At 46.0% G+C, this 57,671-nt stretch carries 56 protein-coding genes, 1 tRNA gene and 1 pseudogene (1 of these 58 running past the window's edge); 28 read left to right on the top strand and 30 right to left on the bottom strand.

Going from position 1 to position 57,671, the window contains the following annotated elements; all coding sequences use genetic code 11:
* Positions 1–1,073, bottom strand: partial view of a 23S rRNA pseudouridine(2605) synthase RluB gene (rluB, locus tag ICN15_RS09180; RefSeq protein WP_216202445.1) — the 5' portion only. 691 nt of this gene lie to the left of the window's left edge; 1,073 of the gene's 1,764 nt are visible here — the first part of the coding sequence; its start codon is at positions 1,071–1,073; its stop codon lies off the left edge, out of view.
* Between the two features lie 6 nt (positions 1,074–1,079).
* Positions 1,080–1,826 (bottom strand): SMC-Scp complex subunit ScpB, encoded by a 747-nt coding sequence (scpB, locus tag ICN15_RS09175; protein WP_216202444.1) that lies wholly within the window; start codon positions 1,824–1,826, stop codon positions 1,080–1,082.
* A gap of 210 nt (positions 1,827–2,036) precedes the next feature.
* Between scpB and ICN15_RS09170 the strand changes: the two genes are divergently transcribed.
* Positions 2,037–2,951: a patatin-like phospholipase family protein gene (locus ICN15_RS09170; RefSeq protein WP_216202443.1), complete on the top strand. Its 915-nt coding sequence runs from the start codon at positions 2,037–2,039 to the stop codon at positions 2,949–2,951.
* Between the two features lie 19 nt (positions 2,952–2,970).
* Here ICN15_RS09170 and ICN15_RS09165 read toward each other — a convergent pair whose 3' ends face one another.
* From ICN15_RS09165 to ICN15_RS09145, 5 genes are all read right to left on the bottom strand, one after another.
* Positions 2,971–3,654, bottom strand: coding sequence for a C40 family peptidase (locus tag ICN15_RS09165; RefSeq protein ID WP_255532949.1), 684 nt, complete (start codon positions 3,652–3,654; stop codon positions 2,971–2,973).
* Between the two features lie 146 nt (positions 3,655–3,800).
* The gene (locus ICN15_RS09160; protein WP_216202442.1) at positions 3,801–5,465 is read right to left on the bottom strand and encodes an ABC transporter ATP-binding protein; all 1,665 of its coding nucleotides are present in this window, start codon (positions 5,463–5,465) and stop codon (positions 3,801–3,803) included.
* Positions 5,462–6,487: an ABC transporter permease gene (locus ICN15_RS09155; protein WP_216202441.1), complete on the bottom strand. Its 1,026-nt coding sequence runs from the start codon at positions 6,485–6,487 to the stop codon at positions 5,462–5,464. Before ICN15_RS09155 ends, ICN15_RS09160 begins: the two co-directional genes overlap by 4 nt.
* Complete coding sequence (locus tag ICN15_RS09150) at positions 6,484–7,548, bottom strand: microcin C ABC transporter permease YejB (protein WP_216202647.1); 1,065 nt, start codon at positions 7,546–7,548, stop codon at positions 6,484–6,486. The genes ICN15_RS09155 and ICN15_RS09150 overlap by 4 nt, the downstream gene beginning before the upstream one ends.
* A gap of 11 nt (positions 7,549–7,559) precedes the next feature.
* Positions 7,560–9,428, bottom strand: coding sequence for an extracellular solute-binding protein (locus ICN15_RS09145; protein ID WP_216202440.1), 1,869 nt, complete (start codon positions 9,426–9,428; stop codon positions 7,560–7,562).
* Positions 9,429–9,478: 50 nt separating this feature from the next.
* Here ICN15_RS09145 and fabI point away from each other — a divergent pair, with 50 nt between their 5' ends.
* From fabI to ICN15_RS09115, 6 genes are all read left to right on the top strand, one after another.
* Positions 9,479–10,264 carry an enoyl-ACP reductase FabI gene (gene fabI / locus ICN15_RS09140; protein ID WP_216202439.1) on the top strand — a complete coding sequence of 262 codons (786 nt, stop codon included), beginning with the start codon at positions 9,479–9,481 and terminating at the stop codon, positions 10,262–10,264.
* The gene (gene chrA, locus ICN15_RS09135) at positions 10,261–11,595 is read left to right on the top strand and encodes a chromate efflux transporter (protein ID WP_216202438.1); all 1,335 of its coding nucleotides are present in this window, start codon (positions 10,261–10,263) and stop codon (positions 11,593–11,595) included. The genes fabI and chrA overlap by 4 nt, the downstream gene beginning before the upstream one ends.
* A gap of 40 nt (positions 11,596–11,635) precedes the next feature.
* Complete coding sequence (locus ICN15_RS09130) at positions 11,636–12,511, top strand: MaoC family dehydratase N-terminal domain-containing protein (RefSeq protein WP_216202437.1); 876 nt, start codon at positions 11,636–11,638, stop codon at positions 12,509–12,511.
* Between the two features lie 20 nt (positions 12,512–12,531).
* Complete coding sequence (locus ICN15_RS09125) at positions 12,532–13,902, top strand: MmgE/PrpD family protein (RefSeq protein WP_216202436.1); 1,371 nt, start codon at positions 12,532–12,534, stop codon at positions 13,900–13,902.
* A 32-nt stretch (positions 13,903–13,934) separates the two neighbouring features.
* Positions 13,935–14,774 carry a CoA ester lyase gene (locus ICN15_RS09120; RefSeq protein WP_216202435.1) on the top strand — a complete coding sequence of 280 codons (840 nt, stop codon included), beginning with the start codon at positions 13,935–13,937 and terminating at the stop codon, positions 14,772–14,774.
* A gap of 63 nt (positions 14,775–14,837) precedes the next feature.
* Entirely contained in the window at positions 14,838–15,830 is a 993-nt protein-coding gene (locus tag ICN15_RS09115; protein ID WP_216202434.1) for a tripartite tricarboxylate transporter substrate binding protein, read from the top strand.
* Positions 15,831–15,920: 90 nt separating this feature from the next.
* Here the strand turns inward: ICN15_RS09115 and ICN15_RS09110 are convergent, their stop codons facing one another.
* The 3 genes from ICN15_RS09110 to ICN15_RS09100 all read right to left on the bottom strand — a co-directional run bounded on the left by ICN15_RS09110 (position 15,921) and on the right by ICN15_RS09100 (position 19,503).
* Positions 15,921–16,541 carry a hypothetical protein gene (locus ICN15_RS09110; protein ID WP_216202433.1) on the bottom strand — a complete coding sequence of 207 codons (621 nt, stop codon included), beginning with the start codon at positions 16,539–16,541 and terminating at the stop codon, positions 15,921–15,923.
* A complete protein-coding gene (locus tag ICN15_RS09105; protein ID WP_370625438.1) occupies positions 16,538–17,695 on the bottom strand; it encodes an exo-alpha-sialidase in 1,158 nt (385 codons plus the stop codon). Before ICN15_RS09105 ends, ICN15_RS09110 begins: the two co-directional genes overlap by 4 nt.
* Positions 17,696–17,781: 86 nt before the next feature.
* Positions 17,782–19,503: a glycosyltransferase family 39 protein gene (locus ICN15_RS09100; protein ID WP_216202431.1), complete on the bottom strand. Its 1,722-nt coding sequence runs from the start codon at positions 19,501–19,503 to the stop codon at positions 17,782–17,784.
* A gap of 184 nt (positions 19,504–19,687) precedes the next feature.
* Between ICN15_RS09100 and ICN15_RS09095 the strand changes: the two genes are divergently transcribed.
* Both ICN15_RS09095 and ICN15_RS09090 read left to right on the top strand, forming a co-directional pair.
* A complete protein-coding gene (locus ICN15_RS09095; RefSeq protein WP_216202430.1) occupies positions 19,688–20,017 on the top strand; it encodes a c-type cytochrome in 330 nt (109 codons plus the stop codon).
* Between the two features lie 9 nt (positions 20,018–20,026).
* Positions 20,027–21,301: an NAD(P)/FAD-dependent oxidoreductase gene (locus ICN15_RS09090; protein WP_216202429.1), complete on the top strand. Its 1,275-nt coding sequence runs from the start codon at positions 20,027–20,029 to the stop codon at positions 21,299–21,301.
* A gap of 57 nt (positions 21,302–21,358) precedes the next feature.
* Here ICN15_RS09090 and ICN15_RS09085 read toward each other — a convergent pair whose 3' ends face one another.
* The gene (locus ICN15_RS09085; RefSeq protein WP_216202428.1) at positions 21,359–22,768 is read right to left on the bottom strand and encodes a TAXI family TRAP transporter solute-binding subunit; all 1,410 of its coding nucleotides are present in this window, start codon (positions 22,766–22,768) and stop codon (positions 21,359–21,361) included.
* A 71-nt stretch (positions 22,769–22,839) separates the two neighbouring features.
* Between ICN15_RS09085 and ICN15_RS09080 the strand changes: the two genes are divergently transcribed.
* Positions 22,840–23,544, top strand: a complete 705-nt coding sequence (locus tag ICN15_RS09080; RefSeq protein WP_216202427.1) for a pirin family protein — start codon at positions 22,840–22,842, stop codon at positions 23,542–23,544.
* A gap of 25 nt (positions 23,545–23,569) precedes the next feature.
* Here ICN15_RS09080 and ICN15_RS09075 read toward each other — a convergent pair whose 3' ends face one another.
* From ICN15_RS09075 to ICN15_RS09060, 4 genes are read right to left on the bottom strand one after another with little or no spacing between them, the layout of a single operon-like run.
* Positions 23,570–24,541, bottom strand: a complete 972-nt coding sequence (locus ICN15_RS09075; protein WP_216202426.1) for a tripartite tricarboxylate transporter substrate binding protein — start codon at positions 24,539–24,541, stop codon at positions 23,570–23,572.
* A 19-nt stretch (positions 24,542–24,560) separates the two neighbouring features.
* Positions 24,561–25,610, bottom strand: a complete 1,050-nt coding sequence (locus tag ICN15_RS09070; protein WP_216202425.1) for an Ldh family oxidoreductase — start codon at positions 25,608–25,610, stop codon at positions 24,561–24,563.
* 15 nt (positions 25,611–25,625) lie between these two features.
* Positions 25,626–26,330 (bottom strand): GntR family transcriptional regulator, encoded by a 705-nt coding sequence (locus ICN15_RS09065; RefSeq protein ID WP_216202424.1) that lies wholly within the window; start codon positions 26,328–26,330, stop codon positions 25,626–25,628.
* A gap of 31 nt (positions 26,331–26,361) precedes the next feature.
* Positions 26,362–27,294 carry an SMP-30/gluconolactonase/LRE family protein gene (locus tag ICN15_RS09060; protein WP_255532948.1) on the bottom strand — a complete coding sequence of 311 codons (933 nt, stop codon included), beginning with the start codon at positions 27,292–27,294 and terminating at the stop codon, positions 26,362–26,364.
* A 144-nt stretch (positions 27,295–27,438) separates the two neighbouring features.
* On the opposite strand from ICN15_RS09060, the gene ICN15_RS09055 reads away from it, so the two are divergent.
* Positions 27,439–28,374, top strand: a complete 936-nt coding sequence (locus tag ICN15_RS09055) for a 3-hydroxyacyl-CoA dehydrogenase family protein (RefSeq protein WP_216202423.1) — start codon at positions 27,439–27,441, stop codon at positions 28,372–28,374.
* Here ICN15_RS09055 and ICN15_RS09050 read toward each other — a convergent pair.
* The gene (locus ICN15_RS09050) at positions 28,361–29,506 is read right to left on the bottom strand and encodes a mandelate racemase/muconate lactonizing enzyme family protein (RefSeq protein WP_216202422.1); all 1,146 of its coding nucleotides are present in this window, start codon (positions 29,504–29,506) and stop codon (positions 28,361–28,363) included. The two genes, ICN15_RS09055 and ICN15_RS09050, sit on opposite strands and share 14 nt — an antisense overlap.
* Before the next feature lie 61 nt (positions 29,507–29,567).
* Between ICN15_RS09050 and ICN15_RS09045 the strand changes: the two genes are divergently transcribed.
* The 5 genes from ICN15_RS09045 to ICN15_RS09025 all read left to right on the top strand — a co-directional run bounded on the left by ICN15_RS09045 (position 29,568) and on the right by ICN15_RS09025 (position 34,267).
* Positions 29,568–30,530 carry a tripartite tricarboxylate transporter substrate binding protein gene (locus tag ICN15_RS09045; protein ID WP_216202421.1) on the top strand — a complete coding sequence of 321 codons (963 nt, stop codon included), beginning with the start codon at positions 29,568–29,570 and terminating at the stop codon, positions 30,528–30,530.
* A 28-nt stretch (positions 30,531–30,558) separates the two neighbouring features.
* Positions 30,559–32,106 carry a UxaA family hydrolase gene (locus ICN15_RS09040; protein WP_216202420.1) on the top strand — a complete coding sequence of 516 codons (1,548 nt, stop codon included), beginning with the start codon at positions 30,559–30,561 and terminating at the stop codon, positions 32,104–32,106.
* A 133-nt stretch (positions 32,107–32,239) separates the two neighbouring features.
* Entirely contained in the window at positions 32,240–33,220 is a 981-nt protein-coding gene (locus ICN15_RS09035) for a DnaJ C-terminal domain-containing protein (protein ID WP_216202419.1), read from the top strand.
* Positions 33,221–33,225: 5 nt separating this feature from the next.
* A complete protein-coding gene (locus tag ICN15_RS09030) occupies positions 33,226–33,543 on the top strand; it encodes a chaperone modulator CbpM (protein ID WP_255532947.1) in 318 nt (105 codons plus the stop codon).
* Between the two features lie 52 nt (positions 33,544–33,595).
* Positions 33,596–34,267: an alpha/beta hydrolase gene (locus ICN15_RS09025; protein ID WP_216202417.1), complete on the top strand. Its 672-nt coding sequence runs from the start codon at positions 33,596–33,598 to the stop codon at positions 34,265–34,267.
* A 15-nt stretch (positions 34,268–34,282) separates the two neighbouring features.
* Here ICN15_RS09025 and ICN15_RS09020 read toward each other — a convergent pair whose 3' ends face one another.
* Entirely contained in the window at positions 34,283–36,202 is a 1,920-nt protein-coding gene (locus ICN15_RS09020; protein WP_216202416.1) for an ATP-binding cassette domain-containing protein, read from the bottom strand.
* Positions 36,203–36,303: 101 nt separating this feature from the next.
* On the opposite strand from ICN15_RS09020, the gene ICN15_RS09015 reads away from it, so the two are divergent.
* Positions 36,304–36,900, top strand: coding sequence for an ATP-binding protein (locus ICN15_RS09015; RefSeq protein WP_216202415.1), 597 nt, complete (start codon positions 36,304–36,306; stop codon positions 36,898–36,900).
* Here the strand turns inward: ICN15_RS09015 and ICN15_RS09010 are convergent.
* Positions 36,890–38,500: an NAD(P)/FAD-dependent oxidoreductase gene (locus ICN15_RS09010; RefSeq protein ID WP_216202414.1), complete on the bottom strand. Its 1,611-nt coding sequence runs from the start codon at positions 38,498–38,500 to the stop codon at positions 36,890–36,892. The two genes, ICN15_RS09015 and ICN15_RS09010, sit on opposite strands and share 11 nt — an antisense overlap.
* Before the next feature lie 89 nt (positions 38,501–38,589).
* Here ICN15_RS09010 and ICN15_RS09005 point away from each other — a divergent pair, with 89 nt between their 5' ends.
* The 5 genes from ICN15_RS09005 to ICN15_RS08985 all read left to right on the top strand — a co-directional run bounded on the left by ICN15_RS09005 (position 38,590) and on the right by ICN15_RS08985 (position 40,497).
* Positions 38,590–39,135 (top strand): YaeQ family protein, encoded by a 546-nt coding sequence (locus ICN15_RS09005; protein ID WP_216202413.1) that lies wholly within the window; start codon positions 38,590–38,592, stop codon positions 39,133–39,135.
* Complete coding sequence (locus ICN15_RS09000; RefSeq protein WP_216202412.1) at positions 39,135–39,557, top strand: putative toxin-antitoxin system toxin component, PIN family; 423 nt, start codon at positions 39,135–39,137, stop codon at positions 39,555–39,557. The genes ICN15_RS09005 and ICN15_RS09000 overlap by 1 nt, the downstream gene beginning before the upstream one ends.
* Before the next feature lie 86 nt (positions 39,558–39,643).
* Positions 39,644–39,865, top strand: coding sequence for a hypothetical protein (locus tag ICN15_RS08995; protein ID WP_216202411.1), 222 nt, complete (start codon positions 39,644–39,646; stop codon positions 39,863–39,865).
* Between the two features lie 23 nt (positions 39,866–39,888).
* The gene (locus ICN15_RS08990) at positions 39,889–40,092 is read left to right on the top strand and encodes a SlyX family protein (RefSeq protein ID WP_216202410.1); all 204 of its coding nucleotides are present in this window, start codon (positions 39,889–39,891) and stop codon (positions 40,090–40,092) included.
* Positions 40,093–40,146: 54 nt separating this feature from the next.
* Positions 40,147–40,497, top strand: coding sequence for a phage holin family protein (locus ICN15_RS08985; protein WP_216202645.1), 351 nt, complete (start codon positions 40,147–40,149; stop codon positions 40,495–40,497).
* Between the two features lie 4 nt (positions 40,498–40,501).
* Here the strand turns inward: ICN15_RS08985 and ICN15_RS08980 are convergent, their stop codons facing one another.
* The gene (locus ICN15_RS08980; RefSeq protein WP_216202409.1) at positions 40,502–42,328 is read right to left on the bottom strand and encodes an AsmA family protein; all 1,827 of its coding nucleotides are present in this window, start codon (positions 42,326–42,328) and stop codon (positions 40,502–40,504) included.
* 50 nt (positions 42,329–42,378) lie between these two features.
* Positions 42,379–42,594 carry a YdcH family protein gene (locus ICN15_RS08975; protein WP_216202408.1) on the bottom strand — a complete coding sequence of 72 codons (216 nt, stop codon included), beginning with the start codon at positions 42,592–42,594 and terminating at the stop codon, positions 42,379–42,381.
* Between the two features lie 228 nt (positions 42,595–42,822).
* On the opposite strand from ICN15_RS08975, the gene ICN15_RS08970 reads away from it, so the two are divergent.
* Positions 42,823–43,701 carry a hypothetical protein gene (locus ICN15_RS08970; protein WP_216202407.1) on the top strand — a complete coding sequence of 293 codons (879 nt, stop codon included), beginning with the start codon at positions 42,823–42,825 and terminating at the stop codon, positions 43,699–43,701.
* 11 nt (positions 43,702–43,712) lie between these two features.
* Here ICN15_RS08970 and ICN15_RS08965 read toward each other — a convergent pair whose 3' ends face one another.
* From ICN15_RS08965 to ICN15_RS08955, 3 genes are all read right to left on the bottom strand, one after another.
* Complete coding sequence (locus ICN15_RS08965; RefSeq protein ID WP_216202406.1) at positions 43,713–43,982, bottom strand: hypothetical protein; 270 nt, start codon at positions 43,980–43,982, stop codon at positions 43,713–43,715.
* Positions 43,983–44,042: 60 nt separating this feature from the next.
* Positions 44,043–45,098, bottom strand: coding sequence for an extracellular solute-binding protein (locus tag ICN15_RS08960; RefSeq protein ID WP_216202405.1), 1,056 nt, complete (start codon positions 45,096–45,098; stop codon positions 44,043–44,045).
* 62 nt (positions 45,099–45,160) lie between these two features.
* The gene (locus ICN15_RS08955; RefSeq protein ID WP_216202404.1) at positions 45,161–46,717 is read right to left on the bottom strand and encodes an iron ABC transporter permease; all 1,557 of its coding nucleotides are present in this window, start codon (positions 46,715–46,717) and stop codon (positions 45,161–45,163) included.
* Between the two features lie 68 nt (positions 46,718–46,785).
* On the opposite strand from ICN15_RS08955, the gene ICN15_RS08950 reads away from it, so the two are divergent.
* From ICN15_RS08950 to ICN15_RS08935, 4 genes are all read left to right on the top strand, one after another.
* The gene (locus ICN15_RS08950) at positions 46,786–47,856 is read left to right on the top strand and encodes an ABC transporter ATP-binding protein (RefSeq protein WP_216202403.1); all 1,071 of its coding nucleotides are present in this window, start codon (positions 46,786–46,788) and stop codon (positions 47,854–47,856) included.
* 260 nt (positions 47,857–48,116) lie between these two features.
* Entirely contained in the window at positions 48,117–50,270 is a 2,154-nt protein-coding gene (gene katG, locus ICN15_RS08945; protein WP_216202402.1) for a catalase/peroxidase HPI, read from the top strand.
* Positions 50,271–50,410: 140 nt separating this feature from the next.
* Positions 50,411–51,094 (top strand): GTP cyclohydrolase I, encoded by a 684-nt coding sequence (gene folE / locus ICN15_RS08940; RefSeq protein ID WP_216202401.1) that lies wholly within the window; start codon positions 50,411–50,413, stop codon positions 51,092–51,094.
* Positions 51,095–51,116: 22 nt separating this feature from the next.
* A complete protein-coding gene (locus ICN15_RS08935; protein WP_216202400.1) occupies positions 51,117–51,521 on the top strand; it encodes a dihydroneopterin aldolase in 405 nt (134 codons plus the stop codon).
* Here the strand turns inward: ICN15_RS08935 and ICN15_RS08930 are convergent.
* Complete coding sequence (locus ICN15_RS08930; protein WP_216202399.1) at positions 51,518–52,168, bottom strand: glycosyltransferase family 2 protein; 651 nt, start codon at positions 52,166–52,168, stop codon at positions 51,518–51,520. The genes ICN15_RS08935 and ICN15_RS08930 overlap by 4 nt on opposite strands.
* A gap of 81 nt (positions 52,169–52,249) precedes the next feature.
* On the opposite strand from ICN15_RS08930, the gene ICN15_RS08925 reads away from it, so the two are divergent.
* Complete coding sequence (locus ICN15_RS08925; RefSeq protein WP_216202398.1) at positions 52,250–52,795, top strand: YggT family protein; 546 nt, start codon at positions 52,250–52,252, stop codon at positions 52,793–52,795.
* On the opposite strand, the gene recQ is transcribed toward ICN15_RS08925, so the two are convergent.
* The 6 genes and pseudogenes from recQ to ICN15_RS08895 all read right to left on the bottom strand — a co-directional run.
* Positions 52,788–54,647, bottom strand: a complete 1,860-nt coding sequence (gene recQ / locus ICN15_RS08920) for a DNA helicase RecQ (RefSeq protein WP_216202397.1) — start codon at positions 54,645–54,647, stop codon at positions 52,788–52,790. The genes ICN15_RS08925 and recQ overlap by 8 nt on opposite strands.
* A gap of 120 nt (positions 54,648–54,767) precedes the next feature.
* Positions 54,768–54,857 (bottom strand) — tRNA-Ser (locus ICN15_RS08915).
* Positions 54,858–55,017: 160 nt separating this feature from the next.
* A complete protein-coding gene (locus ICN15_RS08910; protein WP_216202396.1) occupies positions 55,018–55,290 on the bottom strand; it encodes a hypothetical protein in 273 nt (90 codons plus the stop codon).
* 51 nt (positions 55,291–55,341) lie between these two features.
* Positions 55,342–56,316 carry a GGDEF domain-containing protein gene (locus ICN15_RS08905; protein WP_216202395.1) on the bottom strand — a complete coding sequence of 325 codons (975 nt, stop codon included), beginning with the start codon at positions 56,314–56,316 and terminating at the stop codon, positions 55,342–55,344.
* A gap of 80 nt (positions 56,317–56,396) precedes the next feature.
* Positions 56,397–57,407, bottom strand: a complete 1,011-nt coding sequence (locus ICN15_RS08900; protein ID WP_216202394.1) for an HD domain-containing phosphohydrolase — start codon at positions 57,405–57,407, stop codon at positions 56,397–56,399.
* Positions 57,408–57,551: 144 nt separating this feature from the next.
* Positions 57,552–57,671 (bottom strand): annotated as a pseudogene (locus ICN15_RS08895) (IS30 family transposase); the annotation flags it as partial.

Below are 57,671 nucleotides of genomic sequence, written 5' to 3'. Positions count from 1 at the left end.
AAGCGCAAGAATTTAGCTTGGCCATCATCTAGGGTAATACCGCTCTTTAATTGGGCGGTATTTTCTTGGCTTAACTCACCCAAAATACGAACAGCGTATTCGCGCTCTACGCCGTATCGGGGATGCATTAAGCGATTAGCCAATTCACCCGATGTTGTAAACAGTAAAAGACCTTCAGTATTAAAGTCCAAGCGTCCCACAGCAATCCAACGACCTTGACGTGGCTTTGGCAAGCGATCAAATACCGTTGGACGACCTTCTGGGTCGGACTGACTCACAATTTCGCCTGAAGGTTTGTGATACATAATGACGCGCGGTGGCTTAGTCTGAATCTTGCGATGCACTGGCTTGCCATTAATACGTACTTGATCCGTTGGTCCAATACGCTGGCCAATGTGTGCTGGTAAACCATTTACCGAAACACGACCTTGAATGATTAAATCCTCCATGTCGCGACGGGAACCCATGCCGACGTCAGCCAATACCTTATGTAACTTCACAGTATCTTCGTCGTCAGCATCATCGTCTAAACCATCTAGGTCAGACCAGACTTCATCACGTAAGCTCAGAGGTAAATCATCGATGTTTGCAAATTGCAAACTGCTCATCTCATCTTCACTAGGGACATCCGCATCCTCATCATGACGGACACGTTGTGCGCGACGCTCAGCCCCGGTCTGATGAGAAATTTCGTTCTCATTAACGCTATCTGGATTTTTTGATTCAACAACTTCAGGAGCATCTAATGCAGCATCAAATTCCCCGGAAACAACTGATGCAAATAAGGCTTCGCTTTCTGCTGGATTGTGGGTGATCTTAGGGGGCTGATTGCCACCTTCACGCTGGCCATGAGACTCACCGCCCTCACGACGAGGCCGATCCTTATTGGATGGACGCTTTTTGTTAAAAGGATGCTTGCCAGGCCCAGCGCCTTGGCGGCGCGGGCGGCGCGGACCACCCTCGCGCCCCTCGGCCTTCAAACCATCCGTACTAGGCGGTGTTGATTCTGCATTAGCAGAATGATCCGCCGCTGGTTTAACCGGGGATGAATCGTTTTCGTTGGAGCTTGTCATTAATAATTATTTTTGTTCGTCTGATTGTTTTTCAGACTCTGGGGTAACTTCTTCTATTACTTCTTCCGTTGCTTCTTCTGCAGTTATTTCTGCAGCTTTTTCTTTAGTGACTGCGGTAATCTCTTCGCTTGCCACCTCAATCATGGGCTGACCATTTTTATCCAACTCAATGACCGTCTCAACAGTTGCGCTTGCATCAAATTCCATCACTGCTTGGCCTAATTGCTCAGCAGCAGCCATTGGCGCGGCATCTTCCAACATTGGCAAGCTTTGCAAATTAGTGAGGCTTAAGTCATCTAAGAATTGCTTAGTGGTTGCATATAAACCTGGGCGGCCAATAGTCTCTTTATGACCAATGACTTCGACCCAGCCGCGATCTTCCAACTGTTTCATCACATTACTACTAACTGCAACACCTCGAATCTCTTCAATCTCACCGCGGGTGACGGGCTGGCGATAAGCAATGATTGCTAAGGTTTCCATCACTGCACGAGAGTACTTGGGTGGTTTTTCTGGGGTTAATCGATCGAGATATTCGCGCATTGCTAAACGACTCTGAAAACGCCAGCCAGTAGCAATATGCACCAACTCCATGCCCTTATCTTCCCAAGATTTTTGAAGCTCTATAAGAGCATCATCAATCTCGCCAGCTGAAATATCTTGGGCAAATAAGCGCATGAGATCGGCAACTGTCAGTGGTTCTTGCGCGCACAAGAGGGCTGTTTCAATTACGCGTTTATTGTGATCATCCATAAATTCGGGCTATCAGGCAATCACCTGATGAGGGCATAAAAGTGTATTTCAATAATGGGTTGGTAGTGTTTTGGTGGCGCTCTGGTTGCATTCTTCAGTTACTACGAGCTATACATCTCCAAATTCGCTTGGGAGAATTGCCCGTGCTGAAACGAAGTCTTTTTCGCTCACCGTGCAACTATTATAAGGGAGCCTCAATACAATAGCCATATGTACGAAATCACAGTCCAAAACCCATCCCCATCTTCTGAGACCGATTCCAGACGTCATTTTTTGGGTCTGGGCCTGGGTTTAGTAGCGCTTGTTGGGGGCTCGAGCCTGACTGGGTGCAGCTTAATAGGTAACCGTAAACCCGTTGTCGGCCTTGTTCTTGGAGCTGGGGCGGCTCGTGGTTTTGCCCATATTGGCGTCATTAAGGCTCTAGAAGCCCAAGGAATCAGACCCGATATCGTCGTGGGCAGCAGCGCTGGTAGCGTCATCGCAGCATTACTTGCCTCTGGAGTCGCCGGTAATGACCTAAACCGGCTAGCTCTCAATCTAGATGAAGCCACTATTGCAGATTGGGGTCTCCCCTTCGCCGGAAGATTCGGCGGGCTGATTAAAGGCGATGCCCTCCAAAATATGGTGAACCGCGAAGTACAAAATAAATCTATAGAGCAAATGCGTATCCCCTTGGGAATTGTGGCAACTGATCTGCAGTCTGGTAAAGGTGTTCTTTTTCGATCCGGCAATACGGGTCTAGCAGTGCGTGCCTCGTGCAGCGTTCCCGGGATATTTCAGCCGGCCATCATTAGCGGTAAAGAATATGTGGACGGCGGCCTAGTTGCACCAGTCCCGGTCAGCTACGCCAGACAGATGGGTGCCACGCTAGTAATTGCAGTCAATATCTCGTCGGAACCGGTTCATCAAGATGCCAGCGGCACTTTCGGCATCATGCAGCAGACCATTTCCATCATGCAGCGAAGCATCAATCAATATGAACTCAAAAGTGCTGATATTGTGATCACCCCTCTTCTAAAGCAAATGAGTAGTAGTGACTTCAAGTCTAGAAATGCCGCGATCTTGGCAGGAGAGGTAGCCGCCCAAGAGCAGATGGGCTTAATTAAAGAAAGGCTGAAAGGCTAGATTTGCCTGAGGGAAAAACTTACAGGCTGCGTGATTTACGCTTGAGTTTGTTGACTTCGTTCAACAACTCTTGACGCTCTGCATCACCCAAGTTGTCGCTACCATCTAAACGACGGGCGCCGTCGAAGCGCTTATCCCAGTAGAGGCTACCAAGATCATCCACACGCACGCTGGTACCTTTAGACGGAGAGTGAATAAATTTATTGTCGCCAACATAAATACCAACATGAGAAAAAGTGAGTCGCATCGTGTTGAAAAATACCAGGTCGCCAGGTTGTAACTCATCCCGATTAATTGGCTTTCCAACACGGCTCATTTGAGTTGACTTACGCGGCAATAAGAAACCTAATTTATCCTTAAAAACATAGCTGACAAAGCTACTGCCGTCCAAACCGGATTGTGGCAATTCGGCATCCCAGCGATAACGCACGCCAATCACTTCCATGGCGCGATTAATTAACTCGTCCGATTTGCCGGTAACAGAATCTGCTAAGCGATCTGATACACGGGCAAAATAAGATTTCCCCGCTTGAAACATGCTTTCTTTGGGAATCTCTTTGGCAACCTCAATGGAAGGCTCTTTCGCAGAATCCGAGTTAGCGTCTAACGCCATTGCCGGATGGGTGCTGAGTACGGCCGCAAACAGAAATGCCTTGGGCATTTGCTTGAGTAGCACTAAACAGCGGTCTATTAGAAAGATCATTTCGCCATTCTAGCAAATAAGCACTATTTAACCAAGCATCACCACCCAGGATAACTCTTTGTTTTCAATGGCATATTTGTCATTATTGGGCTTGATTGCACCAATAGAGGGCTTTAATAGGTCGTTTTACTATTTTCTGAAAGCCTCTAAGTCAGCTCTGCCGCGGTGAATAGCTCCTTGGTGTAGCTTTGACGTGGATACTTAATTAGCGTTTCTGTGTCGCCAAACTCAACTACCCGACCCTCTTTGAGAACCATAATTTCATGGGACATTGCCCGAATCACTGCCAAGTCATGGCTAATCATCAGATAGGCCAAGTTGTATTTTTTCTGAAGTTCGGTAAGTAAAGCAAGTACTTGTTTTTGAATCGATACGTCTAGCGCAGAGGTCGGCTCGTCCAATACTAAAATCTGCGGTTTCAGTATTAATGCGCGGGCAATCGCAATGCGCTGCCTTTGCCCACCAGAAAATTCATGGGGATAGCGCGTTAGTGCTGAGCGATCCATCCCCACCTCTCGCAATATATCCAAGACTCGAGACTCACGCTCTGCTACAGATAGCTTAGGAAAATGTACATCCAATCCTTCCGCAATAATCTGCATCACATTCATGCGTGGCGAAAGCGAGCCAAACGGATCCTGAAAAATAACTTGCAAGCTTGAGCGCATCGCTCGTCGCTCTTCCGGTTTTAGTTTTTGCCAATCGCGGCCAAGCACATCTACCTCGCCAATCACTTGCGCAGCAGAGTCTCCCAGTAAACCTAGGACCGCCATTCCAAGCGTAGTTTTTCCAGAGCCGGATTCGCCAATGACGCCAATGGTTTGCCCTTGCTTAAGCTCAAAACCAACCTTACGCAGCACTTGATGTCTCAGTGATTTTTTAAACCAAGCGGCTGACTCAGTCACTGGATAAGAAACCGATAGATTGTCTGTCTTCAATAGCACAGGAGCCAGAGGCATTACTGGTGCTAGATCACGTACTGGCTCACTATTGACTAGGGATTTTGTATAGGCATTCTCGGGATGCTTGAACACTTGCTTCGTTGAGCCAACCTCCATGAGATTGCCTTGGTTAAGTACGGCAACGCGTTGAGCAAAATGCTTCACTAAATTGAGATCATGCGTAATGAGCAAAATCGCCATGCCACCATGTTCTTTAGATTCCTCTTGCAACTCTTTTAGTAAATCTAAAATCTGTAAACGTAAGCTCACGTCCAGCGCAGTTGTAGGTTCGTCAGCAATCAATAGTCGCGGCTTACAAGCCAAAGCCATCGCTATCATCGCGCGCTGACGCTGTCCACCAGACAGTTGATGTGGATAAGAATGAAAGCGTTTGCCTGGTTCAGGAATGCCGGTCTTTTGGAGCAAGTCAATCGCGGCAGCCATGCAATCCGCCTTAGAGATCAACGGTTGATACACTTGCACTGCCTCGACAATTTGGTTGCCTACGGTAAATAGAGGATTGAGTGCCGTCATGGGCTCTTGAAAGACCATGGCGATTTCACGTCCACGAATATCTCGAATATCTTTGATTGGGAGTGAGAGAAGATCTACTGGGGCTGAAGTGAGCTCTTGTCCCGATTGAACGCTACCACTCCAGAGAATGCGGCCTGTAGTTTTAGCACCTTCGGGCTCTAGTCTTAATGGCGCAAGCGCAGTGAGGGTCTTACCAGAGCCCGACTCGCCTACTAAAGCAAGCCGCTCTCCCACACCGATGTCTAGATCTAGATGGCTCACTGCAAATTTCTCGCGACGACCTGCACCAAAAGAAATGGAGAAGTCCTCATAACGCAGCAATGGCACAGTACTCATAAGCGCCCTCCATTCATAGCGCCTGACTTACGAGAATCAAAAGCATCACGTAGCGCCTCGCCCATAAACGTCAGCAACAGCAATGTGGCAACCAACACTACAAATGTGGATAAGGAGATCCACCATGCATCTAAATTACTCTTGCCCTGGGAAAGTAGTTCGCCCAGGCTTGGGGTTCCCGGCGGAACACCCAGACCCAAGAAATCTAAACTCGTGAGCGACAAAATAGCGGCACTCATTCTGAAAGGCAAAAAGGTAATCACTGGAGTCAAACTATTAGGCAAGATATGACGGCGCATGATTTGTAAGTTCGTTAACCCCAATGCTCTTGCCGCACGCACGTACTCGAGGGCACGATTGCGAAAGAACTCTGCGCGGACGTAATCGGAAAGTCCCATCCATCCAAAAGCAGCCAGCAGAATAATCAAGAGCCAAATACTCGGATTAAAGATGGAGGCAAAAATAATCAACAAGTACAACTCAGGCATGGCTGACCAAATCTCAATCAAGCGTTGGGAGACCAAGTCAAACTTACCCCCGAAGAATCCCATCAATGATCCGGTGATGATGCCTACACTTACTCCAACAATAGTTAGCGCAAGACCGAAAAGAATGGATAGGCGGAAACCATAAATCAGGCGAGCTAAAACATCGCGCCCACGATCATCGGTCCCTAACCAGTTTTCCCAAGAAGGGGGCGCTGGATTAGGAACTTGAGAAAAGTAGTTTAGTGTCTCGTAGCTATAGTGAATAGGTGGGTAGATCGCCCAATTGCTATTGCTAGTGATGTTGTGGCGAATGTCAGGATCCAAAAAATCCGTTGGCGTTGCAAAGTCCCCACCAAAAACAGTTTCAGGCTGACTCTTTACAATCGGGAAATAGAAATGTCCTTCATAGCGAACCACCAAAGGTTTGTCATTCGCAATTAACTCAGCACACATGGATAGACCAAATAAAACCATAAAGATCCAAAGACTGGCATAACCCATACGACTATTTTTAAAGCGATGCCAACGACTCATGAACCCCCTCCCGCACCAAACTGAATACGAGGGTCTATATACACGTAGCAAAGATCCGAGATTAACTTGGTGAACAAGCCAATCAAGGTGAACAAATATAGAGTGCCGAAGACTACTGGGTAGTCACGGCGCATCACGGACTCGTAAGATAGCAAGCCAAGGCCATCCAAAGAAAATAGTGTCTCGATTAACAATGAGCCAGTAAAAAATGCGCTAATAAAAGCCGCAGGAAAGCCTGTCACTAGCGGTAAGAGCGCATTACGAAAGACATGTTTCCATAACACTTGTTTTTCAGAAAGTCCTTTTGCGCGTGCAGTCAAAACATACTGCTTGCGAATCTCCTCCAAGAAAGAATTTTTTGTCAGCATTGTGACTACCGCAAAACTACCCAGAACAGATGCGGTAATTGGCAATACCAAATGCCACAAGTAATCCATGATCTTGCCAATCAAACTGAGATCGCTCCAGTTATCCGAAGTTAAGCCTCGCAGTGGGAATAGCTGCAAGAAACTGCCGCCGCCAAAGAGCACTAGCAATAAGACGCCCAGTACAAAACCAGGGATGGCGTAGCCCACCAGAATCATGCTACTGGTAATAGCATCAAAGCGTGAGCCATCGCGTACTGCCTTAGCGATACCCAGAGGTATCGATACTAAGTAGGTTATGAAGAAGGTCCACAAACCAATGCTAATAGACACTGGCAATTTTGAAATCACTAAACCCCATACGCTTTCATGTTGGTAATAGCTTTGACCCAAATCGAATCGAGCGAAACGTCCCAGCATCATGAAGTAACGCTCTACTGGCGGCTTATCGAAACCATAGAGAGCCTTGACTTCATCTAAGCGCTGCGCATCTAAGCCCTGACGCCCACGATAAGTTGCGCCAGCACCAGAAGACTCAGTACCCCCAACTGCTGCGTCGCCTTTGCCCTTAAGCTCCAATACCATCTGCTCAACCGGTCCGCCTGGTACAAACTGCACTATGGCAAAAGTCAAAGTCAACACACCTAAAAGGGTTGGGATCATGAGCAGCAAACGCTTGAAAATATAAACGCGCATTTGTTGTTGCATCATTTAGCCTCCTCTTTCCACCAGTTTTGCATAATCCAAGGCTCGGCCTGGTAATACAAAGGGGGCTCTGGATAACGCATCTCCTTGCGGAAGGCTACGCGATGTGTTGGGTTGTACCACTGTGGAATAACGTAATAACTATTCCACAAAACGCGATCAAGCGCTCTACAGGCAGCCCGCAACTCTTCCCGATTTTGGGCTTTAGTGATCTCTTCAATTAAGGCGTCCACAACGGGAGACTTTATCCCGATGATGTTATCTGAGCCCTTTTCCTTGGCAGCTTGACTACCAAAACGATCCCAGAGCTCATTGCCAGGATTTTGTGAATCTGGAAAACGAGTGGTGGTGATATCAAAATCATATTCATCCATCCGCTTTTGATACAGGGCAAAGTCACTTGTGCGAATGTCCAATTGGATACCTAGCTTTTCTAAGTTGCGACTGTAGGCGGAAATCACTCTTAAGAAGAAACCCCCGTTTTCCACCATTTCTATGCGGAAAGGTTCGCCCCTTTCATTTCGCAAAGCGCCATCTCGGTACTGCCAACCGGCATGCATTAATAGTTCGCGGGCTTTCTTCAAATTCTGGCGGAGGCTGTCTGGTGACTTTGTTGATGGCGCTGGTGGCATCGGGCCAAAGACTGCATCAGGAACCCATTGTGGGTATTTAGCCTTGAGTGGTCTTAGCAGTTTCATCTCTGCTTCAGTAGGTTGACGTGGACCATCAAAGTTAGCGCTTAAATCACTATTGGTGAAGTAACTATTAATGCGGCCGTATTGGTCAAAAAATATTTGGCGATTAAGCCATTCAAAATCTAAAGCCAAGCCTAATGCTTGACGAACACGCGCATCCTGAAAAATGGGTTTACGCACATTCACCGCAAAGCCCTGCATACCTGCACCATTATGATTGATGAAGGCCTTTCTTAAAAGCGCTCCATTATCAAATTTAGATCCCACGTAGCCCTTAGCCCAAATCTTGGCGCGGTATTCGACAATGGCATCAAACTCCCCAGCTTTAAAAGCTTCCAGCCGGACAGCATCATCACTATAGAGCTTGTAGAGCACGCGATCGAAGTTATAAAAACCAACACGCACATTGAGAGGTTTACTGATTTGATCAGCCCAGTATTGCGGGTTTCGCTTATAAACAATCGATTTACCAGCCTTAAAAGATTCAATCAGATATGGCCCGCTACCCACTGGCGCTTCGAAGGCAATCTTATCGAAAGGAATCATTGTGCCGTCGGGCTTCTTTCCCCAGTTACGAGAGAAGATTGGCAACGTTCCCGCCAAAATTGGTAATTCAGTATTGTTATTTTTAAAATCAAATCGAACAGATCGATCTGAAAGTACAACCGCTTCTTTGATATCAGCAAAAGTAGTTTTGTAACGTGGGTGAGCCTTTCCACTCATTAAAGTATCAAAGCTGTGCTTCACATCAACAGCCAATACTGGACTGCCATCAGAAAACTTTGCTTCTGGACGAATACGAAATGTGACGGACTTATGGTCTGCAGCAACTGCGATGTCTTCTGCAAGCAAGCCATAAATACTAGAGACCTCGTCCGCGCTTCCCTCGGCTAAGGACTCAAACATCAAATCAATTCCGGGAGCTGTCACACCCCGCAGGGTATAGGGGTTGAACTTATCGAAACTGGTTCTTTGCCCGGGATTTGGCAAGACCAGAGTTCCACCACGGGGCGCATTGGGATTGACATAATCAAAATGGGCAAATCCTTCTGGATACTTGGGCTTTCCGAACTGTGCAATCCCCTGTCCCGCCTGGGCTATGTTGACCCCTAGGCCTACTAATAGGGCTAGCAGCCAAGAATAGGCGATTTGGTGGTTGGGTTTTAGGCTGGGCATATATGCAACAATTGTAGATAGCAAATCACATTTGAAGCAAAGGACACGATATGGGCTTTCTCGCGGGTAAAAAAATTCTAATTACCGGCCTTCTTTCTAACCGCTCTATTGCCTATGGAATCGCCAAGGCCTGTCACCGTGAAGGTGCTGAATTGGCCTTTACCTACGTTGGCGAGCGCTTTAAGGGCCGTATTGTCGATTTTGCCAAAGAATTCAATACCGACTTGATTTTTGACTGCGATGTGGGAAGTGACGAGCAAATCTCTGCCCTCTTTCAAGATCTGGCTAAATCCTGGCCTCAGTTTGATGGTTTTGTGCATGCCATTGGCTTTGCGCCCCGCGAAGCCATTGCCGGAGACTTTTTAGAGGGGCTCTCTCGTGAAGGTTTCAAAATTGCGCACGATATCTCTGCGTATAGCTTTCCAGCAATGGCCAAAGAAGCTTTGCCAATGCTCCGCGACAAATCCTCTTTGCTGACATTGACTTACCTCGGTAGCATGCGCAATGTTCCTAACTACAACACCATGGGTCTTGCTAAGGCATCACTAGAAGCCTCAGTACGTTATATCGCAGGCTCAGTGGGTCCAAAGGGTATTCGTGCGAACGGCATTTCAGCCGGCCCCATTAAAACTTTAGCGGCAGCTGGTATTAAAGGCTTTGGCAAAATTTTGGAAGCCGTTGAGCAAACCGCCCCATTACGTCGCAACGTGACCATTGATGATGTTGGTAATAGTGCCGCCTTCTTATTGTCCGATTTGGCAAACGGCATTACTGGCGAAATCATTTACGTCGACAACGGCTTTAGCCAAGTCGTTGGCGGAATGGAAGAAGTGTGAGTGTTCCAATCGGCGAGGCCCTCAGGTTTTGGGCCAAGCTCGGTTTTATTAGCTTTGGTGGACCTGCGGGACAAATCGCCGTCCTCCACCAAGAGCTGGTTGAGAAGCGTCGCTGGATTTCTGAGCGGCGCTTTTTACATGCCCTGAACTATTGCATGCTTCTCCCAGGACCTGAAGCCCAGCAACTAGTGACCTATATCGGCTGGCTGATGCATCGTACTTGGGGTGGCGTATTAGCAGGTACTCTTTTTGTTCTGCCCTCACTCTTCATCTTAATTGGCCTGTCTTGGATTTACCTGACATTCGGGCAGGTACCTTGGATTACAGCAATCTTCTTTGGCATTAAACCTGCAGTGGTCGCCATCGTCCTTCATGCCGCAGTCAGAATTGGTAAGCGCACGATCCACAATCACGCACTCCGAGCGATTGCACTGCTTTCATTTTTAGCCATCTTCGTTCTCAATCTCGCCTTTCCGATCATTATTTTGTGTGCTGCCTTGATTGGTATTTGGGGTGGCAAACGTTACCCAGAATATTTCCAGCAAACCCCAACGCACGGCAAGGTTAGCGATCAGGAAAAAGATTTCGGCGAAGCACTGATTAACGATGACACGCCTACGCCAGAACATGCTCAGTTTTCCGTGAAGCGATTGGTGCAGCAGAGCTCAGTTGTTCTCTTGCTCTGGTCAATCCCATTTTTTGCACTTGCCCTCCTCTTTGGCTGGAAAACACTCTACCCCCAAATTGCTTGGTTTTTTACAAAAGCTGCCTTTCTGACTTTTGGGGGTGCGTATGCAGTACTACCCTATGTCTACCAAGGTGCAGTAGATCAATTTCATTGGCTCAGTGCTGGTCAAATGATGGATGGCTTAGCGCTCGGTGAGACCACCCCTGGGCCACTCATCATGGTGGTCGCTTTTGTTGGCTACCTAGCTGGCCACATTCAACACTGGATTGGCAATACCAATCCATTTTGGTTTGGGGTTCTGGGTGCGTGTGTCGCCACCTGGTTTACTTTCCTACCCTCTTTCTTTTTAGTGTTGGTCGGCGGCCCGCTCATTGAATCCACCCATGGCAAGCTGCGCTTCACCGCTCCCCTCACAGCTATCTCCGCGGCAGTAGTTGGTGTCATTGCCAACCTTGGTTTGTTCTTTGCCTATCACGTCTTTTTTCCACAGGGCCTGAGTGGTCCAATCTCTTGGGTTTCCATCGCCATTACCGTATTTGCTGGACTGGCCCTCTTCCAGTTTCAAAAAGGAGTTATCAGCGTGTTGACTGGTTCCGCCCTTGCTGGCCTTCTGAGCTATTTAGTGGGCAGTTTATTAATCTAAGAACACGGTATTTAGAGCTGACATTGGCATAATAGAAGTTATGCGAATCGAACCACAAACCATCAGCCACCTCCAGGAGTGGCTCGGTAAAACAGAGTCTCTCCAAGACGCCATCACTGCTGCCCCTGTTAAAGCTTTATCAGCAACACTGGATCGACCTGACCCAGCCCCAAGTCAGGGGACCTTTTTGCCAGAGTTATGGCACTGGTTGTATTTTTTGCCCTGCGCCCTTCAATCTAATATTGGTACGGATGGACACCCAAAACGGGGTGGCTTTTTACCTCCGGTGCCATTGCCAAGACGTATGTGGGCTGGCAGTCGTATCGAGTGGTTAGCGCCATTATCAGTCGGCGATGCAATCGAACGGGTTTCCAAAATTGAATCTGTTACCCACAAGGCAGGCCGCACTGGTGATCTCATTTTTGTTTTAGTAAAACATCAGATCTTTAATCAACAGGGCTTAGCTTTAATTGAAGAGCATGACATTGTGTATCGAGATGCGCCTGGCTCAGACGACAAGCCGGTTGCGCCAACCCTTGCGCCTACTGGTGCGAAGTGGGCCAAGACTATCACACCCGATGATGTCTTGTTATTTCGTTACTCCGCACTTACCTTTAATGGCCACCGCATTCATTACGATCGCAAATATGTGACTGAGGTTGAAGGTTATCCTGGCTTAATTGTTCACGGCCCTTTAATTGCGACCTTACTGGTAGACCTTGTACGTCAAAGCATTCCCGGTTGTACTCTCAAAAGTTTTGAGTTCCGCGCCATTCGCCCTACGTTTGATATCAATCCGTTTAAGGTGAGCGCTAAACCGGATCTTGAGAAGGACTCTTCTGGAAAAACGCTCTCCATTTGGGCAGAAGACCACGAAGGCTGGCTCACGATGCAAGCGACTGCTGTTTTGGCGTAATCAAAATAATCAACCTATTTATGACTAATCAACATCTCTCTCGTGAACTCGCCAACTTTGCTACCAACTTAACGGCGGCAGATATCCCAAGCGATGTGATGAATCGCGCCGAAGATTTATTGGTGGATTGGTTTGGCTCAGCCATTGCCGGTAAAGGGTCGCGTCCAGTAGAAACCATTACCCAGTTTGCTCAAAGCATGGGTGGCTTTAACAGCGGTAATCCTGGTAGCGCTGAAATCCTCATTAGCCGCACCAGCTCCAGCCCTTTTTTGGCCGCTCTGGCAAACGCTGCGGCTTCGCATGTCGCCGAGCAAGATGATGTGCATAACGGTTCCGTCTTTCATCCAGCTACGGTTGTTTTTCCGGCGGCGCTAGCAACAGCGCAAACGATTGGTGCTTCGGGTGAAGATCTGCTGGTTGCTGCAATTGCTGGCTACGAAGTCGGCATTCGGGTAGGGGAGTTTTTAGGTCGGTCCCACTACAAGACGTTTCATACTACTGGCACTGCAGGCACCTTGGCTGCAGCAGCTGCAGTAGGTCACCTACTGAAACTCAACCCCACGCAAATGTTGCACGCCTTCGGCTCTGCTGGCACTCAGTCCGCTGGTCTTTGGGAATTCCTTCGTGATGCAGCAGACTCTAAACAATTGCACACTGCCCATGCCGCCTCTACTGGACTGATGTCAGCCTACTTAGCTCATGCGGGCTTTACTGGAGCTGAGCACATCTTAGAGGGTAAGCAAGGTTTAGCTGCTGGTATGTCGAGTGATGCAGACCCAAGCAAACTAACTGACCGATTAGGCAGTCGTTGGGCAATTGCTGAAACCAGCTTTAAGTACCACGCCTCCTGTCGTCATACTCATCCGGCCGCAGATGCCCTTCTGCAAGTGATGCTGGCGCACAATCTCAAACCGGGCGATATCGCTAAAGTAGAAACATTAGTTCACCAAGGTGCAATTGATGTATTGGGTCCTGTAACTGATCCAGCCACAGTACATCAATCGAAATTTTCGATGGGCACTGTCTTGGCCCTGATTGCGCACTATCAATTTGCAGGCCTGCAAGAGTTTGATCGGCATTTTCATGATGAAGCAATCTGTGCATTTCGGGATCGCATCACCATGGTGTTAGATCCTGAAGTAGATCGCGCTTATCCACAACGCTGGATTGGCAAAGTTAAGGTCTACCTACATGATGGTGCAGTATTAGAAGGTCGTGTTGATGAACCCAAAGGGGACCCTGGCAATACCTTAAGTCGTGCTGAGATTACTGATAAGGCAATGCGTCTTGCTGCATTTAGTAATGGCGCCACTCCAGATGAAATGACTAAAGCCATTGAGCACTTGTGGAATATCCGCAAACAAGCCAAGATAGGCTTATTGATTTCCTAGTGTCCCACTGACCTCATCTTAAATCCCCTCATATGAACCCACTCGATACACCCATTGGCTTTAGTAGTGCCTTCTTGTTTGTGCCTGGCACTCGCCCAGATCGTTTTATCAAAGCCTTAGATAGTGGGGCCGATGGCATCGTGATTGATTTAGAGGATGCGGTTGCGGAAAAAGATAAACAAAAAGCGCGTGATGCGATTCGTGCTGCTTGGCCCACCTTTAGCGCCGAACAGAAAAAACGTTTGATCATTCGCTCGAACTCGCCTGGCAGTCAGTTTTACTCAGCAGATTTGATCTTAGTTCAAGAACTCAATGCAGCTTGCTTACTCATACCCAAAAGTGAATCACGCGATCAAATAAATGGCGCCGCACAAATTCTTCCGAATACTGCGATTATTCCGATGATTGAGACTGCGATTGGCCTTGACCGTCTGAATGAAATTGCTAACTCCGAACAAGTACTGCGTCTTGCTTTAGGCAATATTGATTTACAAGCCGACTTAGGAATGGTGTGCGACCCGCAAGAAACAGAACTCCAAACTGCCCGCTTTCAGATTGTGCTGGCCTCTCGCCTAGCGCAAATTGCCCCTCCAGTAGACGGGGTTACTCCTTCAACAGATGATATTGAGCGTATCACCGATGATGCTGAACGTGCCAAAAGAATGGGTTTTGGGGGTAAGCTCTGTATTCATCCAAAACAAGTTGCCATCGTTAAGGCTGCCTTTATGCCTTCAAGCGAAGAAATTTCTTGGGCTCACCGAGTGATTGAAGCTGATCAGGCATCTAAAGGCGCTGCAGTGAAATTAGACGGTCGTATGATTGACCGTCCAGTAGTTTTATTGGCCCAAAGAACACTAGCGCTTGCTGGTTAACCCTAAAGCCGATAGCATTGAATGGTGGCAAAATGAGCACGCATCAAATTTAGGGAGACATTGATGAAATTGAAGAAAACATTATTCGCTGGAATTGCCGCTTTAGCAGGCGCTAGCACTTTACTCACCAGCAGTATGGCATTAGCCCAAAAGGATTGGCCTACTAAATCCATTCAATTGGTAGTTCCATTCGCAGCTGGTGGTCCAACCGATACTATCGCACGCTTAATTGCAGTGCCAATGGGTCAATCCTTAGGTCAAACGGTTGTCGTTGAAAACGTCCCTGGCGCTGGCGGAACCATCGCCTCCACTAAAGTGGCTCGCGCTGCTCCAGATGGCTACACTATTTATATTCACCATATGGGTATGGCAACTGCGAATGCGCTGTATGACAAACTTCCCTATGACCCAATGACTAGCTTTGAGTACATTGGTCAAGTAGCTGATGTACCCATGGTGTTGCTAGGCAAGAAGGACTTGCCAGCCAACAACTTTAAAGAGCTCGAAGCCTATATTAAAGCGAATGGCTCAAAAGTAACTATGGCTAATGCTGGTCCTGGCGCAGTCTCACAACTGTGCGGCTTGTTGTTTCAGAGTCGCCTCGGTGTGAAATTAACCAACATTCCTTACAAAGGAACTGGCCCTGCCCTTACCGATCTACTTGGTGGCCAGGTTGATCTTTTATGCGATCAAACGACTCAAACCATTCCTTACATTAAGGATGGTCGTGTAAAAGCATTTGGTACAACTACTTTGAAGCGTTTGCCAGCGATTCCAAATGTACCCACTTTGAACGAACAAGGCCTCAAAGGTTTTGAAGTGAAAGTGTGGCACGGTGTTTATGCTCCAAAAGGAACGCCGCAAGCTGTTCAAGATAAGCTCAATATGGCGCTCAAGAAAGCATTGAACTCGCCTGATGTGAAAAAACGTTTGGAAGATGCCAATATTGATATCGTGCCAGCGGAGAAGATTTCTGCCAAAGGCCTCAAGAACCATCTTGAAACCGAGATCAACGTCTGGGGTCCCGTCATTCGTAAAGCGAATATTCCTGATTAATTCCGGAGTGAGTCGTCAACAAAAAAGCCAGCAATTCTTCGCTGGCTTTTTTGTTGTACATCTACCTCAAATCACACTGGCAAAGCAGTATCAGCCTGATCTAAATAAGTAACCTGATTGAGCTTTCTCACGACGCTTACGCAAGACAGCGCTTGGAATGGCGTACAAAGCCCAGGTAGCCAAGAAGGGATCAAGTAGGTAGTCCCACAGATTAGCTGACTCGTGCCAATGTGCTGCCCATGCAATGATGGCAAGAGAGTAAATCCAAACGCCCTTAGTCCAACCGGCAAGACCGCAGAGGATTGCAGAGAGGATGACTGCAATCAGAAGGCCGATAGAGCCATAGCCCCATGCATAAGGGTCTAACATGCCAAAGCCCAGCGCTAAGGGGTAGAAGAAAATAGCCACTAGAGTAATGGATACTTTAAATGCAAATGGCGTTTTTTTAGAAGACGGTAGCAAGGTGTCCCACAGCAAGAGGAGACTCACAATGCTAAGATCGCCCGTCACACCGCGCACATAAGCAGACAAGGGTAACTCAAGCGACATACCCAGCGGCCAGAAGAATGCATTCCCAAAAAATAAAACAATAACTAAGCGAATAAGCCATGGTATCTCCACTTGCAATACTTTTTGCAGAAGAATGGTGATAACTACTCCGCAAGTAATCGACATCTCTAGGAGTGCAATCAATTGCATGTATTGATTCATTGCTGCACCTCCTGTACTTTTAAACTAATCAAGGCTTGCTTAAACCAGGTGGCTGGAAAATAAATATGGCGAATCTTTTTTCTATCCCAGGTATATACCAAATGGACATTCTCACCACTAGCAGAAACTAAATAGGGGTAGGAAAATTCACGCCGCTGATCACTTGCAAGTAACTCATCATCCTCGAGCACCTGCACCACTTTCCATTGAGTGGAGTTCAGCTCACGCATGACCATCACTAAGCGATAGCGCCCGGCCTCAACATTATTCAACACCATCACTCGCGTACCGTTGGTTAAAGTCAGCGCGGCAAGTGCAGCATTTGGATTGGGAATCTCCAGATCCTTTGTAACAAGCCAAGACTGTCCAGCATCTTTCGTTTCGCTTGCTGGAATTTGCTTTGCTTGAGTGCTAGATCGTGTTTGACGAAAGAATGCACTTGCATCTTGCGCTCCATCCAAAAACACTACTGGCTGAATCGCGCCCCTACCAGAACTCATCCGGCGTTTATCAATGACCTGACTTTCTTGAACTCTGAGAAACTCCCCGAAACGACCGATCCACTCGTGATATGCCGGCAAACCCAATCGCCCGTCTGTAAATGGTATCGCCGGAGATTTAACCAAGGTGCTGAGATTAATCAAGGGAGAGGTAATTAAACGTTGGGGCTGACCCCAAGTGAAACCTTCATCATCAGAAATCATTGTTGAAATTGAGCTGCCTGCCCAACCGCCGATAGATACAGTCACAAAGAATAGCTGCATGCGACCATCGGCCATTCTGGCAGGTACAGGGTTGCCTAATTTAGCAATATAACGAGATAAACCTTTTTCAGCTCTTACTCGATCCATCGCTACTGTTGGAGCACTCCATCTAGCTGCTTTCGGATCAAAGACTGCTGTATTGATCACGACATCTGGTGCACCCTCCCTGCTACCTGCAAACCAAAAAGCCCTGACTGCGCCATCTTTTAGTGCAATCAATGATGCTGCATGCACTGAAGGAGCGCCTGTATCTGGCAACCAATCCATCTGCATGCTTGGTTGAGAAGACTTTGCTGGTGGAGCTTTGAGCATCCTACTGGACTTAGCCATCTCCGTTACATCCTCTATCAGCAAAGATTCATAAAGAATATCGCCTGGTTGAGTACTCACAAACGGTGCCCATGTTGGAAGACTATCTATATGCAGATAAGCAAAGACCGATGCAATGAATAAAAAACAAAAAGCAATCACATGCTTCATCGACAAGCGTCCTTACCAACTGAGGGCAATGCAATCTTTGCAGGGGTAGAAACTAAATATTCATTCACAAACAAGTGTTCTCCGATTTGACCCATTAGTATCGCCCGAATCTCTGCATCCGAATGGCGAGCTCGCATCTCCATACGCTTACCGATAATCCGGCAAGCGTCACAAAGTATGGGCTCCGTACCGATGGCTGACTGGATAGCCACTAATGGATAAGTACTGCTGAGTAAATTGATTTGGCCTGCGTCTTTTGCTGGGTAGCCATGCAATCGGGCGCCCGGTAATAACAATCGATACTCCTCATCTTTGGCGCGATAGTCACAGGGCACCCACACATCTTGCCCTGCTACACCTTGGATTGTGGATAGTTGATAGCGGCCCAAGCTACCTTCTAGGGGAGTCAAGCTACTCGTCAGGGCGCAGTAGCATAGAAAACATCCAGCCAAGGCGATATTCTTAGAGCGAGCCAGACTGAACAGACCGAATAACACCAGAACTAATGAGCCACCCATCAAGCCCCAATGCCAGAAAGAGTAATCCCAAATACCAGCCTGACCTAAGAAATTCGATAACTGTAGATTGCCACCAACCCAAGTCAGAGCAGCAAGTATGATTAACTGCAACATCAGCGCAATCTGAAATCCCCATAAAGGCAAGCGGTGCCAATACAAGGCAATTAAAGCGGCCAATGCCGGCATCACCGGCAGCAGGTAGCGACCAGAGCGCTGACTAGGCAAACTAAATACGATAAAAAAGGCTAAAGCTAATAGCAGCAACAAGCCCTCTTCTAACGAAATAAAACGCCGTTCACGCCAGCACTGAATCAAAGCAGAAATGAGAACAAAAACAAATAGTCCGGCATTAGCCAGGGTGGTTAAAGCCAGCATCCAAATACTATCGCCACCACGCACTAAATCTAAAAGATAGGAAGAGCTTCGGGCCTCAAACTTAGCGGCGTTTTCACCAAGAACAAATTCTTTCCAAACTGCCTCAGGAAATGGATCAAGCACAAACCAAAGTGCAAATACACCTAAGGCCAGCATCACAATCACAATGACTTTATATAAGTCCTGTATTAAAACTTTCGGAAGACTCCATTCACGCCAGCGCCAATAAAACAATCCCAATGCAAATGAGGCCGGAGCAATGTAAGCAAAGGATTTCGACAGCAAAGCCATGCCAAAGCAAGCGCCTGCTAACAATGGGAATAGCAGTCTGGAATTAAATGCAGTCTTCCCCCAATACAGCAGCGCCAAGAAAGGTAAGCTGAGCCAAAACACCTCTGGGGGATCAGTCAGAAAAGGTCGGCCATAACGATAAGTCGCAAAAAAGGAGAGCCATACCAAGGCTGCCAGCAGGCCAGTCTGTTTTCTGCCACTAAAGCGCGCTACAGCAAAAAATAAGAAAAAGGCGGTTAGACCGGTGTACAACACACTCGGCCAGCGCAGCGCAAACAGAGTCCAGTCACTACCCCACCCTGAAGTGACCATGCCCTGCCAAAACACCAAAGGGGGTTTAGTGTTTTTAATGCCATCCATCTCCGATTGCAGTGGCAGCCATGAACCAGCATCTGCAGTCATGCGAACAATATGCATATAGGGATACTCATCCCCATTTTTAGGTGCAAAGCGGCTATCTAGACCATATAGATAGGTAAAAACACCTAGAAGTAGGATCAGAATAGCGCTTCGATAGGTAAATGTGCCTCTCATAGCAGTAGTTTATAGGTCTTAGTATGAATACTAAAAGTATCGCCATTAGCAACCTTACTTTTTACTCTGAACTTATTCAAAATCAATCTAAGTAAAACCACCAATCCGACCCCCATCTGATTAAGATAGAGTCCATCAGCAACACCCCCTATAAACAGATTTGTGTAAGACGGAGATGATTCCAATGCAAGTGAAGTACTTAAAACCCATCTTAGTGACTAGTGCCCTCATTGGCTTAAGCCAGTGGAGTGGATTGAGCATGGCCCAAACTGCCGATCAACTTTATCAGCGCGGTCTAGCGGCCACTTGTGCAAATTGTCATGGGACCGATGGCAAAGGCGTACTCGATGGCGGCATGCCTCTCATCAACAACCTGACTAGCGAACAAATGCTGACGCAATTGAAGGCCTATAAATCCGGAGCCCGGGAAGGCACCATCATGCCGCAACTTGCTAAAGGCTATTCAGACGAACAACTCATCACTATTGCCAATCAGCTTGGCAAAAAACAATAAGGAAGCGCCATGGATCGTCGACATTTTATTGGCCATAGTGCTGCTGCACTCGGCTTACTCGCTGGCTTCTCTACTCAAGCTCGCGCCAATCTACCAAAAGCAGAAATTCTGGTGATTGGTGGTGGCTATGGTGGTGCAACTGCCGCTAAATATCTCCGCCTCTTTTCTAACAACACTGCGCGCGTAACCCTCATTGAACCGAATACCGCTTTTGTTTCTTGCCCAATGTCTAACCTCGTAGTTGGTGGCTCACGCAATTTAGCCGAGATTACCTCTCCTTACGACACACTAAGTAAACGTCATGGGATCAAGATCATCCAGGATAGCGTCAGCAATATAGATGCAGATAAGAAAATGGTTAAGCTCACCTCAGGCAAGACCTTGCGTTACGACAAACTCATCGTCTCTCCAGGCGTCTCTCTCAATATAAATAGCATCGAAGGTCTTGCACAAGCCAATGAAGCGGGCGTGACTCTCCAGGCATGGAAAGCAGGCCCAGAAACTGTTGCCCTGCATAAGCAAATAGCTGCTATGCGTGAGGGTGGTACTTTTGCCATTAGCATTCCAGAAGCGCCTTATCGTTGCCCTCCTGGGCCTTACGAGCGTGCTTGCCAAGTAGCAAATTATCTGAAACAACACAATCCCAAAGGGAAAGTGTTGATCTTAGATGCCAATCAAGACGTTACCTCTAAGGGCGCCTTATTCAAAAAAGTCTGGGCTGAGCAGTACGCTGGGATGATCGAATATCGACCAAAAAGCAATGTGATTGGCGTTGATGCGAAAAACAAAACACTGAAACTCGAGGTTGAGGATGATGTGAAAGCGGATGTATTAAATGTCTTACCGCAAATGTCTGCCGGTGAAATCGCCGTTAAAACTGGCTTAGCGAATGCCAATGGTCGTTGGGTGAACGTCAACTTCCTCAACTTTGAATCAACTGCACGCAAAGATATTCATGTATTAGGAGACGCCATTCAGGTTGCGCCCTTAATGCCTAAATCGGGACATATGGCTAACCAGCATGCCAAAGTGGCGGCAGCTGCCATTGTTGCAGAATTGAATGGCTGGGAAGTCAATCCAGCCCCAGTTCTCACCAATACTTGCTATAGCTTTGTGAATGATCGAGAAGTAGTTCACGTTGCCAGCGTTCATCAATATAACGCTGCCGAGAAAACCTTTAAGACCGTTCCAGGATCGGGTGGCCTATCCCCCGCACCATCTGTTCTTGAGGGTGTTTATGCATGGGGCTGGGCTCGTAATATCTGGGCTGACAGCTTAGGTTGAAATGAGTCAAAGTCAAATAAATAAGAGACCTGCGGGTCTCTTATTTATTTGAGCGAATCATTGCAGAATGATATCTGCGCTGGCTATCTGATAGGGATGAATGCCACGATTCAGACAGTTACGAACATAGTCTATGCTGGTCCGCAAGGAATAGTAAGAGCCAGTTAGGCTCTTGGGAACCTGCAATTTTAATGCCTCATATTCCAGCAAGTCTAATTTCTTCAGATATTCATCTTTGACTTCGGGCGAAAAATTTTCAGTAAGCTCTTGCTCGTATGTCTTCAAGGTAATGTACAGCAAATCAATTTTTCGCTGCATCCGCTTGTTACGATATCCCGGCAACATGAGCAACACTGGATAGGCCACGGCACAGAATGGCAGAAATACGAAAACTAAGCGGTTAATCAATTCTGCTAGCCAAAATGGAAAATAGAGCATCAATAATGGCGAGCCATTTTTTTCATAATGCAAAGCGACGGGACTCTCCGGAAGTCCTATATTTTTAAAGGAGGGGAATTCGCCATACTCGGCAAAGAAGCTAGCCTTACCATTTATCTCTCGCGCTGCCTCTAAAAATAAAAATTGCAGCGCTGGATGCATTCGGTCATCAATCAATAGATTGGTCGTTGAGGCCATCAGTTTGATATCGGTCGAAGGGAAGTTGCGTGTCAAACTAAAGCTCCCCATTGGCACATTCAGAATTTGTAAAAAAGGCATCGAACGGATCAGCGCCTCAGCTCGTGGATATGCCGCTATACGCAAATTCGGATCTGCTAACAGCTTCTGCACCACAGGCGCCTCATAATCATCCACGATAAACGCACCCTCAATCTCTCCTTTTTGTAAAGCTTCAGCAGCCTTCAAACCAGGCAGGTGAACAAAATTGCGCCCCTCTTCAAACCCATTGGCTTTTAGCATATGCATTGCTTGAGCGTAAGAGCCGCTGCCTTTTTGACCTACCGATATCCTGGAGTTTAAAAAGAATTGGGAAGCTACTTTGATAGATTGAAAATCAGTGTCCTTGAGTTCAGGTCCCCGATAAAAAAACCAAATTGGCGCATAAGCAATCGCACCCAATGACTCAACACCCTTAACATCATGAGAATTAAATGCGCCTGCCTGAACAAACGCAGCCTGAACAGGATCTTTGCGGTCCACTAAATGCGCAATATTTTCCTCTGCCCCTTCGGTCGCAAGTAATTCAAGGGTAATGCCTTTTTTCTCAAAAAAGGCTGCATACTTCTTTCCTAAAATTTCATAGGATCCACCGGGTTGCCCCGTTGCAATTAACACCTGTCTTGGGGGTGGTGGATCGGCATACCACCAAACCCCCAGCAATCCTAGAAATAGAATCAGCAATAGGGGCCATGTCTCCACTAAAAATTGCGTAAGGTCATCCCACTTTTCGAGAGCGGTCTCATAGATTCCTAGACAGGACTCTGTAATATCGTGTTTGATACTTCCCATGGAAGGCCATTAGCAAATGTGACAAAAGCCAATGATAATGGGCTTAACTACTTTTTATAAAGCACATTAATATGCTAACCCTCAGAAAATCCCAAGATCGTGGCTATGCTGACCATGGATGGCTCAAAAGCTTTCATTCCTTCTCTTTTGCTGGCTATCATGACCCCCAATTTATGGGCTGGGGCAATTTAAGAGTCATTAATGAAGATCGCGTCGAGGCGGGAATGGGATTTGGTAAACATGGTCACCGCAATATGGAGATCATCAGCTATGTGCTGTCGGGTGAATTAGCCCATGAGGACAGTATGGGAAACGTCAAAGGCATTCCACCGGGGGATGTCCAGCGGATGAGTGCGGGAACTGGGGTCACCCATAGCGAATTCAACCATGCTAAAGATCAAACGACACACTTACTCCAAATTTGGATAGAACCCAACGTGATGGAAATTGCTCCCAGTTACGAGCAAAAAACGATTCCACTGGTGGATAAGCAGGGTCAGCTTTGCCTTGTAGCCTCTCCTGATGGCTTGGGTCATTCCGTCAAAATTTACGCGGATGCCAAAATGTATGCGGGGCTCTTTGATGGATCACAATCAGCTGAGTTAATGCTAAATAGCAAACGGAAAGCCTATGTCCATTTAATTCAGGGGGAGCTCAATATCAACGGCATCGTCCTATCTAGTGGTGATGCCTTACTTGTAGAAAATGAAACTCTTCTCTCCATAGGAAAAGGGAAAAATGCTGAGGTCATCATTTTTGACCTCAGCAATGAATAGCTGCCTATTAATGCAAAAACAGAATCTAATCGAGTTTAATTTTTGCCTTCTCAATAACCACTTTCCATCTCGCGATATCTGATTGATACAAGTCGGTAAATTGCTGAGTATTCATTGGGGCAATTTGGACTCCCGCCTTAATAAATCGCTCCTTCATTTCTGGCGTATCTAAAATTTTCAAAATAGTGGTGCTTAAGGTGCTCGTGATTGCAGCAGGAGTTCCTGCCGGTACGAACATGCCTTGCCACAGAGCCATCTCATAACCCTTTACGCCGGCCTCTTGCATGGTGACTAATTCAGGGGCACCGCTGAAACGATTTTTGCTTGTTACAGCCAAAGCATGGGCTTTATCCCCTTTGTACAAAGGTAAACCTACTGGCATACCCGCAAAGTAAAAATCAATTTGGCCCCCTACCAAATCAGTTGCTGCCGGGGATCCACCCTTGTAAGGAATATGAATTGCCTGAGTGCCAGTAGTTGCAAGAAATAATTCTCCAGCCATGTGATCTGAATTCCCGATACCGGAAGAGCCAAAGCTCAATTTGCCTGGATCAGCTTTGAGCATTGCAATTAACTCGGCAACATTTTTCGCCTTGAAGTTATTGTTCACAATTAAAATATGGGGAGTAGCAGCAACACCTACTACAGGCAATAGATCTTTCTGGCCATTAAAGGGCAGTCTTGGGTTGGCGGCCACATTAATCGCCAAGCCATTCTGAGCGAAGAGCACGGTATAACCATCTGGCGCACTCTTCGCCACAGCGTCAGCTGCTAAGCTACCTGCAGCACCACCTCGGTTTTCTACAATGACCGACTGCTTTAAGGCCATGCTCAGCTCATTAGCTACCATTCTGCCAACAATGTCGGTTGAACTTCCTGGGGCATACCCAATCAACATTTTGATGGGTTTGTCTGGGTAAGCAGCAAATGCTGTTCCCAGAAAAAGAGGTAATACGAATGAAGCTAAAGCTATTTTTTTTATTAATCCCTTAATCATGCTGTCTCCTCCAATATATTTATAAATCTAAAGTTACAATTCCACATTCTTTGGCGCAGTGATTCAAAGATGCATGTAATTCAATGGATAGCGGAATTCCGTGTTGAAGCCGCTCTGCCATTACTTTAGCTGCACCATCACCCGGTACCCGAATTTGATTCACACCGGGTAACTTAGAAGAGGCTTTCAAATCATCTACTAAGGCAATCACTCGCTCAACAAATTGATCCCTGTCGCCAAAGGCGCTAGGGTCTACCGCGATGATGGTTTGTCCCGTATTTGTAATCAAATCATGATGCGCATTAAAGTCAATCGTCTGTTTACCTACCGCTGCATTATTCAGGGCCCCCGCTAGTAATCCGATCATCACAGCTAAGCCATAACCCTTATATCCGCCAATCGGCAATAGTGAGCCCTCGCTTGATTTTTGAGGATCCGTAATGGGTTTACCATTGCGATCTATCATCCAGGTATCCGGCATGGATTCCCCTTTTTGCGCGGCAAGCTTCACTTTCCCATACGCAGCCACTGTGGTGGCAATATCCAATAGCACGATCGGATGATCACCAGCGGGAACCGCAATTGCAATTGGATTGGTCGATAGCAGCAAATCAATACCGCCCCAGGGCGCCATATGATTGGCATTGCCAACGGCCATATAGATACCGATATAACCCTGTTCAGCTAGCCTTCTTACATAAACAGACGCAGCGCCAGAGTGGTTACCATAATGACTGCCAATCCAACAAACACTATGCTGCCGTACTTTTTCTATTGCCAGATCAACTGCTTTATTCATTACCAGATGGCCTAAACCGTTATCACCATGAATTAGCGCTGTTGCTCCTTGCTCGCGCTCAATACGAATATGGGGGTTGAGGTTGATACCACCAGCCTGAATTCTTTTTACGTAAGCGGGTAATCTGAAAATTCCATGGCCATCAGCACCAACTAAATCAGACTTAAGCATCAACTGTGCAACCAATTTGGCATCCTCTGCAGGCACCTTATTCGCCTTTAGCACATTGGCAATAAATTCCTCAGCCTGAATAATGGGTAAATATTTCATATCCGCTCTTTATCCTTAATGACCTGCGCCACTCTTAAACTCCATCTTATAGATGTATTTTTGTTCAGGATGATAGGTAAAGGTGATTTCAAAAAGTTTATCTTGATCATCAAAATACCGGCGAACGATCACTAAACAGGGATCCCCTGGCTTTAATTTCAACTTCTTTGCAATATCTACTGATGCTCCAAGCGCACACACATCAACCTCTGCTCGATCAATTCTAGTGCCATATTTTTTCTCAATTTGCTCAAACACCATCACCTGCCTATGCTCGGGATCTGCTGTTAAGGAGGCGAACTGAGGCAGAATATAAATATCAGTCCATGCAATGATCTGCTCGGAATCCTGCTGCTTACGAAGACCCCCAATGTGATACCAAGATGAGCCGAATGCGCCACCAATCATTTCACTTAGCGCCTCATCCAGCTCGATGAATTCTTCAATGATATTTTCGCGGTAGGTATTTCTTGGGTAACTCAATATATCAACCGGCGAGTTAAAGCTTTGAGTGAATCTTCTGACCTTTTGCCTCGAGATGACTAGCGTGGCTGCGCCCTGGCGACGGAGCACCAAACCATCTGCCTCGATAGTCTGGAGTGCATGTCTTAAAGTATGTCGACTTGTTTTAAAGCTTGCGCAAAGCATTGCCTCAGAAGGCAGGCATGATCCCACCACCCAGTCACCATCACGAATGCGCTGGGCCAGCGCATTCGCCAAAGTTTTATAAAGTGGAGGGGACTCTTTCAACTTAGGAAAGGCCAAACATCTTCTTGCCGGCAACCGGTAAACGTGCTTTCAAGATATCGCCAGATAAAGATTCCGTGATGTATAAGTCTTTACCATCCTCTCCACCGAAGCACATATTGGCAAGGTGGTGGTGATGTGGATTGTCGGAATAAATCAGATGCGTTGGCAGCATATTGTTATCAAACCGCCAAATACCAACACCCAAATGGCACACCAATAAGCCATTTTCAGAATCCATCTCGATGCCATCAGGTCCAGCAACACCACCAGTCAACTGAATCGCTACGCCGGTTTTTGATACTGAGCCATCTGCCATGAGTGGCAAGCGCCAAATCTGCTGAGATCTCGTGGCGGCAACGAATACATGCTTTTCTTGGGTATTTAATGTAATGCCGTTAGGACTTGGGACATTAATTGCCAAGCGATCTAACTGACCATTTGCACGCAATCTAAATACCCTGCCTGTTGGATCTGCAATGCCGGTTTGACCTTGATCAGTAAAGTACAAATCGCCATTGGAAGCAAAATGTAAGTCGTTTAAACCTTTAAAGTTTTCGCTATACATGGATCCTAGGATAGTTTCCACTTTGCCAGTTTTAGGATCGAGAGCCAACAAGCCTAACTTGTAATCGCAGATGAATGCGCGGCCATCTTTATGGAATTTCAGGCCATTAGGCCAACCATCAAACTGAGTGACTAAATCCCAATCTCCCTTAGGCGTAATTCTGAAAACCCTACCGAACGGAATATCGAGAAACCATAAATTGCCTTCACGATCAAAAGAAGGTCCTTCTAAGAAACACTCTACTTCTGCACCTTGGCGATTGGGATCGGACCAGCCTGTTCGAGACTTCTTTCTAAATTTTGCTGGCATCGACATAAAAACTTCTGCCTTGATTTTCTCTACTGGCTGAAAGGGGTTGTACATGGTCATAATTGCAGGCTCCAAGTGATAGTTATACGGACAAGTTAATTTAATTGATTCACAATTAAAACATAATGAATGATAATCTAAAGCAAATAAGTACTTGTATAAAATTTCTTGTTTTATAACTTAACCGCATAAGTAAGGTTCCTCATGAACTATGTTGCTGTAATTGGTAGTGGAATAATGGCCGCCGGCATTGCCGCAGGATTTATTTCGCAAAGCATTCCCGTGGTGATCTTGGGAAGAAGCAAGGAGAAAGCGGATGCCTGTTTAGATAAAGCGCTTAGCCTAGCGCAGAAAATCGGCATCACCGGTCTCTATGCAACCCAAAATCTGATCTCAATTAAAGCAGAGCAATCTGTAGATATTCTCGAAGATTGGTCCAACTGGAATGAGTGTGATTGGATCATTGAAACCGTGGCAGAAAATCTCGCCCTCAAGCAAGAGATCTTCCAATATTTAGATGAGCGAGTTCCAGCACACATCCCCATTGGAAGTAATAGCTCTGGTTTTCCAATTAGCAAAATTGCTGATGGACTCAAAACGGCTCAACGGATGATGGGTGCTCATTACTTTATGCCGGCTGAAGTTGTACCACTAGTTGAGGTAGTGATGGGTGAGAAAACAGAATTGGCATTTGCAGAACAAGCCTGCCTTCTGTACAGAAAGATTAATAAAAAACCTGTCTTGGTTAAAAAAGATATCCCAGGATTTTTGGCAAACCGCATTCAACATGCCCTGATGCGCGAAGCACTCTCCCTTGTACAAGAAGGAATTGCCACCCCTGAGGATATTGATGATGCAGTCCGATACAGCTTTGGTTTTCGTTATGCAGCAGTCGGCCCGATGACTCAAAAAGAAATTTCTGGTTGGGATGGAATGGCTAATGCAGCTAAGGAAATCTATCCCTCACTGTCTAATATCACCACCCTGCCACCAAAGGTTGTACAACTCATGAGTGAAGGAAAAACCGGAATGAAATCTGGGGAAGGCTTCAGAAAGTGGACGCCCGCAGAAATAGAGAAAGTGTCTGATTCATATTCTAGGAGATTAAAGGCTGCCTTTGATGTTCTTAACATTGAATAGTTGAATACCCTTTAGCGATGACCTCTTTAACTCGATTGATGTTTGGTGTAATACCAACGCCTGTAGATGCTAATTGCTCTACGTCTAGGCACCCCCGCTTAGCGACGAGAGGCACATCACACACATCAAACATCAGATATTGATTGGACATGCTAAAACCCCACGATACCTCCCCCATCGCAAATCCAATTGAAGCTGTTGCTGCTGCAGACAATGAACTCTCAGCAATCTTGCAAGCCAAATTAAAACCAAGCCGATGCTCTCTGAGAAGATTAGCGCAAGATAGAGCGTTGATGATGCCGCCCGTCTTGATCAGCTTTAAGCTAGCGCCCCCAAAAGCGCCCGCTTCTATAAATTGCTCTAGCTCAACAACCCCATGGATAGACTCGTCTAAGCCCATTGGGATACCAGAGCTTCTATTGAGTAATACAAAATCGCCCATAGGGAGATCGGCCGGGATTAATTGCTCTGCAAAACTAAGTCTACTGGCTTCTTTGGATTGGCAAAAACGGATTGCATTTGGCAAAGTAAGTGCGCAGTTTGCATCAACAGAAATAACATCACCCCCCAAAGCATCAGATAGCACCTTAACTCTGTGCAGGTCCTCATCCAGCGTGAGTGAGCCTATTTTAATTTTCCAATGTCTAAAACCAAGGGCGCGAAATGTCTCGGCATCGCTAAGCTCTTTATCCAATGAGCCCCCCAGCATTCTAAGTAAGGGAATAGCAGCAGGCGCACTCTCATTCGGGACGGCATTTCTGCCACGTAAATATCGCCATAGTGGTAGGCCAACTTCTTGCGTATATAAGTCTAATAAAGCCATCTCTAAACAGGCTTTAGCTGATGCATTGGAATATAAGATGAGATTAAATATTTCCGCAAAATCATCCGGCTTCAACCAATCAATCGATAATGATTTTTCTACTAGATATTTAATGCTGCCAATGAGACTATCTAAGGTTTCACCAGTCATTAAAGGTGCCACAGAGGCCTCACCCCAGCCCTGCCGACCTTTATCATCAGTAAGGCATAAGAGTACTGTTTTTGCATCAACCACGATCTCCCGCGACATTTTCATGGGCTCAATTAAGGGGATCGATAAGGGATAAATATCTGCGTGGGTGATTTTCATTTGCTTGCTTTACTAGGTTTAAATTAGTAGCTCATATTCTAAAAAATTAAGGAGACAATACATGAGAAAGATTATTTTGGCATTATCAGTTGTGGGCGCTCTACTCCCCATGCTAGCTATTGCACAAAGCTACCCCACTCAACCGATTAAATTAATTATTCCATTCGCAGCTGGCGGGCCATCCGATGTCCTTGCACGCGCCTTTACGCCAAAGCTTGGTGAGAATCTTGGTCAGCCAATCATCATTGAAAATAAGCCTGGTGCAGGAGCAAATTTAGCCGCCGAATACGTAGCAAATGCAAAGCCCGATGGCTATACGCTGTTTCTAATGTTAGTTGGAACTCAGGCCATTAATGAAACTTTATATAAAAAATTAAACTACAACGTAGTAAAGGACTTCGCCCCCGTCTCATTGGTTGCGTCTTCTTCACTCATGCTAGTTGCTAACCCCTCTGTTCCAGTAAAGAATGTTGCCGAATTAATTGCCTTCGATAAGGCTAATCCTGGCAAAGTGAGCTTTGGTTCATCCGGGGCAGGGACACCCCTGCATCTAGCGGGAGAGCTATTTAATACGCAAGCCGGAACAAATATTCTGCATGTACCCTATAAGGGCGCAGCTCCAGCATTGACAGATGTATTGGGTGGGCAGATTCAGACAGCAATCGTGGGAACTCCTGCCGCACTACCTTATGTGAAGTCTGGCAAGCTTACTGCCTTAGGTATCACCAGCCTGAAGCGCTCTCCTAGCGCCCCTGAAATTCCCGCTATTTCTGAAACTTTGCCAAAGTTTGAAGTTGAGTTGGTGTATGCAATCGTCGCTCCTGCAAATACGCCTAAGGCAATCATAGATAAACTAAACTCACAGCTAGTCAACGTTCTCAATAATTCTGAAATCAAATCTCAAATCAATTCCAAGGGATTTGATGTAGTTACCAGCACCCCAAACCAACTTGGTGACTATATTAAGTCTGAGCTAACGAAATGGGGTCCTATTGTCAAGAAATCTGGCGTAACAGCAGAATGATTAAAAATATTTACATTGGAAGAAACTCATGATTGAAACCTCTGAAAAAAAATTGGCTGGGCCAATAATTCGCCTGCATCCTAATGACAATATCGTCGTTGCTAGAGTGGACGTCTCGATTGGTGAATCTGTACCTAGCGAGAATTTGACGAGCCGCAGTCAAGTACCGGCAGGTTACAAAATCGCCACGAAGAAAATTCTCAAGGGTGATCCGATTCTCAAATATAACGTGACGGTTGGTTTTGCTAACACTGATATTGAAGCCGGCACGATGGTACATAGCCACAATACGGAGTTTCGTGAATTCGATCGCGACTATGCCTATGCAAGTGAATATAAACCCACCACCCTGCTACCAGAGGCTGAACGCGCTACCTTTCAGGGTTTTGTCAGAGCCAATGGAAAAGTTGGAACCCGTAATTTCATCGGCATTTTATCTACCGTCAATTGCTCTGCAACCGTAGTGAATAAAATTGCCGCCTGGTTCACGCCCGAGCGGTTGAAAGATTATCCTAATATCGATGGTGTAGTGGCTTTTAGTCATGACATCGGCTGTGGCATGGAAATGAGTGGCGAACCGATGCAGCTCCTCCGTAGAACGATAGCGGGATATGCGCAACACCCTAACCTCGCTGCCGCACTGATCATTGGTCTTGGTTGTGAGCGCAACCAACTGAAGGGCTTGATGGAGCAGGAAAGCCTTAAAGAGAACTCCACACTGCATACTTTTATCATGCAAGAAACGGGTGGCACTCGAAAAACGATTGAAGCTGGCATCGAGGCTGTTAAAGCACTACTTCCTGAAGCCAATAAAGCCACGCGCCAAACTGTCTCTGCAAGCCATCTCTGTGTGGGCTTGCAATGCGGTGGCTCAGATGGCTTTTCTTCGATTACCGCTAATCCAGCCTTAGGCGCTGCCATTGATATTCTGTCACGTCATGGTGGCACCGGCATTCTTTCAGAGACTCCGGAAATTTATGGGGTTGAGCATACCCTTACCCGGAGAGCTGCCAGTAAAGCCATTGGTGAAAAACTGATTCAACGCATTCGGTGGTGGAAAGACGAATACTCTGTTGGTCGTGATGTTCAAATTAATGGACAAGTGAGCCCTGGGAATCAAATCGGTGGCCTAGCCAATATCTTTGAAAAGTCTCTCGGCTCCTCCATGAAAGGTGGTACTGGGCCGTTGATGGAAGTCTATCGATATGCTGAGCCTGTTACCGCTAAAGGTTTTGTATTTATGGATACACCTGGCTTTGATCCCGTTTCAGCAACAGGTCAGATTGCGGGTGGAGCAAATCTCATCGCATTTACTACTGGGCGTGGCTCCATGTTTGGATCCAAACCGGCACCCTGCATCAAGCTGGCTACCAACACCCCTATGTTTGAGCGCCTTTGTGAGGATATGGATATCAATTGTGGAGAAATCCTCGATGGTACGGTTTCCGTGCAAGAGATGGGGCAACGAATTTTTGAACTCCTCTTGCAGACCGCCTCTGGAGAACGCTCTAAAAGTGAATTATTAGGCTTAGGAGATTATGAATTTGTACCCTGGCAAATTGGTGTCATGAGCTAAATCCACTTTCCAGATCCATAACACTAGCAAGCGGGCATGATGCCCGCTTTTTCTTTGCTAAAAAGTCAGTAGAAATCAGCAGCCAGGACTGTAGAATTAAGCTTATTGATTTAATCAGGACTTTAGCGGGATTATGAAATTCAGGGATTACTACGAAACACTCGGTGTAGCACGCGGCGCTACTGAAGCAGAAATTAAAGCGGCCTACCGAAAGTTGGCCCGCAAATACCATCCGGACGTCAACAAAGAGGCGGGCGCAGAAGAACAATTCAAGGAGCTGGGGGAAGCCTACTCCGTCTTAAAAGACACCGAGAAACGTGCTGCTTACGATCGCATGGGTGCCAATTGGAAAAATGGTCAAGACTTCACTCCACCACCCAACTGGAATGAAGGATTTGAATATTCCGATGGCGACTTTGGCGGAGGCCATGCTGGATTCGGAAATGGTTACGAAGGTGATCAAAGCGAATTCTTTGAATCTCTTTTTGGCAGAGGCAGGCATCGCCAAGGTGGACGCGGTGGTAACCCCCGTCAAGGCATGGACTTTAAGGGCCAAGATCACCATGCCAAAATACTCATTGATCTTGCTGATGCTTATAACGGCGCTCAACGAACGATTGCCCTTCATATGCCAACTCAAGATGCGAATGGTCATGTCAGCACTCAAGAGCGCAAACTCGATGTCAGTATTCCAAAGGGTATTAAAGCGGGGCAGAATTTACGCTTGGCTGGTCAAGGTGGTCCGGGTATGGGTACAGGCGGTGCTGGTGACCTGTACTTAGAGATTGATTTCCATCCAAATCCCATTTATCGCGTAGATGGTAAGGATATCTATCTGGATTTACCGCTCGCACCCTGGGAGGCTGCCTTGGGAACTACGGTGAGCATCCCCACTCCTGCTGGATCCAAACTTGAACTAACAATTCCTGCAGGAACAGTCACAGGTCGCAAGATGCGACTTAAAGGCAAAGGCATTCCCAGTAAAGAGGCTGGTGATTTGTATGTGGTACCCAATATTGTTTTACCAAGCGCCGAAACTGACGCCCAAAAAGAAGCCTATCAAGCATTAGAAAAAGTTTTTGATTTCAACCCCAGAAACCACCTGAAGGGATGATGAACATGACACCAATACAAACCACCTGGATTGAGGGCATCGTTGTTGAAACTGAGGTGCACATGAGTATTATAGAAATCTCACAAGCCACACGCGCACCAGAAGAGCAGATTATGTCCTGGGTAAGGGAGGGCGTTCTCAGTCCGGCAGGTTCATCTCCTCAGGATTGGCGCTTCAGTGGAGACTCACTTAAGCGTGCCAAAACTGCTGCTCACCTAACCCACGACTTAGAGCTTAATATCTCTGGAGTTGCCTTAGCGCTTGATCTGCTGGATGAGATTACTCGTCTACGCAATCAACTATTACGCGAAAATATAACTTAAGTCTCTGAGCGACTCGGCTGCGATATTCTTTGCAATTTAGGATGAAATATAAATGACCGCTTTACCCTGTATTGAAATTGAAACAGATCCTAATCCAAGTGCTTCTGTAATTTGGCTTCACGGACTCGGGGCTGATGGGAATGACTTTGTACCCATCATTCCGCAACTACAACTTTCCGAGTGCCCTGCTATTCGATTTGTTTTCCCAAGTGCGCCTAGTATGGCGGTCACTATCAATGGCGGCTACGTCATGCCCGCTTGGTACGACATTACTGGGAGAGGTAGTAACGACCGCGAAGATCTTTCCGGTATTCACAAATCAGCATCAGCGATCTCAGAGTTAATTGAACGAGAGGCAAGTCGGGGCGTGCCTTATGGAAAAATTGTTTTAGCCGGCTTCTCGCAAGGCTGCGCGATGTCTCTACAGGTAGGCCTTCGCTTTCCACATACACTAGCAGGCATCATGGCGCTGTCAGGCTACCTCCCCCTAGCAAAATCGTTACCGCTAGAAAGAAGTGAGGCCAATAGTAAGACCCCTATTTTTATGGCCCATGGAGTTTGGGATGCCGTGATCACTCTAGAGCGTGCAGAAGCTTCGTCTGATACCCTGGAAAAATTAGGCTATCAGGTGGACTGGAACAGCTACCCGATGGAGCACTCTCTCCATCCGGATGAGTTAGCAGATATCTCCAGGTTTTTGACTACGGTGCTCAGCAAGTCATAAACCACGCTGATGACATCAAGGTTCCGAGCGACTCAGTAGCAATTCCCAGCGCTGCAATTTGGTATCTAGATCAGCAGTAATTTCGGATAAACGCGCCTGCATACCCGCGGCTAATTCAGGCTCATTCTTGTATAGGTTGGGGTTACTCATCGCAATACCAATCTCAGCCTGTTCTGTCTCTAGTACTTCAATTTGTAATGGCAATGCCTCTAATTCTTGGCGCTCTTTGCCATTGAGTTTTTGAACGGCACTTTTGGCAACTGCAGCTTTAGATTCTGACTTCACCTCCAGCTTTGATTCAGACTTTTCTACAGCCTTGGCGCCACCATTGGCAGCGCGAATCTTATCTGAGCGCGCTTTTTGGATCTTCCAATCCTCATAACCCCCTTCGTATTCCCGCCAGAATCCATCACCCTCATTGGCAATAATGCTAGTAACGACGTTATCCAAGAAGTAACGATCATGACTCACTAAAAAGACCGTACCCTTATAGTCTTGGAGTAGTTGCTCGAGTAAATCCAGAGTATCAATATCCAAGTCATTGGTTGGCTCGTCCAACACTAAGACATTGGCTGGTCGGGCAAATAAACGCGCTAACAGTAATCGGTTCCGCTCGCCACCGGATAAAGTACTTACAGGTGAATTCGTGCGCTCTGGTGCAAATAAGAAATCACTTAAGTAACTCTTCACGTGCTTCTTGTTACCATTGATTTCAATCCACTCACTACCTGGGCTAATGTAGTCCTCGAGCGAGGCATTCAGATCAAGGCCTTCGCGCATCTGATCAAAGTAGGCCACTTCAATCCGGGTGCCCATGGTTGCCGTGCCCGAATCAGGTGCAATCGTTCCCAGGATTAATTTCAATAAAGTGGTCTTACCAGCGCCATTAGGGCCTAATAAACCCACCTTATCGCCTCGCAGAATTGTCGCTGTGAAATCCGCCACAATCGGACGACCGTAAGACTTCGAGACATTCTGAAGATCCGCGACGATCTTGCCGCTTCTATCGCCAGCGGACACTGCTAGTTTGACCTGACCAACGGCATCGCGTCTTTGTGAGCGGCTAGCGCGGAGATTTTCTAGACGAGCAATCCGCGCAACACTGCGAGTGCGTCTTGCCTCAACCCCTTTCCGAATCCAAACTTCTTCTTGGGCAAGTAATTTGTCTGCTCGCGCATTAGCCAAAGATTCAGAATTCATTTCCTGATCTTTTAATACTTCATAGGCTGAAAAATTACCTGGGTAAGTTCGCAAGATGCCGCGATCTAGCTCAACGATCTGTGTACAGACGTTATCCAAGAACGCACGATCGTGGGTGATCAAAATCACAGATCCTTTGTACTCCTTAAGCAGATCCTCTAACCAGGAAATGGAATCTAAATCCAAATGGTTGGTAGGCTCATCAAGCAGCAGCACATCTGGCATTTCCACCAAAGCACGTGCCAGTGCAACGCGTTTCTTGGTACCGCCAGAAAGCGTATTAATTTTGAGTTCAGCTTCTAAGTGCAAACGATCGAGGGTTTCGTGAACGCGCTGTTCCCAATTCCAGCCACTCAATGCCTCTAGTTGGGATTGCACTTCATCCAGGCGATGATGAGCAGCATCATCCCACTCACCCACACTGAGAGCCTCATATTCTTCTCTTAAGGCCTTAGCCTGAGCCACACCCTGAGATACAGCGTCAAACACTGTTTCTTCAGCTTCAAAGATCGGCTCTTGGGGAACATAGGCAATGCGCAGGCCTTGCTGATATTGCAAGAGACCATCATCCATTTTCTCAATACCAGCCAAGATCTTCAACAAAGAAGATTTGCCAGTGCCATTACGGCCAATTAAGCCAACCCGCTCCCCAGATTCCAGTGAGAAAGCAGTATTTGCTAGGAGGTCAACGTGGCCAAAAGCCAGTTTTGCATCAGTGAGTACGATTAAAGCCATGGCGACATTATCGTCACTTCGGCTAAAGTCGGGATATTTTCAATAAACATCGGATTGAGCAGTAGAATTTACTGGAGTATTTGACTCCACTAGAGAGATAAATGACCTGTAAGCTGAGTTCTGCAGCACCAAGACTGATCCTCTTTGCAGGTCCTGCGGGCACTGGTAAAACGACTTTGGCTAAAAAAGCCTTGCCCCTCATTATTGAGAAGACTAGCGAGGACTTTTTCTTTTTAGATAAAGATACGGTGTACGGTGCCTACAGCGCTCATGTCATGGAGCTCACCACCAATAACCCCAACGATCGAGACAGTCCGTTTTATCTTAACAATCTCAGAGACTGGGAATACGCCGGCCTCCTCGCCATTGCAAAAGAAAATCTTCAGCTTGGAGTTAATGTCATCTTAGTAGGTCCATTTTCTCGTGAAATCCGCAGTGGCAGAATGTTTGATCCAGAAGCGCTTGGTATTCCCATTGGATCGAGTATCAAAATCGCCTGGATTGATCTTGATGAGCGTGAGACAAAGCATCGCTTGGAGAAGCGTGCAGACCCCAGGGATGAATGGAAACTCCAGCACTGGGATGAATACGTCATGCGCAGAGTAGAACCACCAAATCATTCCGCTATACAACGTTTTGATAATCAGAACTTTGATCAAGTACAGTTTGAAACATTAATCGATCACCTTATCGGGTAAGGTAATCAAGCGCAACCGCTTCTGCTACTTTAATGCCATCAACGCCTGCCGACAAAATCCCACCAGCATAGCCAGCACCTTCGCCAGCTGGGTACAAACCTTTGATATTCAGACTCTGAAAGTTTGCACCCCTAGTAATACGCAGTGGAGAGGACGTACGTGTCTCTACTCCGGTGAGTACCGCATCTTTCATCGAAAAACCCTTGATCTGCTTTTCAAACGCCGGAATAGCTTCCCGAATTGCTTCGATTGCGTAAGCAGGTAAAGAATCCGCTAGGTCTGTGAGATGAACGCCAGGCTTATAAGATGGCAGCACACTACCGAACTCAGTAGATGCTTTACCAGCTAAGAAGTCTCCGACTAATTGCCCTGGTGCCTCATAGGTTGATCCACCCATGGTGTAAGCCTTGGACTCCAGAGCCCTCTGAAAATCAATCCCGGCCAAGGGACCGCCCGGATAGTCTTCAGGTGTTATTCCAACAACAATACCCGCATTTGCATTACGTTCATTGCGCGAGTATTGACTCATGCCATTCGTTACCACCCGGTTTGGCTCAGAAGTGGCAGCAACTACCGTGCCACCTGGACACATACAAAAGCTATAGACTGCTCGGCCATTCTTAGCATGGTGAACTAACTTGTAATCTGCTGCGCCTATGAGCTCATTGCCAGCATGTGGTCCTAGGCGCGCGCGATCAATTACGGATTGCGGGTGTTCAATACGAAAGCCCACCGAAAATGGCTTGGCCTCCATATAGACGCCGGCGTTGTGCAAGACCTCAAAAGTATCCCGTGCGCTGTGGCCCAAGGCCAAAACAACATGGTTAGCACATAGATCAGGCTGCCCCTCTATTTTGATGCCAGCAATCTGCTCATGCTGCACATCAAAACCAATGACCTTTTGTGAAAAACGAATTTCTCCACCCAGAGTGATAATTTCTTGGCGCATTTTTTCAACCACACCAACTAAACGAAAGGTACCAATATGGGGTTTAGCAACATAACGAATTTCTTCAGGCGCCCCCGCTTTGATGAACTCATGAATCACCTTACGACCATAAAACTTCGGGTCTTTAATTTGACTCCAGAGCTTCCCATCAGAAAAGGTACCAGCTCCACCTTCACCAAATTGCACATTCGATTCTGGATTTAGAACATTCTTGCGCCACAAGCCCCAAGTATCTTGAGTCCGCTCGCGTACTGGCTTACCACGCTCGAGCACGATTGGCTTGAAGCCCATCTGCGCCAAGACTAAGGCGGCAAAAATGCCGCAAGGTCCAAAACCAATGACGACAGGACGCTGAAAGCTTTCTGTCTTTACTTGACTGGCATTCGCTACAAAATGGTAGCTGGTATCAGGAGAGGGACGTATATGAACATCACCTGCAAATTGCTTGAGTATTTTTTCTTCATCTTTTACCGATACATCAACGGTATAAATAAAGGCAAGAGCGACGTTCTTGCGGGCGTCATAACTACGCTTAAATACTTCCACCTGAACCAAGTCTTGCACCTGAATCTGCAAACGCTTCAAGATCGCCTCTTCCAAAGCCTCTGGGGGATGGCTAATAGGGAGGCGAAGTTCAGTAATACGGATCATGTGGCTCAACGATACACAGTAAATTAGGGCAATTTATAAAATAATACTGGGATAAGTGAATGAGGTCAGTTTAAAGGCGATAATGCGCCATGGCTCTACGCGCAACTATTCACAAAGCCGACCTCCACGTCGCCGATTCTGATCGCCACTATTACGGCAGTCATTCCCTCACGATCGCTAAACATCCCTCTGAAACTGAAGAGCGGATGATGGTGAGGATTATTGCGTTTGCCCTGCAGGCTCAGGAAGATTTAGCTTTTACTAAGGGTTTGAGTGATACAGATGAGCCTGATCTTTGGGTCAAAGATCTGACTGATGCCATTCAGCTCTGGATAGAAATTGGTCAACCAGATGAGCGACGTATTCTTAAAGCCTGCGGCCGCTCCGATCAAGTCATTGTGTATTGCTATGGTGGTCATACTAGCAAAATCTGGTGGGATGGTATTGCTAACAAGCTCACTCGGGCACGCAATCTTCAGATAGTTTCCATTCCAGCAGAGCAAGCCAAAGAACTCAATCAGCTCGTAGAGCGCAGTATGGTACTGCATGTGAATATTCAAGATGGCGAAGCGTATGTTTCTTCAGATAAGGGACAAGTCACCATCACCCCTGAAATTTGGCGCAATCAACAATAATGAATCCAGTTGTTTTGGATACGAATATCTTGCTAGATATTTTTGTCTTTAATGATGAAAGAGTTGCCCATTTAAAGCACGCCATTGAAGCTAAATATATTCAAGCAATAGCGAGCCAAAAAACACTTGCAGAATTCGCTGATGTTATTTCTCGCCCCCTGTTTAAGTTAGATGGCCAAACCCAATCAGCCATTTTGGAGCAATGGCAATCGGTTGCGCAGTTATACGATGATTCTAATCTGACCCCTGCGCCCTGGAAATGCCGAGATACAGACGATCAAATCTTTTTAGATCTAGCCTACCAACTCAGGCCAGCAATACTCATTAGCAAAGACAATGCCCTGCTCCAGATAGCCAGCCGAGCGGCTCAAGAATCGATTCTGATTACGAACGATTACGACGCCTTCAAGCTGCGGATTTAAAACTTAACCTCTTTCGTGCCTATTTAGAATAGACTACGGTACTAGATGAGTCATTGACAGATCATATTGAGAAAGTAACTTTTAGCATGAATAAACCAAAAATGGCGGATGCTGACGACGGCCTTTTTAAACCTGGCAGTAAATTAAGACACATCAAGACTGGCGGTTTTTATAAGGTAGTGCTACTTGCTAACATTGAGGCGAATTTAGAGCCGGCCTACGTCTATGAGTCACTCCAATCTCACGACTTTTGGATCAGACCACAAGCAGAAATGGAAGATGGTCGATTTGAGTTGGTAGACGCCTAAAAGATTAAGTTGGAGGATTTGCAATGACTGAAGATCGCATCACAAACCTTGAAATCAAACTGAGTTTCACCGAAGATCTCATTGATCAACTCAACCAAACAATTTACAAGCAACAGCAACAAATTGAGTTTCTCTATCGAGAGTTAAAGTCAATTAAGGAGCAAGCCAGTGGCGGAGACGGCGCAGGAGGAAACAGTCCAAAAGATGAAATTCCTCCACACTATTAAAGCCCTGATAACATTGAGCTTAAATTACTTTAGTAATTTCAAAAAGGAACAGTCATTATGGGTAACTTAGTGCCGTTTTTAGTCCAATGGGGTTTAACCTCTTTATCTCTTTGGGTTGCAAGCTATCTGTTTAGCGGCTTACGTTTTGCAGATGGTGGATCACTATTGATCGCCGCCCTACTACTCGGTTTTGCCAACGCCGTAGTCAAACCCCTATTAATCTTCTTCACCTTACCGCTGACAGTCCTGACGATGGGACTTTTCTTACTGGTAATCAATGCATTGGTACTCATGCTTGTGTCTTCGGTGGTCAGCGGATTTACGATTTCTAGCTTCTGGACGGCCTTTTTTGCCAGCATCTTTATTTCTCTATTTAGCCTATTTATTAGCGGCATTCTGTTTTAAGAATTCACTCTGCCCCAGGGTAGATATCTGACCAGGGGTGGAGGGCATCTCGGCATGGGTGACCTTTTGAGCTTATCGATCGCGCATTTTCAGCCAGAATACTGACTCCACCAGTCAAAATCCCGAGGCCAATAGACACAGCGCTATTGACCACTCCGGCCTGATTAATTACTGCCTTTGGATGCGTGAGTGTGCCGCCCACCTTTGCCAGTCCTGCTAAATCCAAGCCAGTAGTGAGGCCGGACTTCTCTTGAGGATCAATGATCAAATCCACCGCTTCAGTTTTGAGGTTAATTGAACCTGCCATCACTGCATTTAAGCGATCAGTCTCGATACCAACGGTCTTCACAATACTAATTTGCCCGTTGGTGATGGGTAGGTAAGCGACTGCGCACTCCAGAGTGGTTTGACTAGATTTCTTGCGCAAGGGATTCATAGCATCCAATACCGTAATGACAAAATCCCCTCCGTCATTTAAGAAATTAGAACCTGTTTTGGCTTGATCGACACTGATTTGGATTTTTCCATTAGAACTTCCGACTATCTGATGAAGGCTCATCCCCGAACCCTTGAGGTCAAATGCCATTTTCATATTTCCACCTGTCACCTTGGAGTGCGGATCAATGCGTGCTAGTAAATTTTCAAGCGTGAAATTCTTGGTAATCCCTTTCAAAGAAAATACGGGAGACGCCCTATTTAATTGTGAGGCATAGAATTGCAGATCTGCCTGACCTTGACCTAATTGGAAGGTTAAATTTGGAACATCTATAGTACTTCCATTGATTTGTGCAGTAGCCTTTAAATTCTGTATCGGCTTGCGATTAGGCAAACCAAGCTCATCAATACTCAACACAATTTTTCCCTGGGCTTGTGATAATGAATTTAAAGGAAGAGTTGTGTCACTGAACACATACTGAGAGTGTGACTTTGAAGCTTGTTGCCCAGCTGGCGCTTGCCTCCCATTATTCGCCAGAGATGTAGATGTCTGACTAGAACCGGAGTTTAGGGGCGGCCAATCAAATGCCTTGGACGTGACCAACAAATCTATCACAGTCATCGACTTTGGATTTTTCACAATGTCACCCTGAATGAGTGCAGACTTTCCGTTGATGCCAATAGTCAGATCAATTGCAAATGTAATGGGCGAAACATCCCACTGTTGAAACAACTGGGATAGAGAGCCTATTTTTCCAGCAACCTCTATTGGCAACGCCTGGTACTTCATTTTCAAAGCAAGAGAACTTGCATTGCCATTTTCAGTTAGAGATAACTTTTCTACCTCATAGTTTGAGCTTCGATTCTGAGCCTCTTGATAATGAATCTGCACATCAGACATGGCGACATTTTCTGTAAAAATCAAACCTTTATTTGCTGGGGATCCCGCTGGGGATCGATTACTCATGCCATCAACCGAGGATTTATTCGGATTCTGCTCACTTAAATCCCAATTCACTTGACCGCTTACATTTTTTTGCAAAAAGAGCTCTAAACCATTTAATTTGATGCTACTGATCTCAACACGCTTACTGAGTAGAGGAAGGGTTTTAATACCGATCTCAATCCGCTTTAAGGTCAGCATTTCAGAATTGTTAGCCCATGACGCATTACTTAAGCTTAACTGCTCAGCAGAGACGGAGATCCTGGGAAAAAGATGGAGTGTAATGGGGCCAGAAATTTTGAGATCTCGGCCTGTAGCAGTCTTGACTGAACTTGATAGCAACTTCGCCAGCTGAGCAGGATCAAGACTGGAGGCGGCATACCAAGTACCCACTCCACCTATAAGGATGAGCCCAACTAGAACACTGAAGACGATTTTAAGTTTTGCGTTCATTGTCTTTGATTCTAACTTTAGGTAACTAGCTCGAAGTCCTCAGCATCCGACTAAGTACTCGCTTTTTTCAAGGCAGCATAAATCTGATCTTTCAGGAGCAATTTCTCCTTTTTCAAGATTTCAATCTTCTCAGGAGTGCTCGGCTCAGAGTGGGCTTCCATTTTTTGAATCTTTTCATCCAGAAGATGGTGCTTTTCATATAGATGAGAAAAGTGACGGTCAGATGTTTTTAGCTTAACAATTAACTCATGGTATTCAGGGAACATAGATGCTCTTTCTTTGAGGTTGCTGAAAACTACCTATTTCCAGTGTAGCAAGGAGGCGCTTAAATTCAATCACTTAGTTTGGTTTAAAAAATATCAGTAGAATTTAAGGATAGATTTTGATATCAAAAGGCTAATCTCCATCTCAGTATGAGCAAGATTGGGTATAAAGTGAAGTAATATCGACTAGTGCACTAAGCACATTAACTACTAAAAGAAGGGTAATAAGCCATGGCTACAAAGAAGTCACCAGCAAAAAAGAAAGTAGCTACTAAGGTGGTAAAAAAAGCCCCTGCAAAAAAAGCCGTCAAGAAAGTGGTCGCTAAGAAAGCGGCAGCCAAAAAGACTGCAAAGAAGGTAGTGAAAAAGCCAGTAGCAAAAAAGGCTGTCACCCAGAAAGTGGCCGCCAAAAAATTAGTGGTGAAGAAGGTTGCGGCGAAGAAACCAGCAGCTAAAAAACCGGCCCCAAAGAAGACTGCCAAGAAATCCACCAAATCCGCCTCATCAAAACAACTTAAAGTCGATCAATACGGTCTTGAGGAAGATGATGAGTTCTATGGCCTCTACTTTGCCAAATCTACCGATAAGGGCTTGGTTGAAGTAAAGCCTTGTACCTTCTCGTTGATGTATTGGTGGAAAGGGCTGCTAGGCTATCCCGACATGATCGAGATCTCCAAAGACAGTAATACTGCGATGCTGCAATTTGAATCAACCTTTGGCGGTGGTGATTCCGGTGAAACAGAATTGACAGAAAAAGATGTGTTCGATGTTGACCACATTATTGAGGTAGACGAAGAAGAGCAGTTAGTTTCGCTCTACTCCTATGTACCCATCCCTGTTCCAGAAAAACTCCTAGGCGCATTGGGCCTATCCATTTTAAATATCAACCCAGAAACTCGTTATGGCAGCCTAGAAATATGCTCTACAGATAATGAAGATGGTGAGAACGAGCACTTTCTCCGTTATCGTGCCGCAACATATTTGCGTGGCGTAAAGTCTGGCAAGGTTGAGGCGATTGAAAGTATGATCACCAATGGTTCAGAGTTCTACGGATTAGCCCTAGATGCCATGTGTGTCAATAAATCGATTAAGAAATGGTTGCTTAGCTAAGCAAGTCTGAATTAATAGGTATTGCACACATAAATGTAAGTCATAGGAAAGCGATCGTTCACTGTTTTACGCGCTTCAACGAAGGTGGCACTTCGCTTTCCTAGTTTTTTACACTCCTCTACTGCGGCTTGCTGAGTCTCAGTATCTTTAGCGGATTTGGGTGCATGTACCCCAACCGTACCATCAGATTGTCGATAGACCCCAAACTCACTTTGCGGTGTTGAGCAGGCCAGCATTGCCATTGAAAAGGCGAGCAATAGAACGCGTGAGATGAATTTCATATCAGAATCCCAATCTATCAAAGACAGGATCCATTCTAGCTACCTTTGAGAGCTTCATGCTTATTTATATCCAGCTCGATCAAGTAAACGTTGTGCGGCAATTTGATTCTTACCAATCGCCGCAACTGAAATATTTTCCGCTTTAAATGAACCCAACATTTTGAGTCCTTCATTTTCAATCTTGACTGACTTCACTGCAGGCCACTCATTATTGCCATTGGCAAAATACTCCTGCGCAGAATCGCTCGCCAAGTAATCCAAAAACTGGATTGCTGCCTGCGGATGTAACGCATTTTTGGCTACGCCGCCGCCAGCAATATTAATATGAGCACCAGAGGTTTTCTGATTGGGCCAAATAAATCCAATTTTAGAAACGATTTCTTGATCCTCTGGCTTAGTCGAGCGCAATAACCTTACCAAGTAATATGAGTTTGTTAACGCAACTCCACATTCTCCTGAAGCAACTGCTTTAATTTGATCGGTATCCCCGCCTCTTGGTGGGCGTGCCATATTAGCCACCATACCTTTAGCCCACTCCTCTGTGGCAACTTCTCCACGACGCTCAATCATGGCACCCACTAAGGAAAGCATATAAGGATGAGCGCCTGAGCGTGTGCAGATCTTGCCTTTATTGACGGGTTCAGCCAACTTCTCATAGGTATCTACATCTTGAGGATTGACTTTCGCTTTGTTGTAAACCACCAAGCGGGCTCTGGTAGAAAAACCAAACCAAGTTGAGCCTTCAGCATCTGGTTTTGAGCGTAAGTTCGCCGGGATTCGACTCTCCAAATAGGGAGACTGAATGGGTTTAAAAAAACCATCAATTTGCGCGCGCCATAATCTGGCTGCATCCACCATCAAAATGACATCAGCCGGGCTGTTGGCTCCTTCGCTTTTTAATCTCTCAGCCAAGGCGTTGTCATCCGCCTCAATTCGATTAATCTTGATACCTGTTTTTTTCGTGAAGTCACTATAGAGCGCTTCATCAGTTTGGTAGTGGCGAGCAGAGTAGAGATTCAACTCTTTGGGCTCTTGAGCAGATACCGAAAGTGCTAGAAAACTACTCAGTAACACTACGAAAGTACTTAGGATTTTTTGTAACTGCTGAATTTTCATTGCTGCATTCGTGATTGGGATTAGGGAAAATCTAATTTATCACAAACACGAATGATTATCAATTAAGATTTAGAGATGGTCCTAGAAAGCAGTAAAACGGGAAAAAGCCCAACCAAAACAATGTTTAAGGATGGTAAAGCCAATTCAGCCAAACGTTCATCTGCTGCCAATTGATAGGTCGCTACCGCCAAGGTATCGAAATTAAACGGCCGTAATAATAGGGTTGCAGGCAGCTCTTTCATTACATCAACGAACACAAATAAACCCGCAGTCAAGAGGCTACGCTTTAACAAAGGCATGTGCACTCGCCTTAGAATCTGCAACTGAGAGAGGCCGAGTAAAGCCGCCGAACGATCCATAGAGGGCGTGATACGAGATAGCCCCGCTTCTACGCTCTGGAGACTAGAGGAAAGAAAGCGAACTAAATAGGCATAGACCAGTACCGCAATACTTGCGGACATCCACCAAGCGAGTTGAAAAATTTCCAAGAAAGAAAGGATGCCGATAGCCAATACTGCTCCCGGCAGTGCATATCCAAATCCCAGCAAACGATTGACCCAGCCTAAACGGGCATTCATTCTGACGGAGTAGGCAAAAAACAGCGCGAGCACTACGGAGATCACAGCAGTCAGAATGGAGACGGATATGGAATTACTCAACCAAGTTAAATAACGACTATCGATCTGAAGCCCCTGCTTAAACAGTAATTGCAAGAGCGCTATAGCTGGCAATAAAAAACCGCAAAGTAATGTAGCGCCACAAAACGTAAATGCAACAATAGCAGCCTTACCATGCAAGACAATAGCTAGTGACCTACCCTGGGATGAAGACGCATAACGTAATTTTGAACGGCTGTTTTGCTCAATAAAAAAGATCAGCAAAACAAAACTTAAGAGACCTAAAGCAAGCTGTACGGCAGCCACACGGTCGCCAAAGGAAAGCCATGCTTTAAAGATGCCGGTTGCAAAAGTCTGCACACCAAAGTAAGACACTGCTCCAAAGTCAGCGAGGACTTCCATCAAAGCCAAGGCCATACCGGCAAAGATAGCGGGTCTTGCCATAGGTAGCACTAATTTTAGGAAACCCTGGAATGGACTATAGCCCAGCGTTTCTGAGACCTCAATCAGTCGACGGCTACGCTCTAAAAATGCAGTGCGTGTAATAAGGTATACGTAAGGGAAAAGGCAGAAAGAGAAAGACCAAATTGCCCCACTCATTGACCTAGGGTCTGGAAAAAACCATAAAGAATCTACTTCCAGCAAATCCCGCAGCATGCTCTGGATTGGGCCTGAGAATTGCAAGAGGTCCACAAACAAATAGGCCATCACATAGGTAGGCACAGCTAAGGGCAGAATTAAAGCCCATTCAAATATTTTCTTGCCAGGAAAATCATAGCTCGCAATAATCCAAGCGTTACCAACTCCAAGAATAAATACCCCTACTCCAACCCCAAGAATAAGGGCTACAGTGGAAGCGATATATCCTCCAAGCACATAATTCCAAAGATGGCTGAGAGTGCCAGTAGTTAAAACAGAGGCATCGGGGAATAGGAATGGCTCTGCCAAGCCGAAGAGAGGCAAAAACAATAACAAGGCAAGTGGCGCCACAAGACGATTCATCAAATCCGCATTCCGTTTAGACTCTAGCTAGACATTAAACCATTAGCATGCATGAGAAAATTATAGAGATGAACACCGCTCGCACCCTACTTTCCATCAAAGCACTAGAAATTGACTATCCAAGCAGAGATAGTCGTGGTCGCGTAACGGCCATCAAAGATCTCAACCTCAATCTGTCAGAGGGCGAGATTGGTTGCTTACTAGGCTCCTCCGGCTGCGGAAAGTCTACTGTCTTAAGAGCGATTTGCGGCTTTGAACCCGTTAAATCCGGAGAGATCCTACTGCGTAATACAGTAGTGAGCTCCCCCTCCATCCACTCACCCCCAAACCAAAGAAAAGTAGGTATGGTCTTTCAGGATTTTGCCCTGTTTCCGCACCTCACTGTTTTAGAAAATATTGCCTTTGGCCTGCAACAGCTTCCCGGCTCTGACAGAGCTTCAGCAGCGATGGAGTGGCTCAAAAGAGTAGCGCTGTCCGATAAAGCAGAGTCGTACCCGCATGAACTGAGTGGCGGACAACAGCAACGTGTTGCACTCGCAAGAGCGATGGCACCTGAGCCAGATTTAATTTTGCTGGATGAACCATTTTCTAGTCTTGATAATGAACTCAGAGAGCGCCTTGCAGGAGAAATGCGAGAGATTCTTAAAGCAAATAACATTACCGCCCTACTTGTCACTCACGATCAATTTGAGGCCTTTGCTATCGCCGATAAGGTAGGCGTCATGACGGATGGCAAAGTGCTTCAGTGGGATACGCCATATGAGCTCTATCACAAGCCCGTCAATCGTTATATAGCGGACTTCATTGGTCGTGGCGTCTTTGTTAAGGGTATTGTGCAAGCTGGCGGGAAAGTAAAAATTGAGCTGGGTGAGCTCGATTTAGAGGAAGATCGCAGTAAAGAAATTGGTAAAGAAATTGAAGTGCTGTTGCGCGCGGATGATATTCAGCATGATGACAACAGCACTATGCAAGCAGAGGTCGTTCGTAAAACGTTTAGGGGCGCTGACTTTCTGTATACACTCAAGCTCGCATCGGGCATGGAGATTTTTGCTTTTGTACCCAGTCACCATGATCATGCGATTGGCGAAAAGATTGGCATTCACTTAGTAGCGGATCACGTAGTGACTTTTTCTGACTAAGTAATCTCAACTTACTATTCACAAGTGAGTCCAGTCACTTGGTCCTTGCAAATTACGCTCAAATCTACCATTTGTATTTATTGAGCTATTTTTCTTGAATGGCACAAGATGCCTAGATCAAACAGCACACCTAGCAAAAAATAAACTACAGAACTGCCAAAAAGAGCGCTATCGCACTGTCAATTTCAACTTTATCAGTTAGGCTGAGTCGGGTATATCAACCAAGTAAGCATTAAAGGCTGACTCAAAAGGAGTTTTACATGACAAGTAATGGAACATGCCCTATCGCTCATGGAGCGAACACAGAATCTAGCAATACACCAATGGCCTGGTGGCCAAAATCGCTCAATCTCGATATCTTGCATCAGCAGGATACCAAAACCAATCCGATGGGACCCTCTTTCAACTACCGAGAAGAGTTAAAGAAACTGGACATCCCTGCGCTCAAAAAAGATATACATACCTTAATGACAGCAAGCCAAGATTGGTGGCCCGCAGACTGGGGGCATTACGGCGGCCTCATGATCAGGATGGCTTGGCACTCAGCTGGCACTTACCGCATTGCTGATGGTCGCGGTGGTGCTGGTACGGGCAATCAACGATTTGCCCCAATCAATTCATGGCCGGACAACACCAACTTGGATAAAGCGCGTCGACTACTGTGGCCTATCAAGAAAAAATATGGCAACAAAGTCAGCTGGGCCGATCTGATAGTCTTAGCGGGCACGATTGCTTATGAATCAATGGGATTAAAAACTTTTGGATTCTCATTCGGTCGCGAAGATATCTGGCATCCTGAAAAAGAGATTTACTGGGGATCTGAAAAAGAATGGCTCCAAAAAAGTGGCGGGGAAGGAAGTCGCTATTCTGGGGATCGTGACTTAGAAAATCCACTAGCTGCATCGATGATGGGGCTTATTTATGTGAACCCAGAGGGCGTGGATGGAAACCCTGATCCGCTAAAAACTGCCCAAGACATTCGAGTGACCTTCAAACGGATGGCCATGAACGATGAGGAAACAGTTGCTTTAACCGCTGGTGGTCATACGGTTGGCAAAGCACATGGCAATGGCAATAAGGCTAACTTAGGTCCTGCACCTGAAGGGGCGCCGATTGAAGAGCAAGGTTTTGGCTGGATGAATCATCAAACCCGCGGTATCGGCAGAGACACTATCACCAGCGGGATCGAAGGGGCTTGGACACCCCATCCCACGCAATGGGATAACGACTATTTTAGACTCCTACTTAGCTATGACTGGCAGCTGACAAAGAGCCCGGCAGGGGCTTGGCAATATGAACCCATCGATATTAAGGAAGAGGATATGCCTGTTGATGTGGGGGATCCGACAATTCGATTAAAGCCAATGATGACTGATGCGGATATAGCCATGAAGATGGATCCAGAATATCGCAAGATATCCGAGCGCTTTCATCAGGATCAAGCCTACCTATCTGACACTTTTGCCCGTGCTTGGTTCAAATTAACCCACCGCGATATGGGACCGAAGGTACGCTATTTTGGTCCCGATGTGCCGAAAGAAGAACTGATCTGGCAGGACCCAGTACCAGCAGGCCCAAAGGGTTATGACATTGAGGCCGTCAAGACAGCTATTCGGGTAAGCGGACTTTCTTTAAGTGACATGGTCACGACTGCGTGGGATAGCGCCCGCACCTTTAGAGGCTCTGACAAGCGTGGTGGCGCAAATGGCGCACGCATTCGCTTAGCTCCGCAATTAAATTGGGAAGGTAATGAGCCTGAACGTTTAGCAAGAGTGCTTGCCACCCTTGAAAAGATTGCTAAAGAGTCAGGCGTTAGCATTGCTGACACAATCGTCTTGGCGGGCAATGTCGGCATTGAGCAAGCCATTAAAGCGGCTGGGTTGCAAGTCACCGTTCCATTCATATCAGGCCGTGGGGATGCGACTGCAGAAATGACGGATGTGGAGTCGTTCGAAGTCTTGGAGCCATTGGCTGATGGTTATCGCAACTGGTTAAAGCAAAACTATGCAGTAACACCGGAAGAATTGCTCTTAGATCGCACGCAGCTGATGGGCCTTACCGCTCAGGAGATGACCGTATTAATTGGCGGCATGAGAGTACTGGGCAACAATTATGGTGGCAGCAAGTCTGGCGTCTTTACTGACCAAGAAGGGGTTCTGAGTAATGACTTCTTCGTCAATCTCACGGATATGAATTACGTCTGGAAACCCACTGGAAAAAATAGTTATGACATCGTTGAACGCAACTCTGGAAAAACTAAATGGACCGCTAGCAGAGTTGATTTAGTCTTTGGCTCAAACTCGATCTTGCGCGCGTATGCTGAAGTCTATGCTCAGGATGACAATAAGCAAAAGTTTGTTACAGACTTTGTAGCTGCCTGGACCAAAGTTATGAATGCGGATATGTTTGCATAAATCCGGCTGTCGACTAAGTAAATAAGGGGCTATTCTCACCCCCTTATTTACTACAAAAGCACCCCACCATCAGGTTCAGCAGAAAGTGTCAATTTCAGATAAATTAGTCAACTCACTTACCCACTTATCGACCTCCCAATATGAACGATGGTATCCCCCTCTCCGAAGTAATCCGTAAACGCATTAAAGCAAAAAAAGCGCGCTTTCATGCAAACGATAATATTTCTGCATTTATTAAGCCAGGTGAATTAGATGCTTTGATGGAGGAAGTCTCTGAAAAAATGCAGGCGGTTTTAGAGAGCCTCGTGATTGATACAGAGAGTGACCACAACACTCAAAATACCAGCAAGCGGGTCGCTAAGATGTTTGTGAAAGAGGTGTTTAACGGCCGCTATGTTGAGCAACCCTCACTGACTAAATTTCCTAATGTCAGCCGCTTGAATGAGTTGATGATTATTGGCCCCATTACTGTCAGAAGTGCTTGCTCGCATCACTTGTGCCCTATTATGGGAAGAGTATGGATTGGGATACTGCCAGATAAAAACTCAGCTCTGATTGGGCTCTCTAAGTACTCCCGCCTCACAGAGTGGGTAATGTGTCGCCCACAAATTCAGGAAGAAGCCGTTGTAGAGCTGGCGGACATGATTGAGAAGAAAGTCAAGCCTACTGGTGTTGCGATCGTAATGGACGCAGATCACTTCTGCATGCAGTGGCGAGGCGTTAAGGACCCAGACTCGAAGATGATTAATAGCGTCATGAGAGGGTCGTTCTTAAAAGACCCTAATTTACGCCGAGAGTTTTTATCCTTGATTGAGCGTGCATAACATAGTCACCAAGAAGCATCGAATGACATCAATCGCCTGCATAGAATTAAAAGACCTATGCCTTAAGACTCAAATTGGTACTTATACTCCTGGTGCCACGGTTCCTGATCAGCATCTGCTGGATTTAACTCTATGGATTAATCCAAGACTCATACTGATTTCGAAAGATGTGATGGATCAGGTTTTTGATTACGATCCCCTCGTGATCGAGATTGATCGCTTAGCTAGAGATGGGCATTACGAAACTCAAGAAAGACTTCTGACCAGAATCGTAGCATCCTGTGCCCGCCATCCTGAAATTGAGTCCCTTGAAATAAGCCTGAGAAAAACCCCTGTTCTAGAGGGCTCGGGCGTCTTAGGCATCAAGCTTTATGTCGACACCAAGACACTCACTGACATCAGAAGCGGCGAAGCTAAAGAAAATTAAGCTTCTTCCTCCTCCAAAACATCAACGAGATGGTCGTACTTTAGAAAGTTTTCACGGTGTCTTCTGTAAAACAGAAGGCCTTCATTCAGACTAGCTACTGAAGCACCCTGCTCGCGCATTTTGTCCCAGAGATTCCAATCCTCTTGTGGGTGCACGCCGTCCACATATCTTCTTTTGTAGCCTACTTTCTGACCAAGGGCTGTCCGATACATCATTGAGCCATGGTGCTTACCTTCTCGATCCCAATACAGATCGCCTTGGTGAGGTGTAGTCTCCCCAGGAACACGGTCATGAATCTCTTCTTTTAGCTCGCCAGTAACGACGATGTCATAAGTCACAATGTCTGCACGCGCTTTTGAAAGCAATTCAATTGCATCAGACCTGAGCCAATTGTCGGCACCAATAAACAAAACATATTCCGTATCCACCCTCATTAATACATCATGAAAGTTATCTACAGTCCCTAAATTATGGGGTCTGAGAATATATTCGATATCAGGATATAGCTCAGGTAAGTGGCTGCAATCATGCGCACCATCATCAACAAAGACAATTCTGCTGGGCGCGAGAGTTTGAGATAGTAAGGACTCAATGCAGTGGGCTGCAAGATGACCATACTTGTAAGAGGCAATAACAACTGTAATCATAGTGCTGAGCATTAGAGCACGAAATCATGACTCATGACTTGTGGTCATGAAATCTTGCTTTAAACCCCCTACAATAGCCAAATGTTCATACAAATCGCCAATCTTCTCCTCCAAGTCCTCGTCAGCGTTGTTGCCGGAGCATGTCTCCTCAGGTGCTATTTGCAATGGCTCGCATTTAATCTGGGTACGGGCCAAAACAAGACCATCGGCGCCTATATTCTTCCGCTCAGCAATTGGATCGTGCTTCCACTGCGACGAGTGATTCCGAGTGTTGGTCGTTTTGATGTGGCTAGCTTTGTAGCTGCTTATTTATTGATTCTGGGAAAGATAGCAATCCTTCTCTGGATATCCGGAGTCTTTTTACCAGGACTGTCATGGCCGATCATGGCTTTTATTGACTTGTTAGACCTCATCCTATCTGGCTTGGTTGGCCTAGTGTTTGCTAGCGTGATTCTTTCATGGGTTAGTGCTGGATCCCAGATTCAATACTTGATCTCGCTTTTAGTAGATCCCCTACTCGCACCCATCAGAAAAGCATTACCAAACTTTGGCGCACTGGATTTATCTCCCCTGGCATTGCTTCTGATCTTGCAAGTACTACAGATTGTGGTGAGTAACCTTAGGTAAGATCACTGACTTCGGATGATGCTGAAGCCTGGTTTTCCTGAATGACTTCTAAAAAGTGTTCGCCATAGCGTTCTAATTTAGCTTGTCCTACCCCGCCAATTCGACTGAATTGTTCTAAGGTAGTTGGCGTAGATTTAACCATCTCCTGCAAGGTGCTGTCATGAAAGATGACATAGGGCGGCACTCCTTGTTCACGGGCTAGCTCAGTACGTTTGGCCTTGAGCGCCTCCCACAGCTTTTCCTCTGCAACATTACTAAAGGGATGCGTAGAACTCTTCTTTGCTCCAGACTTCGTAGATTTACTCTTAGAGTAGGCCGTTTCTTTGCGCAGCCAAACCTCTTGCTCTCCACGCAGCACAGGCAAGGCAATGTTATCTACCAGCTTTAAACCACCATGCAATGCGATATCAGCATCTAAATAACCACCCGCTACTAATTGACGATAGATGCTATTCCACTGCGCCTGATTGAGTTCTGCACCAATACCAAATGTACTCACTTGCTCATGAAAAAATTGCTTCACTCTGGGCGTGACTTTGCCCAAAAGTACATCGATTAAATGGGTCACACCAAAACGCTGGCCTGTACGGTACACGCAGGACAATGCTTTTTGTACTTCGTGGGTGGCATTCCAAGTAGCTACAGGCTCTAAACAGTTATCGCAATTACCACAGCCACCAGCATGTGTCTCTCCAAAGTAGCGCAAGATCGCTTGGTGGCGGCAGGTCGTAGATTCGCAATAGCCGAGTAAGGCATTGAGTTTTTGACGCTCTACCCGCTTACGTTCCTCAGAAGCTTCACCAGAATCGACCATTTGCCGCAAACTCACCACATCCCCAAATCCGTAGGCCATCCAAGCGTTCGCAGGCAAGCCATCGCGCCCTGCTCGACCTGTTTCTTGGTAATACCCTTCCATACTTTTGGGCAGATCCAGGTGAGCTACAAAGCGGACGTTAGGCTTATCAATGCCCATACCGAATGCTACGGTTGCGACCATAATGACGCCCTCTTCACGCAAGAAACGTTTTTGATTGGCACTGCGTTTTTCCACGCTTAAACCTGCGTGATACGGCATTGCATCCCATCCACGGTCTTTTAACCATTGCGCAGTCTCTTCTACACTACGACGCGATAGGCAATAAATAATTCCTGAGTCATCGGCATGCTCGATATCTAAAAAGTGTTCTAACTGTTGCTTAGCACTCTGCTTTTGCAGAACTCGATACTTAATATTGGGGCGATCAAAGCTAGAGACAAACTGCTCGGCAGATTCTAGCGAAAGACGCTCAATAATTTCTGCTCGGGTTGGCGCATCCGCGGTAGCAGTTAAGGCGATACGGGGCACTTTAGGAAACCGCTCATGCAAAACAGTGAGCTGACGATATTCTGGACGGAAATCATGACCCCATTGCGAAACGCAGTGCGCCTCATCAATAGCAAACAATGCAATGCCTGGGCCCGCGTTAAGTCTATCGAGTATGGATAGAAAACCCGGATTCATCAGACGTTCGGGCGCCACATAAATAAGGTCAAGCTCTCCAGCCAGCAATTGACTGGTTACCTGTTGCGACGTAGCTGCATCTAGACTGGAATTTAGAAATGAAGCTTTAACACCTAACTGAGTTAACGCATCCACTTGATCTTGCATTAGTGCAATTAAGGGTGAAACTACTACCCCGACACCGCGGCGCACAAGCGAGGGAATTTGATAGCACAGCGACTTGCCGGCACCAGTAGGCATGAGGACTAAAGCATCGCCTCCAGCGACTAAATGCCGAACAATAGATTCTTGAGCACCACGAAATTGATCAAAGCCAAAAACATCATGAAGTACTTGGTGGCTCGATTGCAACAGTAATACTCCCTTGTCTTGTTAAATAGCCGCGTATACAAACTACCAGTAAATAAAAAGCCCCACGTCATGCAGGGCTCTTTCAACATCTTCTCTATAGATACAAATACAGAGTTTGGTTGGCGGAGAGGGTGGGATTCGAACCCACGGTACCTTTGACAGTACGCCTGATTTCGAGTCAGGTACATTCGACCACTCTGCCACCTCTCCGTGTCATATTCCTTATGGCTTACAAGGCGATATTGCAATTTCTCAATACCCTCGAATAAATCCGTGTAAGCACAATGTAAGCAAAACTCAAAAAAACTTACAAAAATCGTTAATCCGCCATGATAAACGATGAAATTTAACCGAATAGCTGGTTACAGGCTTAAGGCAAGTCCTCGAATGGCTCTCTAGTCACCACGCCCACCCGCTGACCGATCGGCGTTGGACAGTCTGAACTAACTGACTTCTCTGTCCCATTCACGAATTCCTCATCAGCAGCAGCCCTTGTGAAGGCTTTAGCGCGCTCTTCCTCTTCTTGCTTACGCTTGGCTAACTCTGAGGCTGGCAGCACCATATCTTTGAGTAGGCGCTCTTGCTCATGCTCTTTGAATGTTTTTGTACCGTTGGCTTTGGCGAAGAATTCAAGATTGTTCATATTCGCTAATCTTAACAAGGTTAACGGCTGCTATCGACCCACAGCGGTCTTTCATTTAACCGTGTCATCGAACTGAATTTGATTGCCGCCAGCTTTTTTAGCTTGATACATCCCGTTATCTGCTTGGTTCAAGATCTTTTTTAAGATAGCACTAGGTTCGCCTAAGACATATAAAAATAATGTGACACCAATACTGGCGGTACATTGAGGCTGGATCACTACTTTTACCCCCATATGGTCTGTCGTTACTGGTATTTCAACACTACTACGAATTTTTTCACTAATTAATGCCGCTTCGCTATTGGCTATTTTCTTGTCCTGATTCAATTGAGTCAAAAGGACTACGAACTCATCTCCACCAAATCGAGCTACTGTATCGGTATCTCGAATAGATTTTTTTATACGATCAGCAATCTCTATTAATAAAGAATCCCCGACCTCATGACTGTAGCTGTCATTTACTAACTTAAATTTATCTAAGTCTAGGAAAAGAATTGCTGAGTAGCCCTTACTGCGTCTACTAGCAAGTAATGCCTGATTAAAGCGATCAGAAAATAATTTACGATTAGGTAACTTAGTTAGATGGTCATAAAGAGCATCTTCTTTGGCAGCAGCTAACTCAGAGACTCGTTTTTCTTTTTCATTAGCCTCTAATTTAAGCTCTTGATTAGCAAGTACAAGCTCAGCAGCTCTCTCATTCTTTTCAGCGTTAGCAACGATAAGATCAGCAATACGGCGTGCTTTTTCTGTGCTAGCAATAACGAGCTGGGCAGCTAGTTTGGCTTTTTCTGCGCTAGTAATTAGTAACTCAGCAGCCCCTCTAGCATTTTCTGTACCCTCAAATATCAATCTATTATTTGATTTGATGATTTCATCAGCTAGCTCACTAGTCACAAGAACGGATTTAGCGGCGATTTCAGCAATTTGTGCGATTTCAGTATTGAGAGTGTTTAGTAAAGTCAACTTCTGATTGAGGGAGGCTTGATTCTCATTACTATCCACTAAATTGCTATTGGTTGGCGTCATGATCTTAATTTAGGTTAAGGTGGTTAAAAAGTTTATTGATAGCCTCATCCGACCAGAGCGTAGGATGCTTGACCTCACCTCTATAATTCCGATGGAAATATGTAGCCATCTTCTTTGAAAACTTTCAAGCAAGCGGCAACAATTTCAGGATCATATAACTTACCGCTACCCATTGCCACCTCTTCCAACGCCGCTGGAATACCTTTTCCTTTACGATAGGGACGATCCGAGGACATAGCCTCAACGGTATCGGCTACAGCAATCATCCTTCCTTCTAGACAAATTACATCGCCCTTAATTGCATTGGGATAGCCACTACCATCCAGTCTTTCATGATGCTGTAGAACACCTTGAGCAATGTTCCATGGAAAATGGATATGTTTAACCATGTCATAGCCAGCTTGAACATGGTTTTGAAGCATCTTGATTTCATAATCAGCCAACTTACTATGCTTAGTTAAAACATCTGCTGGAATCACAATTTTGCCAATGTCGTGAACTAAAGCGGCCATGTTCACCCCTTCAACCGTATGTATAGGCAAGCTCATTTCTGTAGCTATTGCGGTACATAAGTTAGCTACTCGCTTCATATGTCCGCCCGTATAAGAATCTTTTGCCACAACTACAGTAGCTAAGGTCTCTACCATTTCTCTCATCGAAATATTGACTGAATGCTGATACTTTAATAATTCAGCCTCTAATTTTTTCCGATCTGAAATATCTCGAATATTGCATTGAATTACCCGATCACCATTCACTCCGTAGGCATTAGAAACAAACTCAACATTGAGGATATGGCCGTTTTTGTTTTTTAATGGCAAATCTTCGTAGCGGATATAGCCCTTGTCCTTTAGCACGGTAAATGCAATCATTGCAGCGGCTTTATCTACCATAGCCCCGATTTCCCAAAGTTCTTTCCCCACCAACTCATCCCTAGTAAATCCTAGCAAGTTGGTGATGAATGGGTTAGCGTCTTGAATCACACCAGTATGAAAATCAAGAATTAAGATACCGTCTTGGGCAGTTTCAAACAGACGGCGGTAGCGAAGCTCAGATTGTGAGGTTGTTTGCTGGATAAATTTATCTACCATTTAGTACCCCCATGCACAGTTACTGTCTTTACTAAGCTGAACAGTGTATTTATAGAGGCTAGCAGAAGTTACTCAACTTCTTTGTTCGGTATCGAACTTAATGACAATTTAAGATTTGAAGACTGTCTTTTATTGGTCTTGGATTCAACCGGTCAACGCAACAGATTGGGCAAAACGTTCTGCCGGTGTTTGATAGTTTAGTGTCTTTCTAGGGCGCTCATTCAGTTTCCTAGCTATGGCATTAAGCTTAGCCTGTGAGTAATT

Origin of the sequence: Polynucleobacter sp. CS-Odin-A6 (genome assembly GCF_018882095.1) — a bacterium.
Lineage (GTDB): Bacteria > Pseudomonadota > Gammaproteobacteria > Burkholderiales > Burkholderiaceae > Polynucleobacter.
The sequence above is the reverse complement of the archived record's forward strand: the minus strand, read 5'-3'. Positions and strand labels throughout refer to the sequence as shown.

Coding starts and splice junctions, on each gene's coding strand:
- ICN15_RS09035 (WP_216202419.1), top strand. CDS start 32,240: ATGAAATTCAGGGATTACTACGAAACACTCGGTGTAGCACGCGGCGCT.
- fabI (WP_216202439.1), top strand. CDS start 9,479: ATGGGCTTTCTCGCGGGTAAAAAAATTCTAATTACCGGCCTTCTTTCT.
- ICN15_RS09025 (WP_216202417.1), top strand. CDS start 33,596: ATGACCGCTTTACCCTGTATTGAAATTGAAACAGATCCTAATCCAAGT.
- ICN15_RS09085 (WP_216202428.1), bottom strand. CDS start 22,768: ATGGGAAGTATCAAACACGATATTACAGAGTCCTGTCTAGGAATCTAT.
- ICN15_RS08935 (WP_216202400.1), top strand. CDS start 51,117: ATGACATCAATCGCCTGCATAGAATTAAAAGACCTATGCCTTAAGACT.
- ICN15_RS09110 (WP_216202433.1), bottom strand. CDS start 16,541: ATGAATCAATACATGCAATTGATTGCACTCCTAGAGATGTCGATTACT.
- folE (WP_216202401.1), top strand. CDS start 50,411: ATGAACGATGGTATCCCCCTCTCCGAAGTAATCCGTAAACGCATTAAA.
- ICN15_RS08970 (WP_216202407.1), top strand. CDS start 42,823: ATGGCTACAAAGAAGTCACCAGCAAAAAAGAAAGTAGCTACTAAGGTG.
- ICN15_RS09095 (WP_216202430.1), top strand. CDS start 19,688: ATGCAAGTGAAGTACTTAAAACCCATCTTAGTGACTAGTGCCCTCATT.
- ICN15_RS08975 (WP_216202408.1), bottom strand. CDS start 42,594: ATGTTCCCTGAATACCATGAGTTAATTGTTAAGCTAAAAACATCTGAC.
- ICN15_RS09055 (WP_216202423.1), top strand. CDS start 27,439: ATGAACTATGTTGCTGTAATTGGTAGTGGAATAATGGCCGCCGGCATT.
- ICN15_RS09125 (WP_216202436.1), top strand. CDS start 12,532: ATGACTAATCAACATCTCTCTCGTGAACTCGCCAACTTTGCTACCAAC.
- ICN15_RS08990 (WP_216202410.1), top strand. CDS start 39,889: ATGACTGAAGATCGCATCACAAACCTTGAAATCAAACTGAGTTTCACC.
- ICN15_RS09050 (WP_216202422.1), bottom strand. CDS start 29,506: ATGAAAATCACCCACGCAGATATTTATCCCTTATCGATCCCCTTAATT.
- ICN15_RS09080 (WP_216202427.1), top strand. CDS start 22,840: ATGCTAACCCTCAGAAAATCCCAAGATCGTGGCTATGCTGACCATGGA.
- ICN15_RS08905 (WP_216202395.1), bottom strand. CDS start 56,316: ATGACGCCAACCAATAGCAATTTAGTGGATAGTAATGAGAATCAAGCC.
- ICN15_RS09145 (WP_216202440.1), bottom strand. CDS start 9,428: ATGCCCAGCCTAAAACCCAACCACCAAATCGCCTATTCTTGGCTGCTA.
- ICN15_RS09100 (WP_216202431.1), bottom strand. CDS start 19,503: ATGAGAGGCACATTTACCTATCGAAGCGCTATTCTGATCCTACTTCTA.
- ICN15_RS09020 (WP_216202416.1), bottom strand. CDS start 36,202: ATGGCTTTAATCGTACTCACTGATGCAAAACTGGCTTTTGGCCACGTT.
- ICN15_RS09030 (WP_255532947.1), top strand. CDS start 33,226: ATGACACCAATACAAACCACCTGGATTGAGGGCATCGTTGTTGAAACT.
- ICN15_RS08980 (WP_216202409.1), bottom strand. CDS start 42,328: ATGAACGCAAAACTTAAAATCGTCTTCAGTGTTCTAGTTGGGCTCATC.
- ICN15_RS08910 (WP_216202396.1), bottom strand. CDS start 55,290: ATGAACAATCTTGAATTCTTCGCCAAAGCCAACGGTACAAAAACATTC.
- ICN15_RS08955 (WP_216202404.1), bottom strand. CDS start 46,717: ATGAATCGTCTTGTGGCGCCACTTGCCTTGTTATTGTTTTTGCCTCTC.
- ICN15_RS08965 (WP_216202406.1), bottom strand. CDS start 43,982: ATGAAATTCATCTCACGCGTTCTATTGCTCGCCTTTTCAATGGCAATG.
- ICN15_RS09120 (WP_216202435.1), top strand. CDS start 13,935: ATGAACCCACTCGATACACCCATTGGCTTTAGTAGTGCCTTCTTGTTT.
- ICN15_RS09060 (WP_255532948.1), bottom strand. CDS start 27,294: ATGACCATGTACAACCCCTTTCAGCCAGTAGAGAAAATCAAGGCAGAA.
- ICN15_RS09010 (WP_216202414.1), bottom strand. CDS start 38,500: ATGATCCGTATTACTGAACTTCGCCTCCCTATTAGCCATCCCCCAGAG.
- katG (WP_216202402.1), top strand. CDS start 48,117: ATGACAAGTAATGGAACATGCCCTATCGCTCATGGAGCGAACACAGAA.
- ICN15_RS09165 (WP_255532949.1), bottom strand. CDS start 3,654: ATGATCTTTCTAATAGACCGCTGTTTAGTGCTACTCAAGCAAATGCCC.
- ICN15_RS08950 (WP_216202403.1), top strand. CDS start 46,786: ATGAACACCGCTCGCACCCTACTTTCCATCAAAGCACTAGAAATTGAC.
- ICN15_RS09000 (WP_216202412.1), top strand. CDS start 39,135: ATGAATCCAGTTGTTTTGGATACGAATATCTTGCTAGATATTTTTGTC.
- ICN15_RS09150 (WP_216202647.1), bottom strand. CDS start 7,548: ATGCGCGTTTATATTTTCAAGCGTTTGCTGCTCATGATCCCAACCCTT.
- ICN15_RS09040 (WP_216202420.1), top strand. CDS start 30,559: ATGATTGAAACCTCTGAAAAAAAATTGGCTGGGCCAATAATTCGCCTG.
- ICN15_RS09015 (WP_216202415.1), top strand. CDS start 36,304: ATGACCTGTAAGCTGAGTTCTGCAGCACCAAGACTGATCCTCTTTGCA.
- ICN15_RS09045 (WP_216202421.1), top strand. CDS start 29,568: ATGAGAAAGATTATTTTGGCATTATCAGTTGTGGGCGCTCTACTCCCC.
- ICN15_RS08925 (WP_216202398.1), top strand. CDS start 52,250: ATGTTCATACAAATCGCCAATCTTCTCCTCCAAGTCCTCGTCAGCGTT.
- ICN15_RS09070 (WP_216202425.1), bottom strand. CDS start 25,610: ATGAAATATTTACCCATTATTCAGGCTGAGGAATTTATTGCCAATGTG.
- ICN15_RS08930 (WP_216202399.1), bottom strand. CDS start 52,168: ATGATTACAGTTGTTATTGCCTCTTACAAGTATGGTCATCTTGCAGCC.
- ICN15_RS08995 (WP_216202411.1), top strand. CDS start 39,644: ATGAATAAACCAAAAATGGCGGATGCTGACGACGGCCTTTTTAAACCT.
- ICN15_RS09075 (WP_216202426.1), bottom strand. CDS start 24,541: ATGATTAAGGGATTAATAAAAAAAATAGCTTTAGCTTCATTCGTATTA.
- ICN15_RS09130 (WP_216202437.1), top strand. CDS start 11,636: ATGCGAATCGAACCACAAACCATCAGCCACCTCCAGGAGTGGCTCGGT.
- ICN15_RS09160 (WP_216202442.1), bottom strand. CDS start 5,465: ATGAGTACTGTGCCATTGCTGCGTTATGAGGACTTCTCCATTTCTTTT.
- scpB (WP_216202444.1), bottom strand. CDS start 1,826: ATGGATGATCACAATAAACGCGTAATTGAAACAGCCCTCTTGTGCGCG.
- ICN15_RS09115 (WP_216202434.1), top strand. CDS start 14,838: ATGAAATTGAAGAAAACATTATTCGCTGGAATTGCCGCTTTAGCAGGC.
- ICN15_RS09155 (WP_216202441.1), bottom strand. CDS start 6,487: ATGAGTCGTTGGCATCGCTTTAAAAATAGTCGTATGGGTTATGCCAGT.
- ICN15_RS09090 (WP_216202429.1), top strand. CDS start 20,027: ATGGATCGTCGACATTTTATTGGCCATAGTGCTGCTGCACTCGGCTTA.
- ICN15_RS08900 (WP_216202394.1), bottom strand. CDS start 57,407: ATGGTAGATAAATTTATCCAGCAAACAACCTCACAATCTGAGCTTCGC.
- ICN15_RS09170 (WP_216202443.1), top strand. CDS start 2,037: ATGTACGAAATCACAGTCCAAAACCCATCCCCATCTTCTGAGACCGAT.
- ICN15_RS09005 (WP_216202413.1), top strand. CDS start 38,590: ATGGCTCTACGCGCAACTATTCACAAAGCCGACCTCCACGTCGCCGAT.
- ICN15_RS08960 (WP_216202405.1), bottom strand. CDS start 45,098: ATGAAAATTCAGCAGTTACAAAAAATCCTAAGTACTTTCGTAGTGTTA.